Origin of the sequence: Allobosea sp. TAF32 (assembly GCF_052113585.1) — a bacterium.
GTDB lineage: Bacteria > Pseudomonadota > Alphaproteobacteria > Rhizobiales > Beijerinckiaceae > Allobosea.
In genome coordinates this window covers 1-57,671 of sequence record NZ_JBFRDM010000012.1, presented here as the reverse complement: position 1 = coordinate 57,671, position 57,671 = coordinate 1, and the positions used below count along the sequence as shown (strand labels likewise).

General features: G+C 64.6%; 48 protein-coding genes and 1 pseudogene (1 of these 49 running past the window's edge). 25 read left to right on the top strand and 24 right to left on the bottom strand.

The genetic code is table 11. The features are described from left to right. From AB4Z16_RS24395 to AB4Z16_RS24355, 9 genes are all read right to left on the bottom strand, one after another. Positions 1–302, bottom strand: partial view of an AGE family epimerase/isomerase gene (locus AB4Z16_RS24395; protein ID WP_441513917.1) — the 5' end (the start) only. 880 nt of this gene lie to the left of the window's left edge; 302 of the gene's 1,182 nt are visible here — the first part of the coding sequence; the start codon lies at positions 300–302; its stop codon lies off the left edge, out of view. A gap of 8 nt (positions 303–310) precedes the next feature. After that, entirely contained in the window at positions 311–1,045 is a 735-nt protein-coding gene (locus AB4Z16_RS24390; protein ID WP_441514014.1) for an amino acid ABC transporter ATP-binding protein, read from the bottom strand. A gap of 196 nt (positions 1,046–1,241) precedes the next feature. Further along, positions 1,242–2,078, bottom strand: a complete 837-nt coding sequence (locus AB4Z16_RS24385) for a transporter substrate-binding domain-containing protein (protein WP_441513916.1) — start codon at positions 2,076–2,078, stop codon at positions 1,242–1,244. Between the two features lie 45 nt (positions 2,079–2,123). Beyond that, complete coding sequence (locus AB4Z16_RS24380) at positions 2,124–2,774, bottom strand: amino acid ABC transporter permease (RefSeq protein ID WP_441513915.1); 651 nt, start codon at positions 2,772–2,774, stop codon at positions 2,124–2,126. A 10-nt stretch (positions 2,775–2,784) separates the two neighbouring features. After that, on the bottom strand, positions 2,785–3,453 hold the full coding sequence (locus AB4Z16_RS24375; protein WP_441513914.1) for an amino acid ABC transporter permease: 669 nt from the start codon (positions 3,451–3,453) through the stop codon (positions 2,785–2,787). Positions 3,454–3,565: 112 nt separating this feature from the next. After that, complete coding sequence (locus tag AB4Z16_RS24370; RefSeq protein WP_441513913.1) at positions 3,566–4,327, bottom strand: 3-ketoacyl-ACP reductase; 762 nt, start codon at positions 4,325–4,327, stop codon at positions 3,566–3,568. A 1-nt stretch (position 4,328) separates the two neighbouring features. Continuing rightward, positions 4,329–5,102 carry an enoyl-CoA hydratase/isomerase family protein gene (locus AB4Z16_RS24365; RefSeq protein ID WP_441513912.1) on the bottom strand — a complete coding sequence of 258 codons (774 nt, stop codon included), beginning with the start codon at positions 5,100–5,102 and terminating at the stop codon, positions 4,329–4,331. Continuing rightward, on the bottom strand, positions 5,099–6,691 hold the full coding sequence (locus tag AB4Z16_RS24360; RefSeq protein ID WP_441513911.1) for an acyl CoA:acetate/3-ketoacid CoA transferase: 1,593 nt from the start codon (positions 6,689–6,691) through the stop codon (positions 5,099–5,101). Before AB4Z16_RS24360 ends, AB4Z16_RS24365 begins: the two co-directional genes overlap by 4 nt. A 21-nt stretch (positions 6,692–6,712) precedes the next feature. Next, positions 6,713–7,765 carry a LacI family DNA-binding transcriptional regulator gene (locus AB4Z16_RS24355; RefSeq protein WP_441513910.1) on the bottom strand — a complete coding sequence of 351 codons (1,053 nt, stop codon included), beginning with the start codon at positions 7,763–7,765 and terminating at the stop codon, positions 6,713–6,715. 167 nt (positions 7,766–7,932) lie between these two features. Between AB4Z16_RS24355 and AB4Z16_RS24350 the strand changes: the two genes are divergently transcribed. From AB4Z16_RS24350 to AB4Z16_RS24340, 3 genes are all read left to right on the top strand, one after another. Beyond that, complete coding sequence (locus AB4Z16_RS24350; RefSeq protein WP_441513909.1) at positions 7,933–9,096, top strand: dihydrodipicolinate synthase family protein; 1,164 nt, start codon at positions 7,933–7,935, stop codon at positions 9,094–9,096. A 10-nt stretch (positions 9,097–9,106) separates the two neighbouring features. After that, positions 9,107–10,252: an acyl-CoA dehydrogenase family protein gene (locus AB4Z16_RS24345; protein WP_441513908.1), complete on the top strand. Its 1,146-nt coding sequence runs from the start codon at positions 9,107–9,109 to the stop codon at positions 10,250–10,252. Between the two features lie 142 nt (positions 10,253–10,394). Further along, entirely contained in the window at positions 10,395–11,453 is a 1,059-nt protein-coding gene (locus AB4Z16_RS24340) for a sugar phosphate isomerase/epimerase family protein (protein WP_441513907.1), read from the top strand. Positions 11,454–11,529: 76 nt separating this feature from the next. Here AB4Z16_RS24340 and AB4Z16_RS24335 read toward each other — a convergent pair whose 3' ends face one another. Both AB4Z16_RS24335 and AB4Z16_RS24330 read right to left on the bottom strand, forming a co-directional pair. Next, entirely contained in the window at positions 11,530–12,378 is an 849-nt protein-coding gene (locus tag AB4Z16_RS24335) for an MBL fold metallo-hydrolase (RefSeq protein ID WP_441513906.1), read from the bottom strand. Then, complete coding sequence (locus AB4Z16_RS24330) at positions 12,371–15,430, bottom strand: cyclic nucleotide-binding domain-containing protein (protein WP_441513905.1); 3,060 nt, start codon at positions 15,428–15,430, stop codon at positions 12,371–12,373. Before AB4Z16_RS24330 ends, AB4Z16_RS24335 begins: the two co-directional genes overlap by 8 nt. A gap of 531 nt (positions 15,431–15,961) precedes the next feature. Between AB4Z16_RS24330 and AB4Z16_RS24325 the strand changes: the two genes are divergently transcribed. Next, complete coding sequence (locus AB4Z16_RS24325; RefSeq protein ID WP_441513904.1) at positions 15,962–17,752, top strand: ethylbenzene dehydrogenase-related protein; 1,791 nt, start codon at positions 15,962–15,964, stop codon at positions 17,750–17,752. A 130-nt stretch (positions 17,753–17,882) separates the two neighbouring features. Beyond that, complete coding sequence (locus AB4Z16_RS24320; protein ID WP_441513903.1) at positions 17,883–18,926, top strand: 2Fe-2S iron-sulfur cluster-binding protein; 1,044 nt, start codon at positions 17,883–17,885, stop codon at positions 18,924–18,926. 21 nt (positions 18,927–18,947) lie between these two features. On the opposite strand, the gene AB4Z16_RS24315 is transcribed toward AB4Z16_RS24320, so the two are convergent. After that, on the bottom strand, positions 18,948–19,739 hold the full coding sequence (locus AB4Z16_RS24315; protein WP_441513902.1) for a PstS family phosphate ABC transporter substrate-binding protein: 792 nt from the start codon (positions 19,737–19,739) through the stop codon (positions 18,948–18,950). A 229-nt stretch (positions 19,740–19,968) separates the two neighbouring features. Here AB4Z16_RS24315 and AB4Z16_RS24310 point away from each other — a divergent pair, with 229 nt between their 5' ends. From AB4Z16_RS24310 to AB4Z16_RS24300, 3 genes are all read left to right on the top strand, one after another. Continuing rightward, positions 19,969–22,563 carry a bifunctional diguanylate cyclase/phosphodiesterase gene (locus tag AB4Z16_RS24310; RefSeq protein WP_441513901.1) on the top strand — a complete coding sequence of 865 codons (2,595 nt, stop codon included), beginning with the start codon at positions 19,969–19,971 and terminating at the stop codon, positions 22,561–22,563. A gap of 317 nt (positions 22,564–22,880) precedes the next feature. Continuing rightward, complete coding sequence (locus AB4Z16_RS24305; RefSeq protein ID WP_441514013.1) at positions 22,881–23,543, top strand: N5-glutamine methyltransferase family protein; 663 nt, start codon at positions 22,881–22,883, stop codon at positions 23,541–23,543. A gap of 2 nt (positions 23,544–23,545) precedes the next feature. Further along, positions 23,546–24,658 carry a hypothetical protein gene (locus AB4Z16_RS24300; protein ID WP_441513900.1) on the top strand — a complete coding sequence of 371 codons (1,113 nt, stop codon included), beginning with the start codon at positions 23,546–23,548 and terminating at the stop codon, positions 24,656–24,658. A gap of 106 nt (positions 24,659–24,764) precedes the next feature. Here the strand turns inward: AB4Z16_RS24300 and nadE are convergent, their stop codons facing one another. Genes nadE through asnB form a run of 4 tightly spaced genes read right to left on the bottom strand, consistent with a single transcriptional unit; the run spans position 24,765 to position 29,553 of the window. Continuing rightward, on the bottom strand, positions 24,765–25,772 hold the full coding sequence (nadE, locus tag AB4Z16_RS24295; protein ID WP_441513899.1) for an NAD(+) synthase: 1,008 nt from the start codon (positions 25,770–25,772) through the stop codon (positions 24,765–24,767). Then, the gene (locus tag AB4Z16_RS24290) at positions 25,769–27,313 is read right to left on the bottom strand and encodes a class I adenylate-forming enzyme family protein (RefSeq protein ID WP_441513898.1); all 1,545 of its coding nucleotides are present in this window, start codon (positions 27,311–27,313) and stop codon (positions 25,769–25,771) included. The genes nadE and AB4Z16_RS24290 overlap by 4 nt, the downstream gene beginning before the upstream one ends. 12 nt (positions 27,314–27,325) lie before the next feature. Further along, positions 27,326–27,592, bottom strand: a complete 267-nt coding sequence (locus tag AB4Z16_RS24285; RefSeq protein ID WP_441513897.1) for an acyl carrier protein — start codon at positions 27,590–27,592, stop codon at positions 27,326–27,328. A 23-nt stretch (positions 27,593–27,615) separates the two neighbouring features. Continuing rightward, the gene (gene asnB, locus AB4Z16_RS24280) at positions 27,616–29,553 is read right to left on the bottom strand and encodes an asparagine synthase (glutamine-hydrolyzing) (RefSeq protein WP_441513896.1); all 1,938 of its coding nucleotides are present in this window, start codon (positions 29,551–29,553) and stop codon (positions 27,616–27,618) included. 574 nt (positions 29,554–30,127) lie between these two features. Here asnB and AB4Z16_RS24275 point away from each other — a divergent pair. The 10 genes and pseudogenes from AB4Z16_RS24275 (at position 30,128) to AB4Z16_RS24230 (ending at position 40,946) form a co-directional block, all read left to right on the top strand. Continuing rightward, entirely contained in the window at positions 30,128–31,105 is a 978-nt protein-coding gene (locus tag AB4Z16_RS24275) for an AraC family transcriptional regulator (RefSeq protein ID WP_441513895.1), read from the top strand. A 236-nt stretch (positions 31,106–31,341) separates the two neighbouring features. After that, positions 31,342–31,632 carry an STAS domain-containing protein gene (locus AB4Z16_RS24270; protein ID WP_441513894.1) on the top strand — a complete coding sequence of 97 codons (291 nt, stop codon included), beginning with the start codon at positions 31,342–31,344 and terminating at the stop codon, positions 31,630–31,632. A gap of 31 nt (positions 31,633–31,663) precedes the next feature. Next, on the top strand, positions 31,664–32,026 hold the full coding sequence (locus AB4Z16_RS24265) for a response regulator (RefSeq protein ID WP_441513893.1): 363 nt from the start codon (positions 31,664–31,666) through the stop codon (positions 32,024–32,026). Next, positions 32,026–34,047, top strand: coding sequence for a chemotaxis protein CheA (locus AB4Z16_RS24260; protein ID WP_441513892.1), 2,022 nt, complete (start codon positions 32,026–32,028; stop codon positions 34,045–34,047). The genes AB4Z16_RS24265 and AB4Z16_RS24260 overlap by 1 nt, the downstream gene beginning before the upstream one ends. A 65-nt stretch (positions 34,048–34,112) precedes the next feature. Next, the gene (locus AB4Z16_RS24255; RefSeq protein WP_441513891.1) at positions 34,113–34,535 is read left to right on the top strand and encodes a chemotaxis protein CheW; all 423 of its coding nucleotides are present in this window, start codon (positions 34,113–34,115) and stop codon (positions 34,533–34,535) included. A gap of 27 nt (positions 34,536–34,562) precedes the next feature. After that, a complete protein-coding gene (locus AB4Z16_RS24250; protein WP_441513890.1) occupies positions 34,563–36,641 on the top strand; it encodes a HAMP domain-containing methyl-accepting chemotaxis protein in 2,079 nt (692 codons plus the stop codon). Between the two features lie 81 nt (positions 36,642–36,722). Next, a pseudogene (locus AB4Z16_RS24245) lies at positions 36,723–37,200 on the top strand (chemotaxis protein CheW). Positions 37,201–37,223: 23 nt separating this feature from the next. Next, a complete protein-coding gene (locus AB4Z16_RS24240; RefSeq protein ID WP_441513889.1) occupies positions 37,224–38,099 on the top strand; it encodes a CheR family methyltransferase in 876 nt (291 codons plus the stop codon). Further along, complete coding sequence (locus AB4Z16_RS24235) at positions 38,096–39,205, top strand: protein-glutamate methylesterase/protein-glutamine glutaminase (RefSeq protein ID WP_441513888.1); 1,110 nt, start codon at positions 38,096–38,098, stop codon at positions 39,203–39,205. Before AB4Z16_RS24240 ends, AB4Z16_RS24235 begins: the two co-directional genes overlap by 4 nt. Positions 39,206–39,212: 7 nt before the next feature. Next, complete coding sequence (locus AB4Z16_RS24230; RefSeq protein ID WP_441513887.1) at positions 39,213–40,946, top strand: hypothetical protein; 1,734 nt, start codon at positions 39,213–39,215, stop codon at positions 40,944–40,946. A 110-nt stretch (positions 40,947–41,056) separates the two neighbouring features. On the opposite strand, the gene AB4Z16_RS24225 is transcribed toward AB4Z16_RS24230, so the two are convergent. From AB4Z16_RS24225 to AB4Z16_RS24200, 6 genes are all read right to left on the bottom strand, one after another. Continuing rightward, on the bottom strand, positions 41,057–41,929 hold the full coding sequence (locus AB4Z16_RS24225; RefSeq protein ID WP_441513886.1) for an amino acid ABC transporter substrate-binding protein: 873 nt from the start codon (positions 41,927–41,929) through the stop codon (positions 41,057–41,059). Positions 41,930–41,989: 60 nt separating this feature from the next. Further along, positions 41,990–43,060 (bottom strand): NAD/NADP octopine/nopaline dehydrogenase family protein, encoded by a 1,071-nt coding sequence (locus AB4Z16_RS24220; RefSeq protein ID WP_441513885.1) that lies wholly within the window; start codon positions 43,058–43,060, stop codon positions 41,990–41,992. Between the two features lie 89 nt (positions 43,061–43,149). Next, on the bottom strand, positions 43,150–43,749 hold the full coding sequence (locus AB4Z16_RS24215; protein WP_441513884.1) for a helix-turn-helix domain-containing protein: 600 nt from the start codon (positions 43,747–43,749) through the stop codon (positions 43,150–43,152). A 10-nt stretch (positions 43,750–43,759) separates the two neighbouring features. Continuing rightward, entirely contained in the window at positions 43,760–44,488 is a 729-nt protein-coding gene (locus tag AB4Z16_RS24210; protein WP_441513883.1) for an amino acid ABC transporter ATP-binding protein, read from the bottom strand. Then, positions 44,485–45,141: an amino acid ABC transporter permease gene (locus AB4Z16_RS24205; RefSeq protein ID WP_441513882.1), complete on the bottom strand. Its 657-nt coding sequence runs from the start codon at positions 45,139–45,141 to the stop codon at positions 44,485–44,487. Before AB4Z16_RS24205 ends, AB4Z16_RS24210 begins: the two co-directional genes overlap by 4 nt. Continuing rightward, positions 45,138–45,857 (bottom strand): amino acid ABC transporter permease, encoded by a 720-nt coding sequence (locus AB4Z16_RS24200; protein ID WP_441513881.1) that lies wholly within the window; start codon positions 45,855–45,857, stop codon positions 45,138–45,140. Before AB4Z16_RS24200 ends, AB4Z16_RS24205 begins: the two co-directional genes overlap by 4 nt. A 1,141-nt stretch (positions 45,858–46,998) precedes the next feature. Between AB4Z16_RS24200 and AB4Z16_RS24195 the strand changes: the two genes are divergently transcribed. Then, on the top strand, positions 46,999–47,208 hold the full coding sequence (locus AB4Z16_RS24195; RefSeq protein WP_441513880.1) for a hypothetical protein: 210 nt from the start codon (positions 46,999–47,001) through the stop codon (positions 47,206–47,208). A gap of 87 nt (positions 47,209–47,295) precedes the next feature. Here AB4Z16_RS24195 and AB4Z16_RS24190 read toward each other — a convergent pair whose 3' ends face one another. Next, positions 47,296–47,520, bottom strand: coding sequence for a hypothetical protein (locus AB4Z16_RS24190; RefSeq protein WP_441513879.1), 225 nt, complete (start codon positions 47,518–47,520; stop codon positions 47,296–47,298). 656 nt (positions 47,521–48,176) lie between these two features. Here AB4Z16_RS24190 and AB4Z16_RS24185 point away from each other — a divergent pair. The 6 genes from AB4Z16_RS24185 to AB4Z16_RS24160 all read left to right on the top strand — a co-directional run bounded on the left by AB4Z16_RS24185 (position 48,177) and on the right by AB4Z16_RS24160 (position 57,183). After that, positions 48,177–49,685 carry a DUF6212 domain-containing protein gene (locus AB4Z16_RS24185; RefSeq protein ID WP_441513878.1) on the top strand — a complete coding sequence of 503 codons (1,509 nt, stop codon included), beginning with the start codon at positions 48,177–48,179 and terminating at the stop codon, positions 49,683–49,685. Continuing rightward, positions 49,678–52,368: a glycosyltransferase gene (locus AB4Z16_RS24180; protein ID WP_441513877.1), complete on the top strand. Its 2,691-nt coding sequence runs from the start codon at positions 49,678–49,680 to the stop codon at positions 52,366–52,368. Before AB4Z16_RS24185 ends, AB4Z16_RS24180 begins: the two co-directional genes overlap by 8 nt. Before the next feature lie 24 nt (positions 52,369–52,392). Next, complete coding sequence (locus AB4Z16_RS24175; protein WP_441513876.1) at positions 52,393–53,568, top strand: polysaccharide pyruvyl transferase family protein; 1,176 nt, start codon at positions 52,393–52,395, stop codon at positions 53,566–53,568. Between the two features lie 137 nt (positions 53,569–53,705). Then, positions 53,706–54,881 carry a polysaccharide pyruvyl transferase family protein gene (locus AB4Z16_RS24170; protein WP_441513875.1) on the top strand — a complete coding sequence of 392 codons (1,176 nt, stop codon included), beginning with the start codon at positions 53,706–53,708 and terminating at the stop codon, positions 54,879–54,881. Next, the gene (locus AB4Z16_RS24165; RefSeq protein WP_441513874.1) at positions 54,881–56,020 is read left to right on the top strand and encodes a glycoside hydrolase; all 1,140 of its coding nucleotides are present in this window, start codon (positions 54,881–54,883) and stop codon (positions 56,018–56,020) included. The genes AB4Z16_RS24170 and AB4Z16_RS24165 overlap by 1 nt, the downstream gene beginning before the upstream one ends. 2 nt (positions 56,021–56,022) lie before the next feature. Then, the gene (locus AB4Z16_RS24160) at positions 56,023–57,183 is read left to right on the top strand and encodes an SGNH/GDSL hydrolase family protein (RefSeq protein WP_441514012.1); all 1,161 of its coding nucleotides are present in this window, start codon (positions 56,023–56,025) and stop codon (positions 57,181–57,183) included. 272 nt (positions 57,184–57,455) lie between these two features. On the opposite strand, the gene AB4Z16_RS24155 is transcribed toward AB4Z16_RS24160, so the two are convergent. Further along, positions 57,456–57,671: hypothetical protein (locus AB4Z16_RS24155; RefSeq protein ID WP_441513873.1), on the bottom strand; the 216-nt coding region annotated here is incomplete at its 5' end.

The window sequence follows — 57,671 nt, the reverse complement described above, 5'->3', positions numbered from 1 at the left end:
TCGGGCAGGAAGCGCTTCGGCACATAGCCGTTGGCTTCCTGCGCCTTCAGCAGCAGCGAGAAGCCGTACTGCGCCGCCTCCAGCGCCGCCTGGCTTCCGCTTAGTCGGGCGGCGTGGCTAAAGGTATAGGTCAGGCGCGCCGTCGTCAGCGCGCTGCGATCAGGCGCGGTGACCGGCCGACCATCCGGCGTGAACTCTTCGACGAAGCCGCCCACCTTGCGGTCGACCGCGCGCTCGATCCACGCTGGGATCAGCGTTTCATGAGTCCAGCGCTGCAGGCCGGCAGGCGACAGGTCGAGCATGGGCCGGCTCAATGCGCCTGCGTCTGCGCGTGCAGGATCTGGCCGAGGAACTGGCGGGTACGCTCGTTCTGCGGCGAGGAGAAGAACTGATCGGGCGGCGCGACCTCGACGATCTCGCCGGCATCCATGAAGATCACCCGGTCGGCGACCTTGCGGGCGAAACCCATCTCATGGGTGACGCAGAGCATGGTCATGCCGCTCTCGGCGAGCTCGACCATGACGTCGAGCACTTCGCTGACCATCTCAGGGTCGAGCGCCGAGGTCGGCTCGTCGAACAGCATGATCTTGGGGTTCATGCAGAGCGAACGGGCGATCGCGACGCGCTGCTGCTGGCCGCCGGAGAGCTGTACCGGATATTTGTTCGCCTGTTCCGGGATATGGACGCGCTCCAGGATCCTGCGGGCATTGGCTTCGGCCTGCGGCCGCGGAATGCCGCGCACCTTCATCGGAGCGAGCGTGCAGTTCTCCAGCGCCGTCAGATGCGGAAACAGGTTGAAGCTCTGGAACACCATGCCGATCTCGCGGCGGATATCCTCGATGCCCTTGAGCCTGGCATCGACGGTCGTGCCGTCGATGACGATCTCGCCCTTCTGATGCTCCTCGAGCTGGTTGAGACAGCGGATCAGCGTCGACTTGCCCGAGCCCGACGGCCCGCAGATGACGATGCGCTCACCGCGCGACACGGTGAGGTCGATATCGCGCAGGACGTGGAAGTCGCCGTAGAACTTGTCGACCTTGCGCATCTCGATGATCGGGGCGCCGATCTCGGCTGCGGTTGAGGCGATAGCGGCCATCTGGAAAACCGTTCTGGACTGGCTGGTGGAAGAAGAGCCCGGCCTATGACCGGGCGCTTCCGCTGTTACGGGAACCGATGCGATTGCGCTGGCCCGTATGTCATCCTGGATCAAATCCGGGACGAAGTCGTGGTTGAGAAGGCAATCAGAACTTTCCGGATTCGAACACCGGCATCGGCGGCAGCTTGGACAGCGGGATGCCGAACCACTTCTGGTTGATCTTCGAGAGCTCGCCATTGCCCTCGATCTCGGCGATGAACTTGTTGGAGAACTCGGCCAGCGCGGTGTCGGACTTGCGGAAGGCCATGCCGTTGGCCTGTTCCTTCAGCGTGATCTTCGGCTCGATGCCGAGCTGCGGATAGTCCTTGTTGAGCTGGGCGAGGATGGTGTTGCTTGCGCCCATCGCCTGGACCTGGCCGGAAATCAGCGCCTGGAGGGTGGTGGCATCGTCGTCGAAGCGCTTGAGCGGCGTGCCCTGCGGGGCGACGGCGCTGATCGCGATGTCCTGCGTCGAGGCGCGCGCGACGCTGATGGTCACGTTCTTCAGGTCTTCCGGCGTCTTGATGCTGAGGCTCTTGGGAGCCAGCACATAGATCGTCAGCGTGCTGTAGGGGTTGGAGAACAGTACCTGCTTCTGGCGCTCGGGCGTGATGCCGAAGGTCGCGATCAGCACGTCGACCTTGTTGGTCAGCAGATAGGGGATGCGGTTGGGCCCGGTGACCGGCACGAGTTCGAGCTTGACGCCGAGCGCCTTGGCCATCAGCGCCGCGACATCGGCATCGTAACCGGCTGGCTGCTGGTTCGCGTCGGTGCCGCCGAAGGGCGGGTAGTCGGTCAGCACGCCGACCATCAGCTTGCCGCGCGCCTTGATCTCGTCAGGCGTCGCGGCCTGCGCCGGGGCAACATTGAGTGCAGCGGCAGCGAGGCCGGCGAAGACCAGCGCGCCGAGGCTGCGGCGGCAAATCGATTTAAACAGCGACATGGACGTTCTCCTCTGAGGGGCAGGCTTGGTGTTGCGCAGCCGCGCTCAGCGCGCGGCGACGAGGAGCTTATGCTCCATTCTTTTGCTGTAGGCCGAGAGCGGCCGGCAGATGACGTAATAGACCAGCGCGACGAGCGCGAAGATGGTGAAGGGCCGGAAGGTGGCATTATTGATGATCTGCCCCGCGCGTGTCAGCTCGACGAAGCCGATGATCGAGGCAAGCGAGGTGCCCTTGATCAGCTGCACGACGAAGCCGATCGTCGGCGGGATCGCAATACGGATCGCCTGCGGGGCGATGATCAGCGCCATCTTCGGAACATAGCGCAGGCCAAGCGAGGTCGCAGCCTCCCATTGCCCGCGCGGCACCACCTCGATCGCGCCGCGCCAGATCTCGCCGAGGAAGGCGCTGGCATGGAGCGACAGGCCGAGCGCCGCCGCCGTCCAGGGGTCGACCGACCAGCCGAACAGTCCGGGCACGAAGAAGGCGAGGAAGAGCTGCATCAGCAACGGCGTGCCCTGGAAGAGCTTGATATAGCCGGCCGAGGCGATCCTCAGCCATTTGAACTCGCTGGTCCTGGCGAGGGCGACCAGCGCCCCGCCGATCGCCCCGCCGAGGAAGGCGACGAGCGACAGCAGCAGCGTCCAGCGCACCGCCATGATGATGTAGATGATGTCGGCTGATCCGAGCGTGCGCATCGTCGTCACCTCACCGGGTTGGCTTGCGCAGGAAGGCGCGCTCGATCCCGGCGAACACCGTCCAGAAGAAGACGGACAGGCCGAGATACATGCATGTGACGACGAAATAGACCTCGAAGCTGCGGAAGGTGCGCGACTGGATGTCGCCCGCCACCGCCGTCAGCTCGCTCGCCGCAATCGCCGAGCAGACGCTGGTGTTCAGCATCAGCAGGATGAACTGGCTGGTCAGCGAGGGATAGATCGCCTGGATCGCCGGTTTCAGGATGATGTAGTGGAAGATCTGGAGCGGGCGCATGCCCAGCGACTTGCCCGCCTCGACCTGCCCCTTGTGAATGCTCTCGATACCGGCCCGGATGATCTCGATGCCGTAGGCGCCGACATTGACGACGAGCGCCAGCAGCGCTGCCGCGTTCGAAGACATCTTCAGCCCCATCGAGGGCAAGCCGAAATAGATCACGAAGATCTGGATCAGGAACGGCGTATTGCGGATCAGCTCGATATATTCGTCGATGATCCAGCGCAGCCATTTTGGCCCCGAGGTCTTGCCGAGCGCGCCGGCTATCGAGACGACCATGCCGATCGCCATCGCCAGCGCCGAAAGCACGAGCGAATTGAGGAGCCCGTGCAGCAGCTCCGGCCACGCCGCGAAGACGTCGGCAAAATCGAATTCATAGCTCATGCGAACCGCCCCTGCCGGGCCGCGAAAGCAGAACAGCCTTCATGCGCCTTCCTCATCCAGTCCTCCCGGCCGGCATTGTTCCACCAGCTCGGCCGATGTTGTCGCACCATCCCTACAATCGCGGAATCAGCAAGCCGCCATCGACGTTGATCACTGTGCCTGTTGCATAGGCGAATTGCCCACTCGTCAGAGCGGCGACGCAGGCCGCGACATCCTCGCCCTCGCCCCAGCGCCCGGCGGGGATCAGGCCCTCGGCGATGCGGGCATCATATTTGGCGGCGACCTTGGCGGTCATGTCGGAGCGGATCACGCCGGGACGGACCTCGAAAACGGGAATGCCTTCTGGCGCGAGCCTGACCGCCAGTGCTTTCGCCCACATCGAGAGACCGAGCTTGGAGACGCAGTACTGCGCCCGGTCGATCGAGACCAGCTCCGTCGAGGCCGAGGTGATGAAGACGATCGCCGGACGATCCGGCTTGTCCGCCAACATCGCCTTGGCGACTTCCTGGCTGAGGAAGGCCGCGCCGCGCAGATTGACGTCCATCACGAGGTCGAAGCTCTCCTCCGTGATCTCCAGCATGTCGCCGCGCACCGGCGCGCCGATGCCGGCATTCGAGACGAAGAGATCGAGCCGGCCGAAAGCCGCCTTCACAGTCGAAACTAGACCCGCATGGCTCGCGACCGCCGCGACGTCGTGCTTGAAGAACCGTGCCTTGGCACCGGCTCCTTCGAAAAGCTTCAACGCCTCGGCCACCGCCTCATCCTCGGCGATATCGGTGAAGGCGATGTCGTGACCAGCCTTGGCAAGCGCCACGCCGATCGCGCGGCCGATGCCGCGTCTTGCGCCGGTGATCAGGGCGACGGGACGCGTCATCTCACTCTCCGCGGTAGGTTGGCGTGCGCTTCTCTTGGAAGGCGGCGACGCCCTCCTTCACGTCCTCCGTATAGGAGACGAGCGAGCTCGCCAGCGTCTCCAGGATCGCGCCGCCATCTTCGCCCTCTGCCGCGTTGATGAGCTGCTTGACGATGAGGTTCGCGACCGGCCCGCGCTGGCTGATACGCTCGGCCATGGCTTGCGCCGCGGCGAGTGCCCCGCCCTTCTCCACGACCTGATCGACGATGCCGAGCGTCAGCGCCTGTTCGGCGGTGACGATCTCGCCGGTCAGCGCAAGGCGCCGCGCCACCTGCCCGCCGAGCCGCCTCACCAGGCGCTGCGTGCCCGACCATCCGGGGATCATGCCGAGCCCGGTCTCGGGCAGGCCGATTTTGGCCCGGGCCTCGCAGATGCGGATATCGGCGGTGACGGCGAGCTCGAGCCCGCCGCCCAGCGCATGTCCGTTCATCGCGGCGATGACCGGCGGCTTCATCCGCGCCAGCTTGTCGAAGACGCGATGGCCGGAGCGGACCCAGCCCTGCCCCATTTCCAGCGGAGAGAGCCCGCCCCAGGCGACGATGTCGCCGCCGGCGCAGAAGGCCTTGCCCTCGGCCGTCAGGATGACGGCGCGGACCGAGCGGTCGGCATCAACAGCGTCGGCGAAGCGGCCGAGCAGCCGGACCATGACGTCGTCGAGTGCGTTGAGCTTTTCCGGCCGGGCGAGCGTGATCGTCGCGATGCCCGCGGCGATGTCGAGGCGAACGGGATCGCTCATGCTGCCCTCTTGGGAACGTCGAGGCCGATCAGCGCATCATTGAACAGCGCCGCGTCCATCAGCTTCGGCGGCTGCGGCACGAGCAACGGGAACTCGCTCTGGCTGAGGATGTCGCGCTCCAGATCGACGCCCGGCGCAATCTCGGTGACGACGATACCTTCGGGCGTCAGCTTCATCACGCAGCGCTCGGTGATGTAGGTCACGTCCTGCCCTTGTGCGACGGCGCGCGGGCCGGAGAAGGAGATGTGTTCGACCGCCTCGACGAGCTTCTTCACCTTGCCCTCCTTCTCGATGACAAGCTTGCCCTCAGTGATGGCGAGCTTGGCCGCAGCGCTGAAATAGCCGGAGAAGACGATGCGCTTGGCGCGCGCGGTGATGTCGATGAATCCACCGGCGCCGGCCGTGACATGCGGCCTGACGCCGAGCTTGGAGACGTTGACGCAGCCCTGCCGGTCGATCTGCAGGAAGGAGAGCAGCGACATGTCGAAGCCCGCACCCTGAAAGTAAGTGAACTGGTAGGGCGAAGGCACGATCGCCTCGGCATTGGAGGCGCAGCCGAACTGGAATTCGAGCAGCGGCACGCCGCCGACGGCGCCCTGCTCGATCACCCAGGTCACGGCGCCGTGCTGGCCTTCCTCGATCAGGATACGCGGGACATTGGCGGAGATGCCGAAACCGATATTGACGGCATCGCCATGGCGCAGCTCCTGCGCCACCCGGCGCGCAATGACCTTGGCGACGTCGAAGGCCGGCGTCTCAAAGCTCGACAGCGGCCGGCGCACCTCGCCGGAAATCGCGGGGTCATAGACGGTCTGCGTCGTCTGCATCTGGTCGGGGGCGACCACGATGGCATCGACGAGGATGCCGGGCACGAAAACCGCTTGCGTGTTCAAGCTGCCGGCCTCGACCACGCGCTTCACCTGCGCGATGACGATGCCGCCATTGTTGCGCACCGCCAGCGCCTGGTCGAGCGGGCCGAGCAGGCCGCCCTCATGCTCATAGGAAAGATTGCCCCGCTCGTCGGCCGTGGTGGCGCGGATGATCGCGACCTTCGGCACAATGCTGCGGAAATAGAGCCAGTCCTCGCCGTCGAACTCGACTCGGGAGACGATCGGCTCGGCGGCGGCGCGCGCATTCATGGCGCAGCCCTGGTGCTTGGGATCGACGAAGGTGTCCATGCCGATCTTGGTCAGCACGCCCGGCCGCTTGGCGGCGGCTTCGCGATGCATGTCGAACAGGATGCCGCTCGGAATGTTGTAGGCCGGGATCTCGTCGCCTGTGACCATCTTCCAGATCGCGGGCGGCTCGGCCGAGGATGGGCCGGACGGGTAGGAGCCGCCCATGATCCGCGCCAGCAGGCCGGGCTTGGCGAGATGGTCGATGCCCTTGACGCCCCACATGTCGCCCGCCGCGATCGGATGCAAAGTCGTCAGGTTGCGCGGATGGCCGGAGGCATCGAAGCGCCGGCCGATCGCCGCCAGCACGGCATCGGGACATCCGAGGCCGGAGGAGGAGGAAACCGTGACAATGGCCTCGTCCGGGATCAGGGCGGCGGCTTCGTCGGCAGAGAGGATGCGGGGAAAGGCCATGATTTTGTCTCTTGGGAGGTTTCAGCCGGCGGCGGCGAGTGCGCGCTGATAGGCGCCGCAGGATTCGCGGATGACGAGATGGGCGGGGCCGATGAAGCTCTCAGGCTCTGCGGCGGGATCGGCGATCTGCTTCAGCAGCAGCGCGGCGGCGCGCTCGCCCAAGCCAACAGGATCGACCGCGACGGTGGTCAAAGCCGGCGAGACATGGCGCGCCTCGCTGGTGTCGTCGAAGCCGACGATCGCGATGTCGCGCCCGACGACGAGGCCGTGCCGCGCCGCCGCCAGCATCGCGCCGATGGCGGTGACGTCGTTGTAGCAGACCACGGCCGTTGGCCGATCGGCGAGTGAGAGCACGGCGCTCATCGCGCCGAAGCCGCCATCGCGGGTCGGCATGCTTTCGAGGTTGAGCGCCGGATCGATGCTGCGGCCGGCCGCCTCCATAGCCGAGAGAAAGCCGCCATGGCGCTCCTGCCGGACGACCATGGAATGCATGCCGCCGAGAAAAGCGATGCGCTCATGGCCGAGATTGATGAGATGGCGGGTGACGCGGCTGGCGCCGACGAGGTTCTCGGGTACCACGACGCTGGTGTCGGCACCGGGCAGGCGGCGGATCGCCACGAGCAGGGCGGTGCCGGCTGCCTTGGCCCAGTCGAGGTGCTCCGGTCGCGTATCCAGCGCCGGGCAGAGAATGATGCCGCCGGCGCCATGTTCGCGCATCATCCGCATCACCTGCTCCTGCCGCACCACGCTCTCGGCGGTGTTGGCCATGAAGGCGACATAGCCCGCCATCTGCAGGACCTTCTCCACCCCGATGGCGAATTCGGCAAAGAACGGGTTGGAGAGATCGTTGAGGACGAGGCCGACGATGCGGGATTGCGCATTGCGCAGATTCGCGGCGCCGCGATTATAGACGTAGCCGAGCCGGTCCATGGTTTCGAGGACATGCTGGCGTGTCTCGGGCTTGACCGCGCCGCGGCCGGTCAGGACGAGCGAGACCGTCGATTTCGAGACGCCCGCGGCGTCCGCGATCTCGATGATCGTCACCTTTCCCTTGCTGCCTTTCGGCTGCGGCATGGTTTCGTCCCTGATGCGCGAGGCGCTGTTCTTTTCTTGGAACGTTCCATTATCAGTGTATGGAGCGATGCGCAATATCTCCCTTTCAAACGTTTTGATCGAGAGATATAAGGCCGTAAGCACGTTTCTGAAATGGAACGTTCCAATAAATCAATTCGGAGGAAGCGATGGCCGAGATCACCCTGCCCCGCATGGATGGCAGCAGCGAACGTTACAAGCTGTCGTCGCCCTCGCCCTTTCCGCGAACAGCTCCGGCCAATGGCATCCGCACCGTCTATGCTGCCGCCCATGTCGTCGCCGACCCGCTGAAGCTGTCAGAGCCCTGGCGCGTTCCGGCGGTCGACTGGGACGCGACGCTGGCCTTCCGCCACCATCTCTGGGGCCTCGGCTTCAATATCGCCGAGGCGATGGATACCTCCCAGCGCGGCATGGGGCTGGACTGGCAGAATGCGGCCGAGCTGATCACCCGTGTCCTCGCCGAGGCCAAGGCGACGCCGGGCGCGGATCTCGCCTGCGGCGCCGGTACCGACCAGCTCGCTCCGCAGGATGCCCGCAGCCTCGACGACGTGATCCGCGCCTATGAGGAGCAGATCGGCCATGTCGAAGAGCATGGCGGCAAGATCATCCTGATGGCGAGCCGCGCGCTTTGCCGCGTCGCCAAGGGGCCGGACGACTATCTCGCCGTCTATGGCCGCCTGATCCGCCAGTGCCGTGGCAAGGTGATCCTGCACTGGTTGGGCGAGATGTTCGATCCCGCGCTGGCCGGTTATTGGGGCAGCCGCGATTTCGAGCCCGCCATGGAGACGGTTCTGACCCTGATCCGCGAGCACGCCGACAAGATCGACGGCATCAAGATCTCGCTGCTCGACGCCGGCAAGGAGATCGAGATGCGCCGCCTGCTGCCGGAAGGCGTCGTCATGTATACCGGCGACGACTTCAACTATGCCGAGCTGATCGCCGGCGACGCGCAAGGCTTCTCGCACGGGCTGCTCGGCATCTTCGACCCGATCGCGCCAGCCGCCGCCGCCGCTTTCGCCAAGCTGGAGGCGGGCGACCGCGCCGGCTTCCACGCCATCCTCGACCCGACCGTTGCGCTGTCCCGTCGGCTCTTCGAGGCGCCGACGCAACATTACAAATGCGGCGTCGTCTTCCTCGCCTGGCTGGGCGGCTTCCAGAGCCATTTCCGCATGGTCGGCGGCGCCGAATCTGCGCGCGGCATCCTGCATTACGCCGACCTCTTCCGCCTCGCCGATCAGTCCGGCCTGTTCGTTGACCCGGATCTGGCAGCGCGCCGCATGGCGCAGCTCTGCGCCATCAACGGCATCGCCTGAGGAGCAAGCCATGCACGCCCCCCTGCTCGACGCCGAGATCTACGACCAGATCCGCGAGACCGCCCGGCGTTTCGCAGAGGATGTCGTCAAACCCGCCGCCAACGATCTGGACCGCGACGAGACCTTCCCCGCCGAGATCTACCGCCAGATGGGCGAGCTCGGCCTGTTCGGCATCACCGTGCCGGAAGAGCATGGCGGCGCCGGCCTCGACACCTTCGCCTACGCGATCGTGATGGAGGAATTGTCGCGCGGCTATTCCTCGGTCGCTGACCAATGCGGCCTCGTCGAGCTGATCGGCGCGCTCCTCACGCGCTACGGCACGCCGGAGCAGCTGAAACGCCTGCCGGACATCCTCTCGGCCAAGACCCGCATCGCCTATTGCCTGACCGAGGCGGAGGCAGGTTCCGACCTCTCCAATGTCCGCACCACCGCGCGCGAAACGGCTGATGGCTACGTCATCGACGGCGGCAAGCTCTGGATCCACAATGCCCCGGTCGCCGATCTCGGTTTCGTGCTGGCTTCGACCGATCCGGCCGCCGGCCATCGCGGCATGAGCATCTTCCTGGTCGACCTCAACGCGCCCGGCGTCTCGCGCGGCCCGAAGGAACACAAGATGGGCCAGCGCGCGAGCCAGGTCGGCGCGCTCAATTTCGACGGCGTCACCGTGCCGCGCGAAGCGCTGCTCGGCCCCAAGGGCCGCGGCTTCCACATCATGATGAGTGTGCTGGAGAAAGGCCGCGTCGGCATCGCCTCGCTGGCGGTGGGGATCGCGCAGGCCGGCCTCGAAGCGGCGCTGGCCTATGCTCGCGACCGGCGCCAGTTCGGCAAGCCGATCCTCGACAATCAGGGCCTGCAATGGATGCTGGCCGACATGGCCAAGGACATCGCCGCCGCGCGCGCCCTCGTCGAGCGCGCCGCGCTGCTGATCGACCATGCCAAGCCAGCGACATCCGCTTCGTCGATGGCCAAGTGCTTCGCCAGCGACATGGCCGTGGCGCAGACGGCCAATGCCGTGCAGATCTTCGGCGGCTCCGGCTATATCCGTGGCTTCGAGGTCGAGCGGCTCTATCGCGACGCCAAGATCACCCAGATCTACGAAGGCACCAACCAGATCCAGCGCACCATCATCGCGCGGGAGCTGATCAAGGGCGCCTGACAGCGCCAAGACCCCTCCGACGCGGTGCCCTGCCGCGTCGCCTCCGGCACAATGCCCTCGACATCGCCTGCCGATCGCGCTCGGCTGCGGAAAGGCGAATCCTGCAGCCTTGGGATTCGCGTCGAATGCGGGAGCGACAGGGATGAAAACGATCAAGGGACCGGCCATCTTCCTCGCCCAGTTCGCAGGGGACGCGGCGCCGTTCAATGATCTTGCCGGCATCGCCCGCTGGGCAGCGGGGCATGGCTACAAAGGTGTCCAGATTCCGAGCTGGGATGCGCGGCTGTTCGATCTCGCACGCGCCGCCGAGAGCAAGGCCTATTGCGACGAGGTGAAGGGCATTCTCGGCGAGGCCGGCATCGAACTCACCGAGCTCTCCACACACCTTCAGGGCCAGCTCGTCGCGGTCCACCCTGCCTATGATCGCGCCTTCGACGGCTTCGCCGCGCCGCAGGTGCGCGGGAACCCGAAGGCGCGCCAGCAATGGGCGACGCAACAATTGCGGCTGGCCGCGAAGGCCTCCAGCAATCTCGGCCTCTCGGCCCATGCGACATTCTCCGGGGCGCTCGCCTGGCCATTCATCTATCCCTGGCCGCAGCGCCCGGCCGGCCTCGTCGAGACCGCTTTCGAGGAGCTGGCCAAGCGCTGGCGCCCGATCCTCGACGCCTTCGACGAAGCCGGTATCGATCTCTGCTACGAGATCCATCCCGGCGAGGATCTGCATGACGGCGTTACCTTTGAAATGTTCCTCGAACGCGTGGGCAATCACCCGCGCTGCAACATCCTCTACGACCCCAGTCATTTCCTGCTGCAGCAGCTCGACTATCTCTCCTTCGTCGATATCTATCACCAGCGCATCCGCATGTTTCATGTGAAGGACGCGGAATTCAATCCAAGCGGCCGGCAAGGGGTCTATTCCGGCTTCCAGCCCTGGATCGAGCGTGCCGGGCGGTTCCGCTCCCTCGGCGATGGGCAGGTCGATTTCGGCGCGATCTTCTCGAAGCTGACACAGTACGATTTCGACGGCTGGGCCGTGCTGGAATGGGAGTGCTGCATAAAGGATTCCGAGCAGGGCGCAGCGGAGGGAGCGCCTTTCATCGCCAGCCACCTCATCAACGTTGCCGCGCGGGCCTTCGACGACTTCGCGGCGAGCGGCATCGATCTGGCCACCAACCGTTCGCTGCTGGGACTCGATGGATGACGAGAGCGAGGGCAGGCAACCGAAGGCGGATCAGATCGGAGAGGCGATGATCCGCCTGTGATCGCGCCCATCGGCGTCAGGCCACGAGAACGACGACGTCATTCTGCCGCGCAAAGAAGCTCTGCGAATGGCGTCGCTTCAGACCGGCCTCGCGCGCTTCGAGCGAGGCATCGGACAGCTCAGGCGAATGATGGACGCATGCGAGGCACTTCGCCCCGACAGCCTGCAGCAGGCGCAGCCCCGCCTGCCAGGTCGAGTGGCCCCAGCCGCGATGCGGTTCGTAATCGAGCGCTTCGTCCCACATCGCGTCGTAGACGAGAAGATCGGCACCGCCGCAGAAGGCGGCGAGCGCGGGGTCCGGATCACCGGCGGCATGTTCATGGTCCGTCAGGATCACGATTGTCTGCCCGCCATGGCGGAACCGAAAACCGGCCGCGCACGGATCATGCTGTAGCGCGATCGTCGCGACGTCGACCCCAGAAAGCCCGGGATTGCCTCCCGGCGTGAAGCTCGAAAAACGAACCCGGCTGGGAGCTTCGGCGAAGCTGACGGGGAAGAACGGCTCGCTGAACAGGGCCGACAGCTTCGCCTCCGCACTTGCCGTGCAAGCCGGCACATGCAGCGCAATCTCGCCGCCCATGCGCCAGAGCGGCGCAAAGGCGCTCAGGCCGATGACATGGTCGAGATGCAGGTGGCTGAAGAGCAGCGTCGCGTCGCGCTCCCCGGCAGCGGCCATCGCCTGCCCGAGCCGGCGCAGTCCCGATCCCGCATCGACGATGACACGGCGCCCGGCGATCCGGACCTCGAAACACGTCGTATCCCCGCCGAAGCGGTTACAGGAGCGGCCGGAAATCGGAATCGATCCGCGCGTTCCCCAGAACCGAATGCCGAAGCCGCAATCGAGCAACCGCGCCGTCTCAGTCACGCGTCGGGCCCTCGACATCGCGCTTGGAAACAATCGCGACATTGTCCTGCAACCGCTTGACCATCAGCCGCATGACGGAGAGCATCATGTCCGGGAATTCTTCCATCAAGGCGGTGAACACCTCCTTACGGAGCTTCAACGCGGTCAACTCGCCGGTAGCACGGATGGTCGCCGACCTGACCTCCCCGGTGACGACGCCCATTTCGCCGACGATCGCGGGCGCTTCGACCGAGGAAACCCAAACGGCGCTCCCTCGAGGTCCGATCAAGACCTCCGCCCTGCCGGCGATAACGACATAGGCTGCGTCGGATTCCGCGCCCTGCTCGAACAGCATGTCGCCGGCTGCGAAGACGGCCCGCTCGCTGGTGAAGGCCAGCAGCTTGATGCGCGCAAGATCGAGATTGGCAAAGATCGGCACAGCTCTGAGCGCTCTGACATCGTCGCGCTCGCTGCCTTCATCTTCGATCGGGAAGGCGACCGAAGCGGGCTGCAGGCCAGCTGCCCGGCGCAGCCTGGCGCCGCCGAAGACGACCGACCGGTCCATGGGTATATCGCCATCGTCCTCACGCGCGACGACGATCAGGGTCCTGCCGTACATCGCAGCGCGAAGGCGCCGCAAGATCGCCTTGCCCTCGGTCGGGCTCAAGCTGCCCAGAGCATTGTCCAGGATCAGCAGCGAGGGGCGCTTGATCAGGCAGCGCGCCAGCGCAATCTGCGTTTTGACCGCCGGGAAGAGCAGACGGCCAGCATAGCCGGCCGGCTGCATGAGCCCGACCCGTGAAATCTCGTGATCGAGCCCGAGTTCGATCACGGCTTCGCGGATGGCCTCGTCGACCCGCTCGCGAATGCCGGCGCTCGCTTGGGTCACGCGCCCGAACAGAAGGTTCTCCCGGACCGATGCAGCTCCCCATTCACCGGAGTCATAGAAATCGATGGTCTTTGCAGCGTCCTGCGAAATGCGAATGCGAAAGGCCCGGCGCGCCAGCAGGATGCGCTGTTCCATCCCCTCGTCGAGAAGGCCGAGCCGGTGCAGGGGTTCGACATAGAGAAATGACAGCCCCAGGAACCGGGCCCGGTCGGCTTCGTCGATCTGCCCAGCCTCGGCCCGCGCCAGGCGCTCGCGATAGGCGGGAAACTCCTCGGCGGCAATGAAGGAAAAATTGTCGAGAAGGAGATGGTCCGGGGCCAGATCCGAGAAGATCTCGAGCATGGTCGCGGCAATGCGCTGGCCAGCCGCCGTTAGATCGTCGCTCAGGCCCAGCGAATCGAGAATGCTCCGCGTCAACGCGTGCCCGGCCAACCGGCCTCCGCCGAACAGAGCAGTGTTCGGAACGCCGAAGAGGATGTTTTCCCCGATCGTGGCGGTGCGGATGTACTGCGTCGCATCATAGGGCTCGACGGCATCCCGCGCGCCTTGCGCGGCCAGCACCGCGCGAATACGGGCCCGGATTTCCGTCAGGCGGGCAGCCAGGACGGGGACTTCGTCCACGTTGAGTTTGCTCGCGAGGCCATAGCGGAACACGACGTCGGCAAGGCCGACAATATCCAGCGTTGCGGCCAGCCGGGCTGCCGACAATTCGCCCTCGGCTCCTCGCAGGGTCTCCCCGTCATGCGTCGGATCCGCATCGCGATCGGTCCTCACGCCGTCACCGCGCAGACCATAGGCGATGTTGTCGCGCAGTGATCCATCGAAGATCGCCGGCTCGCTGCCCGCATAGGCGATGCAGCGGCCGCGAGCCGCCACGGAAATCGCGTCGAGCGCGACATCGCCGATCTTGATGGAACCGCCGCTCGGCGTCAGTCGTCCCCCGAGGATGCGCGCGACGCAGCCGGCGCCCTCCCCCATGCCCGACAGCAAGACATGCTGCTTCAGTGGCAGCGTCAGCGAGACCCGGTCGAGCATTCGGTCGCCGGTTGCGCTGACCGCGCTAAGGCCCTGCAGGGCGATCACGCCGGCCTCGGGGAATGGGTCGTTGACGGGCTCCGGTTGCGCGGAAGGAACCGAGAGCGCGAACTGTTCGGTGACCTGCTGAAACTTGGCTTCGACATCGAGACGCTGCTGGTCCCAATCGATGAGGTCCTTCACGGGCGGAGGCAGGTCGCGATAGGCCGCGATGACCGCCACAAGTTGGCCGATCCCGAGATTCCCGGTCAGGGTGGCATAGCCGCCGATCGTGTAGAACAGGAACGGCGTGATCTGCGCGATCAGATTGTTCAGAGCTTTGACGGCGAATTTCCGCCCATAGAGTCGGTAGCGTATGCCGAACAGCGTTTCGAGTCGTTGCGCGACCTCTCCGCGTTCGAGCGCGGCGGTCCCGTGATTGGAAACCTCGTCCAGCGTCTCCACAACTTCTCCGATCTTGCCGGCGAGGGCGCGCGAAGCGATCTGGCGCTCCCTGCCGAGCCGGATCTGCTCCCGCCGCAACCGTGGAATGACGAGGACCTGCGAGGAGATCATCGCGACGGCGACAAGGCCGAGCAGAGCGTTCTGTATCAGGATGAAGACGAGTGCGGTCATCGCCTGCCCGCCCAGGAAGACCGGCTGAACGAACGCATCTCCGACGAAGCCCCCGATAGGCTCGACCTCATCCTTGATGATCGAGGCGGCTTCCGAAGGCTTCAGACGCTGGCGCTGCTCGGGCGTCGACGAAAGCAGGGACGAGAACAGATCGAAGCGGAGCCGCTGCAGCAATCTTTCGCCGAGAGCCCCCTTTTTCATATTGATTGTATATTTGAAGTAACCGTTGATAACGATCAGCGTTAAAAATAAAAAGGACAAAATAAAAAGATAAGAGATACGATTTACCTTAATCCCATCGTATTTCACCTCTGATCCGAATAATTCAACGCCTGTACTGAACGACAGGAATACCGCGTATTCGCTGCCATCCCGAAAGGCATTTCCCTGCAAGGCGCCCGCGATGATGTATTTGGGCAACTCGAGAGAAAGATAATAGAACGGCAGAGACAGAACGACGATCGAAATAATCCTGAGCTGCTCTCGACAACTATTCTTCCAGATATAAGAAAAAAGTTGATTCAAACGGGGCATTATTTCTCCCCTTCGAAACGCTCACCCGTCCTAGGCGCCTCAAGCCGTGGAACACGCACAGACATCGTCAATATAAGGCGGAGCGATACGATCCGGACGCACCCGCGACAGCGTAACCGGTCCCGGCGGCAGCAGGTTAAGGAAGCAGCGTCGCCATCCATTGACAAGAGGCACAGGTCGGCCGAGCCGTTTGCGGGGCTTCTCGACCGGCTGAGCCTTCGTCCGGCTCATGATCAAGACCTGCCTAGTCCGGGACAAGCCCCGGCGTGAATCTCGCCCGGTTTGCGCATCGTAGCCGCGCATGATCTTCTGAAGCACCGTACCACTTGGCTGGCGGCACCGGATCGATCGCCACCTCGCATGCTGCATATCCCGCCCAGGTCCACCGCAAGACCCTGTGGTGTTCGGGCGGCTCGGCGCTCCGTTGTGACTAGCCCGATGTCGCGCTTGCTCCCGGGACGCGGTTACGTTTCATTAACCATGTAGTCGGGGGGCTTCATGTCGACGCGTCCTGCCAGGTCGGGGTTGGTCATGACAGGGTCGAACATGGAGCTCGCGGAATCGGCCGCAAGGCCGCGCACGCGCGAAACACAGCCCGCCTCGAACTCCGTAGGGACGGAGCGGAACAGGCAAGCCCCGTCGGAGGCGAGTTGGCCATCGACCGATGTCGGCACGCTGCTGCTGCATTGGCTGACGGTCGCGGCCGTCATGGTGAGCCTCGCCACCGGATTGCGCATCTCGGCCGATGCACTCGACGCCGTGATTTCGCGATGGATGGCGCCGATCCTGCCGCAGGGCGAGATCTGGAGCGTCCATATCATCGCCGGCCTCACGCTTTTCGGCACATCGACCGCCTATCTCGTCTATATGGCGCTGAGCGGCCTCGGCAACCGCGTCGCTCTTCGGCGCCTGAAGATGTGGCGGGTGGCCACGACGTCGAAGCTGCGGTGGATGAGCGCGAACATCCTGCTCCATTGGCTGCTCTATGTTCTGGTCGTCGTGCTCACTATCACGGGCATCCTGCTCTATCTCGGCTTCGGCGGCTGGGTCGTTTCCGTCCATGTGACGGCAGCGATGAGCATGCTCGCCTACACGCTCGTCCATATCCTGACGCATTTCGGCTATGGCGGCTGGCTTCAGCTGCTTCGCATCTTCAGGCCGGCCAGGCTCGTGCCGGCCGCGGGACAGCGTAGCCGGCGGCCGCTGCTGATGGCCGCTGTTATCGCGATCCCGGCCGCCGCTGCTGCGGCCGGGATGGATTTCGGCACCCGCGACCAACTGATCGTCGCGCAGACGCGAACCCCGCCGAAGCTGGATGGGGTGCTCGACGACGACGTCTGGCGCAGCGCCCGGCCGGTTCGGGTCAGGACGCAGCAGGGAGCCAACCTCGGCGGATCAGGCGAATCGACCGTCGAGATCCGCGCCGTGCATGACGGCGCCAAGATTTATTTCGCATTCCGCTGGCAGGATCCGACGCGCTCGCTCGCCCGGCTTCCCCTGCTCAAGCAGCAGGACGGCTGGCATGTCGTCGGCGCGCATGCCGGCGATGCCGATGTGGTCGATTTCTACGAGGACAAGTTGGCGGTCATCTTCTCGCGCTCCGATGGGTTTGGAGCTGCCGGAGCGACGCATCTGGGTCCGAAGCCGCTCGACGACAAGCCGTCGTCGCTCAATCAGCGCGGTCTCCATTACACCACCGATGGATCGATCATCGACATGTGGCAATGGAAAGCCTCCCGCGGCGGCCTGCTGGGCTACATGGACGATCAATATATCGGCCCCCCGCGCGAGCCGACGGCCGACGAGGCCGCCAAGCGGGCACGTTACCAAGGCGGCTACTGGAACGATCCCGGTCGGGCCTTCTACAGCTATAATTTCGGCTTCGAAGGACCGGGCGGCTATGCCGGCCCGGTCACACCGAAACGGTTGCCCAACGACCCGGCTGCCGCCATGGCTGCTCTCGGCCGGTTCGACCCGAAGAATCCCGAGCTGATCCATGACGAGGGCACCCGTTGGTGGCTGACCGAGACCGACAGCGCCCCCTACAGCGCGGAGGTCGACGCACGCATACCGGTTGGCACCGTCATGCCCGGCGTGGTGATCACGGGTGCCTATGAGGGAGATCGCGCTCAGATCCGGGCGGGTGCGCGCTGGAAGGACGGGTACTGGACCCTGGAAGCCTCGCGCGATCTCAAGACGGGCAGCGCCTACGATGTCGACTTCGAGCCCCAAACACCCGTCTATATGTGGGTGGCGGTATTCGACCACACGCAGACGCGCCATACGCGGCACGTTCGCCCTGTCACCCTCACCCTGCGCTGAGGCAACGAACCGCTTGTCGGCGAAATCCGATACTCGAACGAGCGCCCGGGTCGCCGCGCCCGTCCGATAGGAGCCGCGGCGATCGAACCAGGGCAAATCGCCTCAATCAGCACCGCGAACAGGGCAGGACATGGCTAAGCAGGCATCCCTTGTCGTGAATGGCAAAGCCGTCGCGGTCTCGCGCGGCGACAGTTTGCTGGAAGGCGCCATGGGCGGGGGTATCGTGATTCCGCATGATTGCTGCACGGGGCAATGCGAGACCTGCCGCGTCCGCGTCTATGCCGGCGAAGTCGATGCAAGGGGAACGCGACAAGGCGATACCGTGCTGGCCTGCCAGGCGCGGGTCATCGGCGACGCCGTCCTCCAGTTCGATGCGGTTCCCGAGATACGCAAGCTGGCGGCGACCGTCTCGGCCATCCGCCCGCTCTCGCCCGACATCATCGAAACGACGCTCTTGCTCAGGAAGGATTTCACCTATCTCCCCGGGCAATACGTCAAATGCAAGTTCAGCGGCTATCCGAGCCGCGACTACAGCCCGACCTTGCGCAGCGATGGAACGGGGGAGCGCAATGAGCTGATCCTGCAGATCCGGCGCCAGGTCGGCGGGGTCGTGTCGCCGGATCTCGGGACGCGCATCCGCCCAGGGCACAAGGTGGCCGTGCAGGGACCTTACGGCAGTGCATTCCACCGGACAGACGGCGGGCGGATCATTCTGATCGCCGCCGGCACCGGCTGGGCTCCCGTCTGGGCCATTGCCCGCGCCGCGCGTTACCGGGAACCCTCGCGTGAGATGGTCGTGATCGTCGGCGCTCGCGATCCCCGCAATCTCTACATGGCAGAGGCGCTGGCATGGTTGGCTGAAACCGGCGTTGCCAGCATCGCCCCCACCAGCAGCGGCGGCAAGGCAGCCGGCATCCTCAGCGGTCGCCCTACCGATCACATGCCGGCGCTTCGGCCGGATGACGCGGTCTACGTGGCCGGCTCCTGCGAGATGGTGGCGGCGGTGCGGATGCGTTGCGAGGCTGCCGGCACGACCTGCTACGCTGACCCGTTCGTCGCCTCGGTGGCCAAGCGGACGATCCGGGACAGGATCGCGGGCCTCCTCTTTGCGCGCACTGTAAACTGGCCCGGGACATCGCAGACCCGGTCCGCCGCCGAAAACCTCCGCCCCTGACGCGGCCGCGCCTCTCGGCGCTCAGGGCGCAATCGGAACGGCGCCGAATTCCCGGATCACACTGCTCGCATCCGGGATGCGGGTGAAGGCGATGAACTTCTCCGCCGCCGGCGTCAGCGCCCCTTCCTTGTAGACATAGGCCACCTCGCCGCTGCTCGAATAGCGCGGATCCAAGGGATGCAGACCATCGATCTTCAGCACCTGCGTGCCGATGTCGAGAACCCGGCTATACGGCCCGAAGCCGATCGTGCCCTCCGTCAGGCGGACGGTCTCGACCGCTTCCTGGGTCGACGTCGCTGTCTTCGAGCGCTCGGTGATTTCGAGTTCTCGCCAACCGGGCATCGTCGCCCGCAAGGTCGTGAGCGTGCTGTCGGCTTCTTCGCGCCGGACGACGCGAATGCGCTGGTCGGCTCCGCCGACGTCCTTCCAGTTGGAAATCCGGCCGGCATAGATGCCCGTCAATTGCTCGCCGCTGAGCTGCGCGACGCCGGCGCTGGGATGAACGAAGAAGGCGCACGCGATCTTGGCCACCGGCACGTAGATCAGGCCGCGTGCCCGCTCGGCATCGGTGAGAACCCGGGCGACGCGCGCCAGCTTCGCCGTTCCCGAACCAACCGCGGCGATGCCACCGCCTGAGCCGATGCTGGGTGGAATCTTGACCTCGATGGTCGGCTCGGCCGCCCTGAAGCGCTGGGCCACGGCCTGAAGCATCTCCACGCCATCCCCGGTGCCGACCACGATCAACTCGTCTGCCCTGGCAGGGTTACAAAGGGTCAGAAGACCAAGAATCAATGCAATAGAGCGCGGTGTCATAGATCGATAAAATCTTCCGCCACGGGATGATCAGAATTGCCATGGCTCCGTGAACAAATTCTAACTGAAAGCGCAAAAATGATAGGTATCTTCTTATACTTATGAATTTACGTAAGCTTCAATGGTTGCTGCTAGAGTGGATGGGAATTTACGTTGTGGAGTGGGCTTCGTGCCGCAGGATCGGGCCAGCGTCAGGCAGATCGATGAATCCGGCCGAATGGATGGGGGCTTGCTGCGCCGTCTCTGGAACTCGATGGGCGCCCGGAGAGCGCGCCTGCGCACGGCTTGGCGCGACTGGATTTCAACCGCGCATATCGGAACGCATCTCGCCTTCGTGGTGATGGTGACGGGAGCCGTAACCTTTGCCGTCGTCGGGCTCGTTGCCCTGTGGCGCCTCAGCGAGGATGCCGTCGAACAGGCCCATGCGCTGGCACAGCTATCCCGCCAGCAGATCGCGCGCAGGCTCGATGCCGAGGCCCTGCTCGCGCAGGCGCGCGTCTCCGTGCTGCTCGGCGAAGCGAGCCGGCAGACGCGGTATCTCGCCCAGCGGCTCGACATCGTGAAGGCGGTCGGCTCCGCCAATCACGTCGCGATCCAGGAGTTGCTGGCCCCCGCCAGCGTGACCGGCGAACTCGACGCTTTGCTCGTCGCCGATGCGACCGGAACCGTCATCGGCGGCAGCCGCGCGTCAGATCTGCTCGCGGCTTCGGAAGCCCTCTCCGTCCTCGGCGTCAAGGAGGCCATCACCTCGATTTTCAAGGATAATCGACGCCTGGTCAGATGGTCGCATCATGCAACCTACCGGGTGTCCGAAAGCTTCAACGTCGCGGTAGGGCTCCCGGAAGGCCGAACGATCGCACATCTCGCGATCGAACCGGTTTTTGACGACTTCGGCGATGTGGTGGGAGCGCTGATGGGGCTGAGAACACTCGCCCCTTCGGAGAAGACGCTCGAGCTCTTCGCCGGAATCGTCCAGGCCGGGGTCGCGGTCGTGGATGGCGACAGGATCATCTCCGCCGGCGGTGAGCCGCCCGTCGGCCTGAAGCCACTCGCTCCGCAAACGCCGGACGGTCTCATCGGCATGGCCGGCAGTGGGCGCGTGGCGCGCTGTGTCACCGACGAACTCGGTCTTCGGATCTGCGTTCACGTCGACGCCGCGCAGGTTGAGGAAACGCAAAAAGAGCTGCAGCGCATCAGCGAGCGTCAGGCGGGGACCCTGTTTCGATGGTTCCTGCTTCTCGCCGCCGGCGCGCTCGGCGTGCTGGTCGTGGTGGTCTTGATCAGCGTCAAGCGCGCCACCCGCGGCCTGCCTCAATTGGCGTCCGCCGCGACGTCAGTGGCGCGCGGCGATCTCGACATCCCCTTCAACGCATCCGGCATCGGCGAGGTACGCAGCCTCGGGCAAGCCTTCGAAGTGATGCTCTCGAACCTTCGCGAGAGCCTCGGCCGCATTCGGCAGCTTGCCTTCTTCGATCAGATGACGGAGCTCGCCAACCGGGAGAAGATCCGCATCGACGGGATGAGCACCCTGCTGAGCGGCAAGGATGTCGTGGCCTTCTTCTTCATCGACGTCGACCGCTTCAAGTCCATCAACGATACGTTCGGCCATAAGACGGGGGACGTCCTGCTTCGGCAGTTGGCCTCTCGTCTCAAGCAGTTCTTCGAGGAGCGGCTGGAGGCCGGAGACTTCCGTCATTTCTCGGCCGGACGCTTGAGCGGTGACGAGTTCCTGATCATTCTGAGCGGTCCGCTGACCATCGATGGTCTCCGCGCCTGTGCAGAAGCTCTGATCCACAGATTGAGCGAGAATTACGTTATCGATCGTACCCATATGACGATCGGAGCAAGCATCGGAATCGCCGTCTCCGGTCGGGATGGCGTCAGATATGACGAGCTTCTCGTCAACGCCGATGTCGCGATGTACGAAGCCAAACGGAAAGGGCGGAACTCTTTCGCGTTCTTCACCGCGGAAGCAGCGGAGCTCATGCATGAGCGGCGAGCGCTCGAGCAGGATCTGCGCACCGCCTTGCGGAACGGCTCGCTCGACGTCTTCTACCAGCCGATGATCTCGCTGGCCGACAACGGAGTTGTGGGAGCCGAGGCTCTGGTGCGTTGGGCGCATCCCTCGCGAGGCGCTATTGCGCCTGGAAAATTCATCAGTATCGCGGAAGAGGCAGGCCTGATCGCCGAACTCGGCCAATTCGTCCTCGCGCGGGCGATCGAGGAGCTTCGCCATGCGAGCGACATCAGGATCTCGGTCAATGTCTCGGTCCTGCAGCTGGAAGACCCGACTTTTGCCGCCTCGGTGGAGAACTGCCTCCTGAAGGCAGGGGTGCCGCCCTCGCGCCTGGAGTTGGAGGTCACCGAGTCCGTAGCCATGCGGGCCTCGGACGTCGTTCAAAGACAGTTGCGGCAATTGCGGGCGCTTGGCGTCCGCTTCTCGATCGACGATTTTGGAACCGGCTACTCCAACCTCTCGATGCTGGCCCGCCTGAAGTTCGATACGCTCAAGATCGATCGTTCGCTGGTTCAGGGCGCGCGAGCGGGCGTCGAACAACAGGTGATCGTCCGGACGATTCTGTCGTTGTCGCGCTCGCTGGGCTTCGGCACCATCGTCGAGGGCATCGAGCAGGCCGAGGATCTGGCCTTCGTGATGAGGGAGGGTGCCGATGTGGCTCAAGGCTACTATTTCAGCGAGGCAATTCCGATCGGGAGCTTTGAGGCTTTCGTGAATGCGAGACGCCTGCGCCGGATATCCAGCTCAGGTAAATCGCACCTGACCCGGCTCGAATCTTATGCGGATATCAAGCGCCTCTCGCGATAGGCCGCCAACGCTCGGGCCGACTTGCCTGACGATCGCATCGGACCCGATCTCGCATGCCTGCTTATTTGGAAGCGCGGTGAGAAGCGGCGGCGCCAGCGGCCTGCGGCGCTTGAGCAGGCCCTCTTCCAGCCTTTGGCCTGGTCGTCGGAGGGAAACCTTCGCGAGCGGTCAATCGAGCGGTCGCGGTTTTTCAGCGGCCGTTTACCGGAGCGCGATAGTTCATCATGCATGTATTCCCGTCCAGTGACGGAGGAGCCGCCGTGCCGCCCAGAGCAAATGCCCCTGCCGGCGGTTTCGCCCCACGCCTGCATCGCTTCATGAGCGTGACGCTGGAACTTGCTCCTGACGTTCTCGTGCCGCGCCAGGAGACCGAGCTCCTCGGAAGAAGCGCGATCGCGATCCTTCACGACCGCGCTCCGGGCTCCACGGTGATCGACATGTGCTGCGGCTCGGGCAACCTTGCCTTGGCCATCGCGGCGGAGGTTTCATCGGCCCGGGTCTGGGCGGCGGACATGACCGACAGCACGGTTGCTCTGGCCCGCAGCAATGCCGAACGTCTGGCCGTTCAGGACCGTGTCGCCGTCAGGCAAGGAGATCTGTTCGGTGCTTTGTCGGAGGATGGGCTTGCCGGCGCTGCCGACGTCATCGTCTGCAACCCGCCCTATATCTCGACCGCGCGCCTCGAAGGCGAGAGCGCCCATCTGCTCGAAGCCGAGCCGCGCGAGGCCTTCGACGGTGGGCCTTACGGCATCTCGATCCATCAGCGGCTGATCCGCGACGCGGTCGATTTCCTCAAGCCGGATGGCTGGCTGCTATTCGAATTCGGGCAGGGGCAGGACCGCCAGATCGCCGCGCTGATAGCCAGAACCAAGACCTATGACCCCGTGACCTTCGCTACCGACGAGGACGGCGTGCCGCGCGTCGCGCTCGCTCGCAAACTGCGGAACGCAGATTCCGCGACCTCATCCTCGGCCGGTTGAGCATGAGCCAGGTTCGTCCCCTGCAGGCCGCGGATATTCCGGCTGTCGCCGGGCTCTTTCAAAGGACCTTCCGGAACGGCAGGAGACCGCCGCCTCCGGCGCTCGAAACCTATCTGCGCCGGCTGTATCTTGAGGGGCCGGTGTGCGACCCGGATATCGCATCCCTTGTCCATGTCGCGAGCGAAGGCGACATCTCCGGCTTCGTCGGCGTGAACGTGCTGCCGATGAGCCATGGCCCCCGCAAGCTGCGTGCGGCCATCTGCGGTTCGCTGATGGCCGAGCAGCGGACGAACGACCCGATGGCCGGCGCAAGGCTGCTCAGGACATTCCTGGCCGGGCCGCAGGACATCTCCTTCAGCGAGACCGCGAACGCCCTCTCGACCCAGATGTGGACGAGACTGCGCGGTGTCGCCCTGCCCCAATACAGCCTGGACTGGCTCCGGGTGATCCGGCCCTCGGCCTTCATGCTCGACATGGCCTCGCGTCGGATCGGAGCCGCCCGCCGGTTCGATCCGCTCGCGCGCGGCCTCGACCGCTACCTTCGCGGGCGGATGCAGGAGAACGAGCTGCGTTGGACCGGTGTCCCGGCGATCTGGACGAGCAAGGGCCTCAAGGTCACCGAAATCGATCAGGCCGGCTTTGCGGCCCTCGTAGAGCCGCTGACGCGGCAGTTCGCCCTCCGCCCCGATTGGAGCGAGGAGCAGCTTGCACACATCATCGCCGAGGCGTCCCGGAAACCGGACTATGGCGAGGTGGTCTTCGCGTCCGTCTCCTCTGCCACAGGGGCCCTGATCGGCGCCTTTCTCTACCATGCCCATCCCGGCCGGGTCGCACGCGTCCTGCAGGTTCTGGCCATGCCGGGACAGGCTGGAGCCGTCATCGACTGCCTGATCGGCGATGCGGCTGAGCGCGGCGCGGCCGGTCTGCGCGGCCGGACGCAACCTGCCCTGCTCGCCGCGATGCTGGGCCGGCGGGTTGCCTTCACGCAGCCCGCCTCAACGGTCGTGCATTCGCGCGACGAGGAGCTGGTGAACGCGTTCCTGAGCTCGCAAGGCTTCTTCAACGGGCTGGCCGGCGAACACTGGAACCGCCTGGCCGGAGAGCCGTTCGAGTAAGCCGCCGTTGCAAGCGCGGCGAAGCCATCAAGCTGGCCGCGCACGATCGCTGGATCCCTCGGCTCTGCAACGATGCTGATCGGCGCCCGTTTCCGCGGTGCCGGTCTCAGCCGCCGATTTCTGTGACGGGGCGGACGAGCTGCGGGCCAAGGTGCAGATAGCGCGTCGCCCTGCGCTTGGCGGCGATATCGGCCCAGACCCGTTCGACCTCGACCGCGGTCAGCTTCGCGGCGGCGCCGACCTCTGCTGCCGAGATGCCGTTGTTGAGGCCGAAGAGGCAAAGATCCATGCGATCGTAAGGCAGGGAGAAGTAGAACTCCTCCTGCGTCTGCGCGAGGGAATAGGTGTCGGTCGTCGGCGGCCGCCGGCGGATCTCCTCGGGAATGCCGAGATGCGCGGCGAGGGCATAGACCTGGCTCTTGTAGAGATGCGCGATCGGCTTCACGTCCGCGGCGCCGTCGCCGTTCTTCACGAAGAAGCCCTGGTCGTATTCGAGCCGGTTCGGCGTACCCAGCACGGCGAAATTCAGCCGGTCGGCGTGATAGTACTCGATCTGCTTGCGCGTGCGCTGCTTCATGTTGGTGGCTGCGACGATGCCGAGATAGACCGCCGGCGGCATACGCAGCTTGGTCTGGCGGCCCTCGGGGTCCTGAACCACCAGTGAAGAGATGTTGTAGCCGTCCCCGGCGAGCGAATTGGCGATGACGATCTTCGAGGCCCAGCCAGGCCCGTAACCCGGCACCAGCTCGCGGATGAAGGCATCGCGCCGCTCATAGCAGCCCATTGCCTGCAGCGTCGGTCCGATATCCTCCACGACCGCCTCGACGCCAAAGGTCTCGGCGACCAGCCGGCCGAGGCGCAGGCTCTCGGGATCGGAGTCGCTTTCCGGCATGAACAGGCAGAAGACGTTCTTCGCCCCGGCAGCGCGCACGGCCAGCGCGACCGAGACGCTGGAATCGATGCCGCCGGAAAGACCGAGCACGAGGCCGCGCTTGCGCATGCCACGGAGCTGCCCGCGCAGTCCGGTCACGATGCGGTCGGTTTCCGCGGTGTTGTCGAGCATCAGCACGTCAGCCGAGAAGGCCGGACGACTCGGGGCAGGAGAGATGTTCATTCCGCCGCTCCCAGCGTTTCGGCCGCCAGCCTTCGGCTGACCTTTCCGGTATCCGTCTTCGGCAGCTCATGGCGGAATTCGATGAGCTTCGGCACCATGAAATCCTCGAGATGACCAGCGCAGTGGCGAATGATGTCCCGTTCGCTCAAGCTCTCGTCCGAGCGAACGACGACGGCGGCGATGGCGTGGCCAAGCACCGAGTCCGGCACACCGGTCACCACGGCTTCGGCAATGCCGGGATGGGCATGGAGAACGGCCTCGACTTCCTTCGGAGCAACCTTTTCGCCGCGCGTCTTGATGATGTCGTCCTTGCGGCCGACGAAATAAAGGAAGCCGTCGTCATCCGTCCGGAACAGGTCGCCGGTATGGAGGCGCTTTTCCCAGGGAAACGGGCCGGGGCGCAGCATCTGCGCAGTCGCGACTTCGTTGCGCCAATAGCCCTGCATGACATGCGGTCCGCGGATGACCAGCTCGCCCGCGACGCCGGGCGGCGCGCGGTTGCCCTCATCGTCGACGACGATCGCTTCCGTGTTGGGAATGGCGATGCCGACGGAGCCCGGCCGGCGGTCCAGCTCCTCCGGCGGCAGATAGGTGCAGCGCTTGCACTCGGTCAGGCCATACATCGAATAGAGCCGAACGCCAGGGAAGAGTTCGCGCAGGCGCGCGATGTGCGGGGGCGGCAGGGCCGCGGCGGTGTTCGAAATATAGCGCAGGCTCGGCAGGAAACCCGGTTCGACGTCGCGCATCTGCAGGATCAGCGCGGCCATCGTCGGCACGAGCGGGAAGCCGGTGACCTGCTCGGCGCGGATGCGCTCGAAGATCGCCTGCGGAAAGGCGAAGGACTTTTCGAGGACGAGGGTCGCACCAAGCCGCATCGCCATCAGCAGCTGATAGAGGCCGTAGTCGAAAGCAAGCGGCAACACGTTGAGGATGATGTCGTCGGGGGTGTTGCGCAGATAGCTGGTGATCGAGTCCGCGGCAGCATCGATATTGCGATGCGTCATCATCACGCCCTTGGGGCGGCCGGTGGAGCCCGAGGTGTAGATCAGCATGGCAAGGTCGACGTCGATCCCGCCATGGTTCACGGGCCCGGGCGCGACTTCGAGACAACCCTCGAAGGAGGCGGCGCCATCCGGCACAAGGCCCGATGGTCCTTGCGTCGACGCGACGAAGAAGGGCCGGTCCGACAGCGCACGCGCCTGCGCCACGATGGGCATCAGCTTCGCCTGGGTCAGGATCGCGGCAGCCTCGCAATCGCCGATGACATAAGCGAGCTTGTCGGCCTTGGTGGAGGCGTTGATCGGGCTGAAGGTCGCGCCCGCCTTGAGAACCGCGAAGATCGAGACGACGGCTTCCCAGCAATTGTCCATGAAGACGAGAACGCGGTCGCCGCGCTGCACGCCACTCGCGGCGAGAGCAGCCGCGAGCCGGTTCGACAGGTCGTCCAACTCGTCATAGCGCAACCGCTTCTGCTCGGTGACCAGCGCGGTCTTCGCGCCACGCGCCGCCGCGCTTGTGATGAGGAATTGCTCGACCCGCATGAACCAGAACCGTCAGGCCGCCGCGAGCGCTGCGGTCTTCAATGCGATGAAGGCCGTGATGCGCGCCAGTGAATCGAGATTGGCCGGCACGATATCGGCGTCCGCGACGGCGATCTCGTAACGGTCTTCGATGAAGGCCACGAGTTCCAGAACGCCGGTCGAGTCGATGATGCCGTTCTCGATGAGCGAGTCTGTATCGGCGATGGCGTGGGTGGTGTCGCCGAACAGAAAATTCTCGATGACGAAGGCCTTCACGGTGTCGCGGATCGTATCTGTCATATCGTTTTCCTCTCTTGATGGTGTCAGGCGGCCTTGGCGCTGCAACTGCCTGCGCCGGTGAAGGCCGTCAGCCAGAGTTGCGTCGACAGAATGCCGACGAAGGCCGCATTGTCGCGAAAGCCGGAGGCCGGGTGGCGACTGCATTTCTCGTGCAGCTTTGCCACCGCCTTTGGATTGAAGAGGCCGCCGGCACCGATCTCGGCTTCGCTCAGCGCCGTCCGGACATAGTCTCCCGCCCCCGCCCCCACGAAGGATTGGCTGTCCGGCGCGCGATAGGGCTGCTTGGGTCGCCTGCCGATCGCGGGCGGCAGCAGATCCTTGGTCGCCTCGCGGAGAATATGCTTCTCCACGAGCCCCTTCAGCTTCATCTCGGGAGGAAGCCCGGCGGCAAACTCGACCAGACGATGGTCGAGGAAGGGAAAGCGGCCCTCGATGCCATGGGCCATCGCCATGCGGTCACCCTGGCTCGACAGGATATAGCCGGGCAGAAGGAAGCGGGCCTCCAGATATTGCGCCTGGTGCAGGGGGTGCCAGCGGGCGAAAGCCTCGGGCAGCCGCGCTGCGAGGTCCTCGGCGGCATCATATCCCGACAATGTGGCCCGCAGGTCACCCGAGAAGAACAGTTTCGTCGCTGCCGTGCCGTCGAGCCGCGCCCGATGGGAGAACAGCGGGTCGTCAAGCCCCGTGCCGCCAGCCCCGAAGAACGAGGCCAGATATTCGGCCGATTGCTGCCTCAGCCCCGGCAGATAGGGGTAGAGCTTGCGGAACAGATGCGGCCGGATGCGGGAGCCGGGCTGCCTGGCGCAGAAGCGGCGAACCCTGGCCTCCTTGAAAATATCGTAGCCGGCAAAGACTTCATCCGCACCTTCGCCGGTCAGCACCACTTTCAAGCCGGCCTCGCGCACGAGGCGCGAAAGCTTGTAGAGCGGGGCCGGGGCAGTCCTGAGGATCGGGCGCTCGGTGAAGCGGATCACATCGGGAAACACGGCGGCGATATCGCCCTCGCCGCAAGCGACGGAGCTGTGATCGGTGCCGAGCGCGCGCGCCATCTCGAGCTGAAAGGCGCTCTCGTCATGTTCGGCGCTGGCGAAGGTGACCGAGAAGGTTTTCAGCCGGCCCGGCGCCATGCCCGCCGCCAGCGCCGATGTGATGGAGGAATCGAGGCCGCCGGAGAGATAGGAGCCGACCGGCACATCGGCGCGCATGCGGATGCGCGTCGCCTCCGTCAGCAGGGCGCGCAGTTCCTCGGCCGCGGCGCGCTCGTCCCGGTGCCGGGGCAGCGTCTCCCGGTCGGGATAGTCCAGTTTCCAATAGGGCCGCGTCGAGACGCCGCCCTCCTGCACGATCATCAGGCTGGCAGGTTCGAGTTCGTAGATGTCGCGGAAGGCCGTGCGCGGCGCGATCGGAGCCCAGAGCGTGAAGATCTGGTCGAGCGCGACCGGATCGAGCTCGGCCACGACGCCCGGGACCTGGAGCAGCGCCTTGACCTCCGAGGCGAAGTAGATCCGTTCGCCCTGCCTCGTATAGAAGAGCGGCCGAACCCCCATCCGGTCGCGCGCCAGAACCATGCGGCGGCGGCGACCGTCCCAGAGCGCAAAGGCGAAATCGCCATTGAGCATGGAGACGCAATCCTCGCCCATCTCGTCATAGAGATGCAGGATCACTTCAGTGTCGCTGCTCGTCCGGAATTGGCGACCTTTGGCGCGCAACTGCTCGCGCAGTTCCACATAATTGAAGATCTCGCCGTTGAAGGCGATCGTCAGTTCCCCGGTCGCATCGGACATGGGCTGCTGGCCGTCGCCGAGGCCGACGATGGACAGCCGCGCATGGCCGAGGCCGGCTGCTTTTGCGGTGAAGAAGCCCTGCCCGTCCGGGCCGCGATGCGCAATGGCGGCCGTCATCCTTTCAAGGAGCGCCCTCCCATCCCGGACAAGGCCGAAATAGCCGCCAAAACCGCACATGCCGAGATAATTCCGAGTCTATCAGCGCGGCTCGGACTATAGCCAGCAACACACCGGCAGGCGTTAAAGATCCGCGGCTATTCGCAGGAATGGTAAATTTGACGTCGCGTCCGGGACGCTTTTTTCCCGCGAATACGGCTCGGCCGAGAGGCGCTCGTCAGGCAAGCGGAAGGACGCGCAGAAACATGGGTCCCGCGCGGACGTGGCGACCTCGCCCTCGCAAGCCGGCGCGCAAGACAGGAAACGTCAACGCGAAATGCCCGTCTCGCGGGTTCACCGGCGGTGGGTTGACCGTTCCGCCGGTCGGTCCCGGCATCAAATTCGCATCGACGGGAACGGAGCTGGCCCGGCAGCGTCGTCCTCGGCGCATCCGGAAATCGGTCAATCGCGAGGAGGCTTACCAGTGCATATACACGCATATGCCGAGATTGTGATTCCAGCGTTACTTGATCATCCCATAATTCATACTAATTCGTGAGCGATAATACCTAATATCACCTCGACAAAATTTTCCATCGATTTAGATTAGAGCTACATTTTATTTTATAGATATTTTTATATTCGGAAGAAATACGTGGATATCATCGGTAATACATTCATCAATATCAATCTCCCTTCCGTTGAAGTCGAGCATTTGATCTCATATTATGAACGTATATTGGGTTACAATTTTAGGCACGAGGCAGAAGCGAGCGGATCAGGCAGCAACAAACTCCTCTCGATCAAGGTCGCCAACACGACAATCATGTTGTCGAGGGTGTCGCAGAGCCTCGAAGGAGCTTTCGCCGATTGCCCGGACAACATCACCGCCATCTTCGTCCTGTCGGGGGATGTGAGACTGGAGGTCGAGGATGGGCTCCTGACTTGTCGCAGAGGCGACGGAGTTGCGCTGAACACCTCCCTGGCGCGCCGCGTGACCTTTTTGGCGGGAACTGAATTCTGCATGTTCAGGGTCAGGATCGATGACATCGTTCCGCTCCTGGAAAGACTGGCCGGCCGGCGGCTCGACGAGCAGCTCCAGATCACCACCAGCTTCGATATCCGTTCGGGAACCGGGTCCGTGCTTGCCGCGATTCTCGCTGCGACCGTCGTCGGATCGGCGGGGGACGATACCCAGGCGATCTCGCCATGCGCGGCCGATTTCCTCCAATCGAGCTGGGTCGCGCTCGTCCTGGAAAACCTCCCCCATAATTACTCGCAGGGCATGTCGCGCGGCAGCACGCAACATGCTCCCCTGCACGTCAGGCGAGCCGTCGACTACATTCTCGCCCATGCTTACGAGGATATTGCGGTCCAGGACGTAGCTCGCGCGGCGGGGATCGGCCTTCGAACGCTGCAGCAGAGTTTCAGAAAGGTCCTGCAGACGTCGCCGCAGGAATACATCAAAGCCGCCAGGCTGCACGGCGCGCGCCGCGAGATCGAGGATCCGCATTCGGAGCACTCGGTCGAGGAGATCGCGCGCAAATGGGGCTTTGCCAACCGCGGTCATTTCGCCGCGCAGTACCGCAGGCTTTTCGGCGAGCTGCCGTCCGAGACCCGCCGCGCACGTTGAATGCCGGCCCAGCCGAGACGGAGCGGTCCCGGCGACGCCGACGCACAAGTTTCGCACATGGTAAACGCGGGGTTACGCGACGACCCCGCAGTGACTCCGGGAGCGCATGCCCGACTCGTCGCGCGAATAATCGTAAAGAATTGGATAATATTCGTCGCGGCACTATTAATATGTCATCAATCTAGCTCGTAAGAAATGCGCCCCCAGATGATGCTTTCATTTGGAGGCCGCCAAGGATGCCGCGGACGACACCGGAACGGATCGCCACACCGGTTCGACTCAGCTTGCCGACCGATTGTTCGATCAGGGGCATCGGCGCCGTCGCGGAAAGGATGCGCGACCTGCTTGCCGCAGGCCAACCCGCCGAGATCGACTGCGCGAATATCGAGGCCGCCGACATTGCCCTCGTGCAACTCGTCGTCAGCGCCCGCCGCAGCTTCGCCGCGCGCAGGCTGCCGCTGACGATCGAGGGGGCTTCGGCCGCCGTTCGTTCGGCCTTCGCCCGCGCCAGCGTCTCGCTGGCGTAAACACCCGCCTTCTTTCCGGAAAGTGACGATTATGGCCAGCGTTCTGACGGTGGACGATTCTCCCAGCATTCGACAGATGATCAAGCTCGTCCTTGGCGGAGCCGGCCACGAGGTGGCCGAGGCCGGCGATGGCGCCGATGGGCTGGCGAGGGCGAAGGCGCAGCGCTTCGACCTCGTAATCACCGATCTCAACATGCCGGTGATGAACGGGCTGGACATGATCCGCGGCATGCGGGCGCTGCCTGGGCTCACCGGCGTGCCGATCGTCTTCCTGACGACCGAATCCAATGACGCGGTGAAGCAGCAGGCCAAGGCCGCGGGCGCAACGGGCTGGATCACCAAGCCCTTCAAGCCGGAACAATTGCTGGCGGTTGTCGCCAAGCTGGTGCGCTGATGCTGGACCTCGATCCGGCAGAGACCTTTCGGCAGGAAGCCGCCGAGCTGCTCGAGACGCTCGAGACGGTCCTGCTCGACCTCGGTCAGCGGCCCGGAGAAGGCCATCTGGTCGATGCAGCCTTCAGGGCCCTGCATACCATCAAGGGCTCCGGCGCCATGTTCGGCTTCGACCGCGTCGCCGCCTTCACCCACGATTTCGAAACCGCCTTCGACCTGATCCGCAAGGGTCGGATCGAGGCGAACCATGACATCGTTACCGTCGCGCTCTCGGCCAAGGATTACCTCCGGATCCTCATCGAAGATCCCGACTCCACAGACGAGATTATCGGGGAGGCTATCGTGGCGGCACTCCACCGCTTGGTCTCGGGGCTCGAAGCAGCGCCGGCAGAGGCGCATGCGCCGACCACGTCTGATCAGGCGCCGGGTTGGCTGATCGACATCGCGTTCCGGCCGGACATCCTGCGCAACGGCACCAATCCGCTGAACCTCCTGGACGAACTGCGCGACCTCGGCCCGTGCACGGTAACCGCTCGTCTCGACGACGTGCCCGATCTCACTGCGCTCGACCCGGAGGGCTGCTTCATCGCCTGGCGTGTCGCGTTGAGAGCCTCGTGCCCGCGCGAGGCGATCGAAGACGTCTTCATATTCGTGCGAGACGAAATGGCACTCGCGATCACGCCGTTCGACGCCGGCGCCTCGCGAGAAACGCTGGCTCCGTCCGGGGGCCTGGTCGATGCCGATGCCGAGACAGCACCCGCATCGGCCGCGCCCAATCCGTCGGTCGCGGGCACGGACAGGCCCGTCGAAAAGACCGAATACAATCGCCGGGCGGACGACAAGAGCTCGACCGTGCGCGTCCAGGCCGAACGGCTCGACGAGCTCATGGATCGTGTCGGGGAACTGGTCATCGCCCAGGCTCGGCTCTCCCAGCTTGCCCATGCCAGCGACGACCTCGCCATCAAGGCGATCGCCGAGGAGATCGAGAGGCTCGCCTCCGGCCTGCGCGACACGACCATGGGCGTGCGCATGGTGCCGATGGGCTCGCTCTTCGGGCGTTTCCGCCGTCTCGTCCACGATCTCGCCCGCGATCTCGCCAAGCCGGTCGAATTCGTCACGGTCGGCGAGGACACCGAGATGGATAAGACGATGATCGAGCGCCTCGCCGACCCGCTGGTCCACCTCATCCGCAACGCCATCGACCACGGCATCGAGAGCCCAGAGCGCCGTGCTATTGTCGGCAAGCCGGCGATCGGCCGCATCGAGCTCTCCGCACGCTATGTCGGTGCCCAGGTCCTGGTCTCGGTGCAGGATGACGGCGGCGGCCTCGACACCGCCCGTATTCGCGCCAAGGCCGAGGAGCAGGGCCTGCTTCAGGCCGGCGCTGGCCTCTCCGACAACGAGGTCCATCAGTTCCTCTTCCACCCGGGATTTTCGACGGCGCGGGCCGTCTCGGCGCTGTCCGGCCGTGGCGTGGGGATGGACGTGGTGAAGCGCACCATCGAGGGCATGCGCGGGTCGATCGATCTGGCCACCCTTCCCGGTCGAGGCTCGTCCGTGACGCTGCGCCTGCCACTGACATTGGCGATCATCGACGGACTGCTGATCCGGGTCGGCGGCGGTCGCTACATCATCCCGCTCTCGGCGGTCGAAGAATGCATCGAGCTGACCGCGGCCGACGAGAACCGCTCCAGGGGCCGCAGCTTCCTCAGCGTGCGCGGAGAGCTCGTCCCCTTCCTGCGGCTGCGCGAGCAGTTTGGCGCGGAAGGCGAGCCCGACCCGCATCCCAAGGTCATCATCATCTCGACCGGCGAGGTCAGGGTCGGCCTCGTGGCCGACCAGATCATCGGCAGCCACCAGACGGTGATCAAGTCGCTATCGAAGCTGCATGCCGACGTCACGATGTTCTCGGGCGCCACCATTCTCGGTGACGGTTCGGCGGCGCTGATCCTCGACGTGGCCCAGCTGGTAGGGCTCGGGCAGATGCAGGCCGAAATCGACAAAATGACGGAGGCGGCGTGATGACGCGGACGCAAACGCCCCTCATGCAGGGCAGCCTCTCTCCGAACCCCGCTTCGCGAGGTGCCATGAAGGCCCTGATGATCGGTCTCGGCCCGGAGATCTTCGCGATCGAAACCGAGATGGTCCGGGAGATCATCGATCCCGTGCCGCTGACGCGCGTCGCCGGAGCCCGTCCGCACCTGCCCGGACTGATCAATGTCCGCGGAAACATCATCCCGCTCGCCGATCTGCGCGAGCGCTTCGGGATGCCGCAGGCCGAAGCCACGCCCGACACCCGCATCGTGGTGATCGAGGTCGAGATCGACGACGACCCCGTGACGCTCGGCATCATCGCCGACAAGGTCTACGAGGTCACGGAGATCTCGCGAGATGATATTCAGACGACGCCACGAATCGGTATGAATTGGCGACCCGAGTATATCCAATTCATTACCAAATGGAACGACGAATTTATCATCGTTCCGAGTATATCGACCATATTGATCTAATAAAATCGGCGAAAATCGGGGCTACACATGCGATTTACTATCAAAGCGAAGCTTGCGACGTCGTTCGGCGTCATCATCGCCCTTTCGGTCGCCGCGGGGGGAATTGCCTATAACCGCCTGGCGGAGATGGAGGCGGCCCAGCAGCGCATCTTGCGGCAGGCCAAGCAGGTGAGCCTCCTCGGCGACCTGCAGGCGGAATTCGAAGGCCAGGTCCGCTCCGAGAAGAACGTGATCCTGGCGTCCGAGGGCCGCGACATCGAGGCTTTCGCTGCCGATGTGCTCCAGCGGCGGGAGAAAGCCGGCAAGATCCTCACGGAGATCGAGCAGCGGGCGAGCGATCAGGGCAAGCTTCTGCTCGACAAGGTTATCGGAAGTCGAAAGGCGCTCGACGCCATTCAGGACGAGACCATCCGGCAGGCCAAGCTCAATTCCGGCAACAAGGCCGAGGCACTCTGGACCGCGCGCGGCCTTCCCGCTCTGAACGCCCAGAATGCCGCCTTAGACAGCCTCGGCCGCGATCTCGCTCAGCAGGGCGGCGCGGCATCCGAGGCAGCTGCGCGCCAGGTTCTGATGATGCGCTATCAGACCGCTCGCGCCCTCCGGATGACCTATGAGATCTTCACCGCGGCTGCCGAAGGCGAACTTGCCAGCCGCAGCGCGGCCGCTCTCGCCCAAATGGACATCCTGCGCCCGGCCACCGCATCGGCCCTGTCGGCGCTGAAGGACGCGGGTCTCTCGATCGGGCCTATCGAAGTCCAGTCCGAGCAGTTGCAGACGGCCATGAGGAGCGCCATCGAGGTCGCGCGCGAAGGCGGGAACATCAAGGCGACGCAGCTCAGCAAGGGTGAGGGGCGCAACGCGCTGAACGCCACGATTGCCGCCATGGATCAATACGCCGCCTTCGCCGAAAGGCGGATGAGCGAGATCAGCGCCGACGCGGCCGAGGTGGCGAGCTTCGCCAAGATGCTGCTGACGGCGATCGTCGCGATCTCGGCCTTGATCTCCGTCGCCGTCGCGGCCTGGATCGCTCTCGGCATCAGCCGTGGTCTCGCCGGTGCCGTCGGCCTCGCTAATGCCGTGGCGGCCGGCGACCTGACACGCACCATGAACGTCCGGAGCGATGACGAGGTCGGCGACCTGCTGACCGCCTTGAACGGCACCGTCGAGCGGCTGCGCGAGGTCGTGTCCGATGCTTTGCGTGCCGCCGAAAACGTCTCCGCCGGCTCGCAGGAGCTGTCGGCGAGCGCCGAGCAGCTTTCTCAGGGTTCGACGGAGCAGGCCTCCTCCACGGAGGAGGCCTCGGCCTCGATGGAGGAGATGGCGGCGAATGTGAAGCAGAATGCCGAGAATGCCAGCCAGACCGAGCAGATCGCGGCCCAGTCGGCCAAGGATGCGGAGGCCTCGGGCACCGCGGTCGGCAAGGCCGTGGACGCCATGCAGACCATCGCCTCCAAGATCACCATCATCCAGGAGATCGCGCGCCAGACCGACCTGCTGGCTCTCAACGCGGCCGTCGAGGCGGCTCGGGCAGGTGAGCACGGCAAGGGTTTCGCCGTCGTCGCCTCCGAGGTCCGCAAGCTCGCCGAGCGCAGCCAGGCGGCGGCCGCCGACATCGGCACGCTCTCGACCGATACGGTCAAGGTCGCGCAGGAGGCCGGCTCCATGCTCGCCAAGCTCGTTCCCGACATCAAGAAGACCGCCGAGCTGGTCGAGGAGATCACCGCCGCCTGCCGCGAGCAGGATGTCGGCTCCGCGCAGATCAACCAGGCCATCCAGCAGCTCGACAAGGTAACGCAGCAGAATGCCGCGGCTTCGGAGGAGGTTTCCGCGACGTCCGAAGAGCTCGCGGCCCAGGCCGAGCAGCTTCAGACCGCCATCGCCTTCTTCAAGATCGATGCGGCCGGCCCGGGCGTCGACCGTGCGGTGGAGCAGCTCAAGGCGCAGGCGGCCAGGATGAAGACCGCCTCCGCCCCGAAGGTAGCCAGGCCCGTGGCCAGCAAGCCGCCCGCGGCCAAACCACAGACCAAGGCGGCCTCGGGAGGGTTCTCCTTCGATCTCGACGACGCCCATGATGCGCGGGACGCCGAATTCCGCCGCGCCTCCTGAAACGCGCGGGCGCTTCGCTCCAGCGGAGCGCCCATCCCGCCGGCATCCGGCGCACGACGATTTCCCTTGGCGGAGACGGCTTTGACCCAAAACGCACAATATCTGACGCTCGGGATCGACGGCGAGTCCTTCGGCATCGACATCGCGCATGTGCGAGAGATCCTCGACATGCGGCCGATCTCGAAGCTCCCGCATGCCCCCCGACTTCCTGCTCGGCATGATCGACGTGCGCGGCACCGGCTTCCCGATCGTCGATCTGCGCACGAAGCTCGGCCTTCCGCGCGTCGCGCCGACGGAGGCGACGCGGATCATCATTCTGGACGTGCCGCTGGAAGGTCGGACTCTCGGCGTCGGCTTCGTCGCCGACCGTGTCTTCGAGGTGACCAGCCTCGATTCGGCGCAGACCGACGCGCCGCTCGACGTCGGAGGCCGTTGGCAGTCGAACTATATCGCCGGCCTCGGGCGCAAGGGCGAAGCCTTCGTCATCGTCCTCGACCTCGCACGGCTGATGGCAGGTGCCGGGGTTCCCTCTCACATCGACGCGAGCGAAGCCGCGTGATGGCCCCGGCGACGACAGAGCCCATGGGCGATCATCTCAAAGAGCGGCATTTCAATGCCATAGCGAGCCTCGTCGAGCGCAATGCCGGCATCAAGCTGCCGCGCACCAAGCGCACGATGGTCGAAGGCCGCTTGCGCAAGCGGGTCCGTGCGCTCGGCCTGAGCGACCTGGCGGACTATGGCAGCCTGCTCTTCGAACGCGGTGGCCTGGACAAGGAATATGTGTACCTGATCGACTGCGTCAGCACGAACAAGACCGACTTCTTCCGTGAGCCGAGTCATTTCACGTTCCTGTGCGACACGGCGGTGCCCGCGCTCCGCCGCCTGCACGGGGCCCGTCCGACCAGGCTCAAGATCTGGAGCGCTGCCTGCTCGATCGGCGCCGAGGCCTATACCATCGCGATGGTTCTGCAGGACCTCGCGAACGCCACGCGCGGAAGCTCAGGCGAGCTGAGCTTCTCCATCCTCGGCACCGACATCTCGACGCAGGTTCTCGCCGCCGCGCGCGACGCGGTCTATCCGGCATCCTTCGTCTCGCCGGTCCCGGCCGCGCTCCAACAGCGCTATCTCATGCGGTCCCGCAATCCCGCGCAGGACACGGTGCGGATCGCTCCGGAGCTGCGCCGCAGGGCACGTTTCGAGCATCTGAACCTGATGGACGAAACCTACCCTTACGACCGCGACATCGACGTCATCTTCTGCCGCAACGTACTGATCTATTTCGACCGGCAGACCCAGGCCGCGGTGCTGTCGCGGCTGATGTCCCATCTGCGCCCCGGAGGCTACATCCTGCTGGGGCATTCCGAATCCATGGCGGGAGCCGGGGTGCCCGGCCTGCATTCGGTCGCGCCGACGGTCTACCAGGCGAAGCCGACCGCCCTCGGGAGGAGCGCAGCATGACGCGCAAGCCCATACGCGTGCTCATCGTCGACGATTCCGCCTCGGTGCGGCAGGTGCTGAGCTCGATCCTGTCGCAATCGCCCGGCATCGAGGTGATGGGCACGGCTGCCGACGTCTACGCGGCGACGCGGCGCATGCAGAACGAAGTACCGGACGTGCTGATCCTCGACATCGAGATGCCGGGGATGGACGGCCTGACCTTCCTGCGCAAGATCATGGCGCAGCGGCCGATCCCCGTGATCATCTGCTCGACCCTGACCGGAACCGGCTCGCCCACCCTGTTCGAGGCGCTGGAAAGCGGGGCCGTCGAGGTGCTGGCCAAGCCGCGGATCGATACGCGCAACGCGCTGCTGGAGACCGCCGACCGGCTGCGCCATGCGGTCCATGCCGCCGCGCAGGCCAAGCCGCGGCCTCGGGCCGAGCGCCCCGCCATGCAGATCGAAGCGAAACTTACGGCCGACGTCATCATGCCGCCACCGCTTTCCGGCCGCTTCCACGCGCGCACGGATCGCATCGCCTGCATCGGCATCTCCACCGGCGGCACCGAGACGTTGCGCGAAGTGCTGGAGGCGCTCCCGGCCCATTGCCCCGGCATCGCCATCGTCCAGCACATGCCTGAGAAGTTCACCGCCGCCTTCGCGCGCCGGCTCGACGGCATCTGCGCCATGGAGATCAAGGAAGCCGAGAATGGCGACGAGATGAAGACCGGCCGCGTGCTGATCGCGCCCGGCAATCGCCATATGCTGCTGCAGCGCGTCGGCCAGCACTACCGTGTCGCGATCAAGGACGGCCCCCCCGTTTCGCGGCACCGCCCTTCCGTCGACGTTCTGTTCCGCTCGGCTGCGCAATATGCTGGCGGCAACGCGCTGGGCATCATCATGACAGGCATGGGCGACGACGGCGCACGCGGCCTCCTGGAAATGCGCAAGGCCGGCGCGCGGACGCTGGCCCAGGACGAGGAAAGCTCGGTCGTCTTCGGCATGCCGAAGGAGGCGATCGAATTCGGCGCGGCCGAACGCGTCGTGCGCCTGCAGCTCATCGCACAGGAAATCATGGCCTGGCCGCTGGCGGCGAGCGCCGCCGCTCCCGCATCGAGGCATGCGTGAGGGCGCGATGAACGCTCCAGCAAAACCTCTGACGCAGCTGATCACGTCATTGGAGGATCACGCCCGCTCGGTCGATGCGACCTTCGCGGTCGCCGGCCGCGATCTCGGCAGGGGGCTGAACCTCTTCGACACCTTGAAGGAACGGCTGACCGCCCTCTCCGGTCGGCTCTCCGGCGACAGGATCATCACGGCGCGCGCCGCTCTGGCACGGCTCGCCGACGATCTGCGCCCGCTGCGGCAGACGCTGGCCGCGGAAACCCGCTCCTTGCTGGACATCGCCGCGCATAGCGCAGCCGCCGGCCAGACCTGGGAGAAGCTCGTCGAGCATATCCGGCTGATCACGATCATCGCCCATTACGCCCGCATCGAGTCGATCTCGTTTCAGGGCGTAATGAGCGATTTCGGCGACTTCGCCAACGAGATCTTCGAGCTGACGACCCAGGCCCAGCGTACGATCGAGGCTTGCGCGCGCGATCACGCCCGCATGAGCAAGCTCCTGGCCGCGGCGCTGGCTTCGCAACGCGAATTCGAGACGCAATATGGCGCCGCGCTCTCGTCGCTCGCCGACAAGCTCTTGGTCACGCTGGCCGAGGTCGAGGCTCGGCAGCACAGCGGCATGACGCTCGCCAGCGAAGCGGCGGCGCGCTCCGGCAAGATCGCGATGGCGGCGGGGATGGCCATCGTCGCCTTGCAATCCGGCGATAGCATCCGCCAACGGCTTGAGCATGCGACCGCGGGACTACGCATGGTGGGGACATTGGAGGAGGGCGGTCTTGCTCAGGGACTGCCGGCCGAGGCCCTGCCGCACGCCCGAGACCTGCTGCTCAGGATCGAGGCGGCACAGCTCGAGGCGAGCGCCGCCACACTCGGCGAGGACGCCGCGGCGATCGAACAGAGCCTGCTGCAGCTGCGAGACGATACCGTCGACCTGGTCGACCTCGTCCGGTCGCTCTACGGGGCGGGCGGCGCGGATACCGGCTCCTTCATGGCGCAGTTCGGAGCCGATCTCGCCCATGCTTCGGTGCTTCTGGGCAAGTGCAACGGCGCCCGTGCGGGTGCCGACCAGGTTGCGCATGCGTTGACCGCGCTGCTCGACATCTCCCAACAGACGGTCGACGCGCTTGCCGCCACGGTCTCGAATATCGTTCTCATCGGCACGAACGCCAGCCTGCGGGCCGCGCGTGTCGGCAGCAACGGCCGCAGTCTGGTCATCATCGCGCAAGAGCTGAAACTGGCGGCCGACCTCGTCGCCAGCGTCTCCCGGCGCCTGCCGCCGATCTTCCAGCAGATGCAGCGGGCTGCGGGCGAGCTGAAGTGCCAGGATCGGCTCGATGCAGCGCATTTCGGCACACTCGATCGCGAGATGAGCACCGCGCTTATCGTCGTGCAGGAGACGGCCTCTGAACTGGCTTTGGAGCTCAGCCGCCTGATGCGCGAGGGTGCGACCTTCGGCAAGGCCTTCGATCAGGCCCGGCTCGGCTTCTCCGGCACCGCAGCAACGGGAGAGACCATCGGAGGGGCCGCTTATGCGCTTGCGGCAATGGCCTCCGACGACCATGCCGTTCCCCCAGACATGAACGAACGCGTCCGGAGCTGGCTGACCGACGCCATATGGCCGCATTACACGATGGCGATCGAACGGACGATCCACCTAGGCGTGATCGAGCCCGTTTGGGACCCTGCGGCGCAAGCACCGACGGCAGAGCCTGCCCCCGATGACGTCGATGCCCTGCTGTTTTGATGCCCGGCGAGCGACGGATCCGCTGAATCCCGAGCCAGGCTCTGCCTTCGAGCCGAACCCGCCATGCGGCCATGGCGGCTTCAGCCTCTATCCGGTGACTCTCGCCGCGTTCACTCGGCGTAGGATTGCGTCGCCCAGGCGGCCTTCAGCTTCGGGCCGACATGAGCACCCAGCGGCCCGAACCACTTCAGGTACAAGGCTTCGGCCTCACCCGATTTGAACATCTTGCCCATCGTGTGATTGACGATCCAGAGGATCGTCGGATTGAGTTTGGGCACCATGAACCCCTGCGGCGCGTAGCCGTATTCGTCACCGACGATCTCGAGGGTGTCGGGCTTCTTCGATTGCTTGATCAGCCCGTAGAACGCGCCATTGTCGCTGAAATACGCGTCGGCGCGCCGGGTTTCGACCGCGATCAGACCCGCCGCGTGGTCATCGACATTGATGACGCGCAGGTTGAGCTTCCGTTCGGCAACGAGCTTCTTGAGGTCGGGCTCGCTAGTTCCGCCGGTCGCCACGGCGACGATCTTGCCATTGAGATCGTCGTAGTTCTTGATGCCCGTGCTCTTGAGAGCCAGGAGCTGGCTCGCCGAGACATGGCTGACGGACGAGAAGTCGACCTGCTTGTTGCGCCCGAAGGTGTTGACCGTTCCCTCGCACTCCAGATCGACCGTTCCGTTGGCGACGAGCGCCTGCCGGTTCTGGATCGTCATCGGCACGTATTTGATCTTGATCTCCGGCAGGTTCAGCTCGGTCTTGATGTCGTCGATAATGCGCTTGCAGAACTCGACCGCATAGCCCGTCGGATTCTTATTGTCGTCGAGATAGCTGAATGGAAACAGCGCCTCGCGAACGCCCATGGTGATGGTCTGGGTGTCGCGCAATTTCTTGACGATCGCGTCGACTTCCTGGGCCCCCGCGGCCGAGCTCGCCAAATTCAGGGCCAAAAATGCGCCTGCGGCTGCAGCAAGATGGAATCTCATAAGCTCTCTCCCGTTTTTGCGATCGCTCGCCTGGTGCCCGCCCTCGATGGAGGACGGTGTCTAGAATCCGTTCTTCGCCTGCGCGGCCAGCTCTTCGCGAGTCATCGCGTCGAAGCCGAGCGCGGGCAGCAATTCGTTCTCGCTGGTGAAGTCGCGGCCATAGGCGGCCGATAGCAGGGTCAGCCCCGCCTCGTGCAACGTCGCCGGCCGCCCGGCGAGCCGGCCGAGCAGCACGGTGGGCAATAATCCGTACGGCGCATCTTCGAGAACATAGCGGCTCTCCAATGTCGCCGGCCCCAAGCCCCCCTTCCCGCGGCCATGCAGCTCGGCATTCATCTCCGCGATGCTGGCGACCGGAAGCTGGTAGGAAAAGGCATAGTGCTCGCGGATCGTCCTGACGGAAACGCCGAAGGCTTCGGCGATGGCGAGCCGCTCGGCATCCAGCGCCTCCATCACGCGCCCGACCGCGGGCGTGACGTTCTCGGCCTGCCCCCAGCTTTCGCCCCGCTCCATCCGGGTCAGATTGAACAGGGCGATGGCGAGATGGTTCTGCGGGTTGAGATTGCTCAACGCGATCGCGAGGAGACCTTCGCGGAGGACGAAACGCTCGCCGAACAGGGAGGTACACAGCGCCTGCGCCTCGGCCGAAGCGTTCTGCGGCACCGACGCGAGATCGATCTTCGAACGCAGCGAATTCACGGCGACTTCGGTCGGGGAGACCTTGCGGCCAGTCGTCAGCGTAGTGCCCCATGCGATGATCGAAGCGCGCACTTTCCGCGCTGCCAGCAACCGCGAAAGATAGAGCGCGCCGAAGGAGGCATGCGAGCTGATGATGACGGGCTGCGCTTCCCTGAGATGAGGGGCAATCGCGTCGAACGCCATCTTGTGGGCATAGCCGGGCATCGCCAGCATCACGACGTCCGCGCTGGCCACGGCTTCCTCGGCACTGCCCGCGATGCGGGGGTGGAAGCCGGCTTCGATCGCGCCCGTCGCGCGCAGCGGTGCCCCAGCCGCGAGCGCCTCGGTGCTCCGGCCCGACGGTGACCAGAGCATGGGGTCATGTCCCATCGCCAATAGCTGGGCGGCGGCGCCGCAGGCAGCCGCCCCTGCGCCCAAGATACTAACGCGCATATGAAATCGCCTCTTCTGCTAGGAGCGGCCGTTCAGCAGAAATGGAACCAGCCGCTTCGGAGAAACTGAAACTCGGTACATTTTGCGTCTTACGAGGCATTTCGACCCTTCGACGACTTGCGGTAGAGCAGAACCATCAAACCGCGCGACGGCTTCTCCGACTGATTGCTGATGGAATGCGCGACGTCGACCGGATATCGCGCCGTCTCACCTTGCCTGAGAAAATGGCGCGAAGCCCCGCTGGCGATCACGAACTCGCCCGACAGCGCCGTGAAATGCTCGACGGCTCCGGCTGCATGGGGCGAGCTGTCGAGGCATCCGTCCGGCGCGATCTCGACATCATACCATTCGATGTCGCCGGACAGGCTGGGCGGACTCAGGATGCGCAGCTGACAGGAGCTGTCAGCACTTCGGATCGTCGGCGTGTGCTCCAGCGACAGCATTTCGATGGCGTTGTCGGCACATGACGTCGCCTGCCCCTCCCCCAGCAACGCAACGAAGTCGATGCCCAATCCACGCGTCAGGCTCCAGAGCACGGCAAAGGTCGGATTGGCCTCCCCGCGCTCGATCTGCGACAGCATCGATTTTGAAACGCCCGATAGCGCAGAGAGCTGCTGCAACGTCAGGCCCCGCTCCTTGCGTCGGCGTTGGAGAAGCGGGCCGATCTGAGGGGCGTTCAGCTCGCTCATCGGCCCCTCGTCAATGCGTCAGGACTTGCTTCAGGAATTGCTTCGCCCGCTCCGAGGCGGGGGCCGTGAAGAACTGGTCCTTGGGCGTATCCTCGACGATCTCTCCGCGATCCATGAACAGAACGCGATCCGCGACGCGCTGGGCAAAACCCATCTCATGTGTGACGACGACCATGGTCATGCCTTCGAGGGCAAGTTCCTGCATGACCTCCAGAACCTCGTTGATCATTTCGGGGTCGAGCGCAGAGGTGGGCTCGTCGAACAGCATCGCCTGCGGGTTCATCGCCAAGGCGCGAGCGATCGACACCCGCTGCTGCTGCCCGCCGGAGAGTTGAGACGGGCGGTTGCTGAGTTTGTCGCCGAGGCCGACCCGCGTCAGGATCTTTGCGGAACGCTCGTCGGCCTCCTTCTGCGAACGCTTGAGCACATGGACCTGCGCCAGGCTGACGTTTTGCAGCGCCGTCATGTGCGGGTAGAGCTCGAAACTCTGAAAGACCATGCCGATCCGCGAGCGCAAGGCGGGAAGATCGGTTTTCGGCGACGAGACCGAGATGCCGTCGACGGTGATCGTACCCTGCTCGAAAGGCACCAGGCCATTGATGCATTTGATCAGCGTGCTCTTGCCGGATCCCGACGGCCCGCAGACCACCACGACCTCCCCCAGACGGATTTCGGCCGAACAGCCCCGCAAGATTTTCTGGGAACCGTAAGATTTATGCACGTCATCCAGAACGATCATGACGGGCGCCCCTTCCTGTAGAATTCGGCGGTCTTCGTGACGGAGAGGCAGATCACCAGATAGACGACGGCAACCAGCAGATACATTTCGGTCGCGCGCCCGTCGCGCGCTGCGACGACGCTCGCGGCGGTGAGGAAGTCGTGCAGCGACACGACATAGACCAGCGACGTATCCTGGAAGACGATCACGATCTGGTTGAGGATCAGCGGCCCCATGGCCCGCATCGCCTGCGGCATCACGATCAGCCGCAGCACCTGCCAGCGGCGTAGGCCCGTCGCCAGCCCCGCATCGCTCTGGCCCTTGCGAACGCTGCCGATGCCGGCGCGGATGATTTCGCAATAGAACGCCGCCTCGAACAGCACGAAGGCGATCAGGGCCGAGGTGAGCGAGCCGACCGGCCGCCCGATGGCGAGCGGGATCAGGAAATAGAACCAGAACAGCACCAGCACCAGCGGCAACGAGCGCATCACCGTGACGTAGGCGGCCGCGGGAACGGCAATCAGCCGGTGCGCGGACAGCCGCATCAGCGCCAGCCCAAAGCCGACGACGAGGCCGCCCAGCGTCGCGACCAGCACCAGCAGCGCGCTCAGCGCCATCCCCTCCGCGAGGAAACCGGACGAGCGGGCGATGACGCCCCAGTCGAAATCGCTCACGTCGTGACCTTTCGCAGCGCAGCCCCGCCCATCCGGCTGTCGATGAGGCGCATCAACCCGGTCGCGCTCAGGCCGATGACCAGATAGCCGATGGTCGCAAAGGTGAAGGCCTCGAAGCCCTGGAAGGTGTAATTCTCCACATGGCGGCTCTGCGCGGTCAGCTCGAGCACGCCGATCGTCAGGCTGAGCGACGACAATTTGATCGTGATCAGGAATTCCGAAGTCAGAGGCCCGACGATGGCGCGCAGACCGAGCGGCAGCGCGATCAGTCGAAAGGCCTGCATCGGGCGCAGGCCGGTCGCGAGAGCCGCCGGCAGCAGAGGCACGCCAACCGCCTCGATGCCTGCGCGAACCTGCTCGGCCACGCGAGAGCCGGCGAACAGGCCGATCGCGACCACGGCGGTGACGATCTCCGGATAGGGCAAATCGCGCTTCAACCAGAGGCCGACCGCATCGGGGACGATCTCCGGGAGGACGAAATACCAAAGAAACAGTTGGACGAGCGGGGGCACGCTCCGAAACACGTCGATATAGATGCCGGCCAGCAAACGAGCCACCGGCGACGGGGCGCTGCGGGCGACGCCCGCGACGGTGCCGATCGCGAGCGCAACAGCCCAACTCATCAGGCTGATCGCGAGGGTCAGGAGCACACCGCTCCACAGCCAATCGACGAAAGGCTCGCGTATCAGGACGGACCAGTCCCAGCGGTAATTCATCCGACCCCACCTATCGCCAAGGCAATCCCGAGACGCATTCCATTCCGATATACTGGAATTGGCCCATTGCCAGACGACAATGTCAATCTCGAAATTATCTTGCCGGAAATTTCAATACACGAGGGACGGCGTTTGCTATGCTGTCGTCCACATCGGAAAATAGGACACATTGGATAAGCATATTGCTTATTGTCGGCAATAAAAACAAGCGTCAAAGCGCGCAAGTTATTCCACTATAATGAAAATAACATACGCGGCTAAGAAGCCGACGCATGACCTCGAGCCCATCGAAGGCAAGTCGCTGGCCTTCACTCACATCTTGTCAGTAAGCATCGTGAAAGCGTCGGTCGCGCGAAGCAGGGCTACGCGAATCGCAGCGCGCCATGAGCGCGCGTCGGCAGGCAGCGCGAGGCGTGAGAGACCTGGATGGAAGACGCCTTGGGCCGGGGCGAAAGACCTTCGCGTACCCTGCCCGATGGCTCACTGCAGGCGATCGCGCGTCGTGTGGAAAGGAAGACGCCCTTTGAACTATAGCTCGCCATGCGACGTCAGCACCGGCACGCGAACACCCCCGTCACATGGCGTGGCACCGCGGCAACCCCGGTCACATATGGATCGCGCCCGGCGATTCGCGATGGCCTATGCTCGTTGCAATCCGCGAATCTTGCCGTAGACCTTGGCGTCAGGCCGCTGCTTTCGCCGTCACACCAAGCTCGGCCAGCACGGCCTGCGGGCAAAGGCAAGCCGGATCGGTCGGTGGGGGGCCCCAGGCGGGCTGCCAGTCGAGATCCCCCTGCTGCCAAGCTGAAACGACCGCCTTCCATTGCTTGCGCTGCACAGATGCCTTTCGGCGCCGGACAGATCCGCTGTTTCGTTTAGCCATGATGGACTCGAAAGCTCATTGTGCGCCGCATCCGAAATTGTGCGACGCAGCAAGATAGCGGCCCGTCGCCCTAGCCGGCCATCCTCGTTTGGGCATCTCGACCATGCGTCGAAAGGACTAACCGAGAGGCTCCTTGTACTCTGCCGCCCAGGCGTTCCCTCAGCGGGCTGCGACAGGCGCGCCGAGATAGCCGCGAGAAGAAGCCGTGACTTCGCTCCTGCATCGCGGCAGGATCGGCTTGGACAAGGAGCCCTCTATATGAAGAAGTTTCTCGCGGCGGCGTGCGGTCTGTTCTTGACGGGATGCGCTGCCTTCGGCGGCGCGATGGAGCCCCCGGGGCTCGATCCGATGCAAAGCACTGGAGAGACCTATGTTCCCCGATCAGCGGGAGGCTTCGAGCCGCCGCCGGCGGAGGAGCACATTACGAGCACCTGTACGATGAAAGGCCAGAACGTGAACTGCTACTGAGCGCGGGACTTTGGCGGAGCACTTTTCGGCCCGAAGAGCGCCGGACAAGGCCGGCTGCGAGGTCAGCGCCGCCTTTCGGAAACGCCTTCACAGTGAGCGGCGCGTGATGGACCCCGTTCGAAATAATCGCGCGACGATCATGCTCAGCAACTTGATAATGAATGCGCCGATCAACAGCAGGATTCCGGCAATCACCACCGCCGCAGCGGTCTTTATGATTGCGATATCTTGCGAGTCAAAGAGAGAACACCACCAGGCGATGAAGTCCAGAAACCAGCCAAGTTGGGATTCGTCCGCCGAGAATTGATACATGGCGCACCGGCTAACCTGTAGCTGAGCAGCGAGCACGCTAACACGCGCGCCAGATGCGCTCAATTCGAAGCAGTTCTCACCGGGCAGGTTAGGCCGCCATGGCAGCCGGCATCAAGCCGCTCGGTGGTGCAGAAGCAGGCGATGGCGAATGCCTCGCCCGACAGCGTGAAGGCGTCCCCGGCAGGCTGCCGTCGGTAGTCCGGCGCCCTCCTTCAGTTCGGCTCGGATTCGAAGCCGAACTCGAAGAGCGGGCCGCCCGCGCGCAAGCCCCGATCACGGCACGGCGGAGGCGAAGGCCGGTTGCCGGATTGGATCGGTCGCGCGCCGAACGCTCGGCCAAAGGCAAAAGCATAGCCGTGATCGACCGTCTTCCCGCTCCATCCGCCGCGCCCATTTCGCCACATGGCCCCTCTCCCCCGCGCGGTCGAAGAGGATGTCGCCCCGGGCATATCGTTCGCGCCTCAAACGCGACAATTATATGAAAGTAAGATAGAGAACTATTCAGATATGTTTTCAATTTCAAACTAATTTTTCTTTCAATTACCTAGCTTGATTTAGATATCACGCAAAAATGCCATAATTATAGTGTTGACATGAGATAAGTTATACTCAGGATGTTGCACCGCACGCAGAACGGATTTTATGATTTCTGACCCATGGTGGACGCTATCTTGAACGAGTCACTGTCTGCGACCATTCATCGACTTCCACGTCGCAATCGCTATGTGGTTGCCTCGATCCGCGACCAGGATGCGCTCGAAGCCTCTCCGCTCAGCGACCTTCTCGTGTTTGTTGATCCGGAGTCCGATACCGAAGGCCTGCGGGCCACGTTTCCGCTCATCGGCGTCGCGACATCCGACGCGGGGAGCAGCGCATTGAGAGCTGCGCTCAAGCGGTTCCGCAGGATGGGTACCCTGCCGGATATTCCGGTCGTCCGGCTGCAGGAAGGGGCGCTCGCGTCGGACGCGGAACTCGTGGCCCGCGTGCTTGAGGGCGGCCTGGGGCGCCTGTCGCGGCACATGGCAAGCGCCAATACCGAACTCGCGACGCTGCGACGGGAGCGGGAGACGCTTTTCGAGAACTACCGTGCGCTTGAGAACGCATTCCACGCCCACAACTGGGATTCGGTCTCGGAAGTGTTCGGCCACGGGCCTTTCGTCGACCCCAAGGACCAGGGGCTCGCGGCCTTGCTGTGCGAATCCGAGATCGTGCAGCTCTTCCCGATCTCGAGCTATGCGGTCTCCGGCTTCGCCCTGCATTTTCGCGAGGCCCCGACCGACAAGACCGGCCGGCTCATCGTCACTCTCGACTATGTGGAGAGCAGCGAGGGCGTCGCGGAATGGCAAATTCCCTATGGCAGCGTTACTCAGGGCTGGAACTTCTTCTCCCTGCCCAAGGCATGCGACGGCAGCCCCCGCACGCTGCGGCTGAGGATTTCGGCCAGCGGCGGGCTGCCGCCCGAACTCTCTCTCGGCCACGTCATCACCAATGAGCGCTATGCCGCCCAGGCGCGGATGCCCCATGCCGACCTCGACATGCGCCCGCTCGCCCTCCGGATCTTCACCGGGCTCCCGGGCGCCCGTCCGACCGCCCTGCCGAATGTCTTTGCACCGTCCACGCTGATCTCCGGGCGGAAGATCGAGGACTATCGGCTGCCGGTCGAGCTCCTGCGTGCGGTCGCCAACGTCTCCTTGAGCCCGATCGAGCCGAGCTTTCAGACCGTGCGCTTTCTTGAGCTCGAGGATGCGATCGTCTGTCATCCGCTGAGCGAGGGCATCACCGCAGGCGCCGTCCGCCGGGTGGTTGCCCCTGGCACTGCGCGCATCTCGGCCCGCGCCGTCATCGATCACCCGGACGGCAAGCCAGGGACGGTCGGGCTGATGCTCGTCCCCTTGTCCGCCAATATCCGCAAGGAAATCGCTGCTCTGGCCGATGGCCGCGCATTGCCGCCCACGGCGTTCTTCAGCGGATGGATGGAGATCACGGCCGCGCAGCCGGTGGATATCAACTTCATGCTGGAAGCGCCGGCAACGCGCACCATGGATCTCGTCATCCTGAGCAAGGCTGCAACTCATTCGGTCGATTTCGCCTGGCTGAAGGTCTTCAATTTCCGGCTGGTGAAGTATCTGGAGAACAGCCCTGTCCGGGAGGCCGCGAATGCGTGACGAGCCTCAGGATCTGGTGGCCATCGCCATGCCGCTCTACGGCCATGCCGCACTCGTGATCGAGGCACTGGAATCGGCCTTGGCTTCGGCAACGCAGTGCCGGCTCGCCATCGTCGTCTCGGTCGATGGCGACCCGCAGCACGAGGTGTTCGATCAGCTCGCGCTGCATGCCGCTGCGCATCCGGAGGTCCACGTGATCTTCGGAGAAAATGCCGGCCCGGGCGGCGCCCGCAACCGCGCGATCGACTATATCCTCGACGAACTGCCGGAGGCCAAGGCGGTCTATTTTCTCGACGCCGACAATCGCGTCCTGCCGAACACCGTCGAAACGCTCTATCGCCGGCTGAAGGCTGGCAAGGCGGGATGGGTCTACACCAATATCGACACCTTCTCGGTCAATTGGCGGGCCCATTACGGCAACAGTTATTCGCGCCTGATCCACTGCATCAGCGACAATATCTGCGACACCGGGTCGATGATCTCGATCGACGTCTTCCGGAGCGGCGTCCGCTTCGCGGAAGATCGGCAGAACGGCTTCGAGGATTGGGAGTTCTGGCTCTCGGCCGTCGAAAACGGGTTTGTCGGCGAGCCCTGTCATGACACCGCCTTCGAATACCGCCTGCGCGCCGAAAGTCGCTTCAAAGAGGCGAACCGCGACCGCTCGGCCTCAATGAGCTTCCTCCGCCGGCGCCACAAGGCACTGTTCCGCCGGCCGACCCTCGTCGGCTTCGAGCATGAGGAAGCGCCGCGCTATGCGCTGATCCGCACCGGCGAGGGCATGCTCGACGTCTTCACCGATCCGATGCTGCCGCCCGGGCAGATCGGCTTCGACGAAGCGGTGCGAGCCTTCTGGGGCAATGTCGGCGAGCCCGACAATGTCCATTTCCCGCCCTTCGTCGCCGCATGCAGCAGCGAGACGCTCAAGCTCCTCGCCCGCTCGCGGCTCCTGCCGAACATTCTCTGCCATCTCGAGACCTTTGCGGAACGGTGCAACGTCGTCTTCGTCGAGCTCAACAACGTCGTTTCGCAGCGGAGCATCGAGTGGGAAATCCTGCCCTCCGGCGCCCAGCGCAGTGCGGCGGATCTGACCTTCGTCTCGACCGATCTGATCAGGAACGTCATCAAGGACGACGCGCTCGATTGGTTCTCGTCGATTGGCCGCGACCAGGCCTGGCCGACATCGGCGCGCCTGAAAGTCAGCTTCCCCTTTCCGAAGGCGCGGCAACGCCGGTCGCTGATCCGGCCGGAGCAGGCGCTGCTCAATCTCGTCAGCGCGCTCACGACGAGCCCGCTGCGGGCGACGGCCTCGACGCGCTGGACATGGCGCCCCCGCCGGCTGCCCGCTTTGTCCGAGCTCTACAAGTTGCTCAGAACCGAGCTCGGCGGCTCACCCGTGCTGCCGCTGGCGCATCCGGCCGTGCCGCGCCGGACGGCAGCGGTGCTGGTGCCCAACGCCTCGTTCGGCGGCGCCGAAAAGGTCGCCTACGCGGCCGGGCGGGAATTGAGGCAGAACGGCTTCGAAACCCATCTTTTCGTGCTCGGCTCCGGACGAATGGAGGTGCTCGACGAATTCGACCAGGCATTCGACCATCTCCATTTCTGGAAGGACGGCGTGCCGGCCTGGGGCGCCAGCGGCCAATTCCTCGGCCAGGATTTCATCACCGACGAGCACGGCCTCGACTGGGCCGGGCTGAAGGGGCTGCTTTCCGGCTTCGACCTGATCGTCAACAACCATGTCATGGCGGCCCATCCGCTGATGGCGCAGTTCCGCTCCGCCGGAACCCGCACGGCCTGCTATCTCCACGTCGTCGACGAGACCGCGCTCCGGCGCCCGGCCGGGCAGCCCTATGCCGCCATCGCCTTCGAGCATGCCTATGACGCCTTCCTGACCTGCTCGGAGCAACTGAAGAGCTACCTGCACAGTTTCGGCGTCCCCTTCGGCAAGATCTTCGCCGTGCCGAATGCGGCGAGCTTCTCCATCGACGCGAAGCTGCGGACCCAGGTGACGGAGGCGCGCAAGGCCGGGCGCGGGAGTGAGCCGCTGCGCCTGCTCTATATGGGCCGGCTCGACCGGCAGAAGGGCATCGACCGGCTGCATGGCGCACTTGTCCAGCTCAAGCAGCGGGATGTCGCCTTCGAGGCCCGGGCCGTCGGCGGCGAAATCCTCTCCGACGACCCCAGCTCGTCCTGGATGACGCGCCTGCGGGATATCGACGTCGAGGTCGTCCCGCCGGTCTTCGCCGCCAAGGACCTCGCGGCGCATCTCGCCTGGGCAGATGTCCTGGTCATGCCGTCGCGTTGGGAGGGCGCGCCCCTGATGATCGCGGAGGCGCAGCAGCTCGGCTGCGTCCCGATGGCGACCGCAGTCGGCGCCGTCGACGAATTGGTCGTCGACGGCCAGGACGGCGTCCTGATTGCGAATGCGGCCGACGCGCAAATCGTGGTCGAAATGGCCCGGACGATCGCCATCCTCGCGCGGGACCGCGCCACGCTTGGCCGCCTGGCCGAAGGCGCGCTCGCGACGGCAGCGCAACGTTCCTGGAGCGCTTCCTTCGCCGATTTCATCGCATGGAGCGACGCTATCGCACCCGCTGCTCCCATCCAACGCAACGCCGCTGCGGGCAAGCTCGCAGACGACGAGGCCACGGCCGAGACCACGCTCTCCGTCCGTGCCGTCGCGTGACGATCAACGGAAGATCCTGAAGCCATGGCCCCCAGAATTCTTGTCACCGGCATACCGAGCCATCTCACCCGCCTCATCCAGAAGGCAGAGGGCGCTCAAGTCTTCTATTCGGAGAAGGCGCAGCAGCCCGAGAGCAAGGAGGCCTTCCTCCGCGAGCTCAAGAACATCAGCAATACCGGCAACTATCTGATCGGCGAAGGCGCGCTGCGGGCGCTGTCGCCGAACGCGACGCATATCCCGTTCTGGCACCTGTGGAACGCCGTCAACAACGGCACCGGGCTCGACACGATCAACGATCGCTTCGACATTTGCGTCTTCACCTGCGCCAATCTGTTGCGCAAGGGCCTGTCGGCCGATGCCGAAGCGCTGGTGCTCTCGAAGCTCGACATGCCCGTCGTGATGCTCGGCATCGGGATCCAGAACCGGCCCGATCTCGAACAATCCTTGCCCGAGGGCACGCAGCGCCTGCTGAAGGTCCTGAAGGAAAGGGAGCATTATTTCCTGACACGTGGCGAGGAGACCGCCGCCTATCTCAGGGATCAGGGCTTCTCCTTCGTCCGGCCGGTCGGCTGCCCCTCTCTCTATTTCCAGCCGGCCAATGTCCGGCGCGCCTTGCGCCGGCTGCCGGACGTGAAGGTCGGCGAATGCCGCACGGTCTTCACCGGCTATATGGGCGCCGAGCTCAACACGATCGGCGATATGAATGCGCTGTCCTCGAATGACGGGCGCTCATCCTATGTGGTGCAGGACGAACTGCTGCATTTCGACATGCAGGTCGAGCCGGACGCCGATGGCCGCGTCTACAATTCCGCCTCGGGCGCGGTCATCGGGGACCTGACATTCAAGGGCTCGAACGAGCTGAAGAAGAAGATCAACGTCCATGCCTTCTTCGACACCAATCAGTGGCGGGCCTGGACCTCGTCGATGGACTTCGCCTTCGGGCGGCGCTTCCATGGCAACGTCATCGCGCTGCAGGCTGGTGTTCCCAGCCTGATCGTGGCCGTCGACGACCGTATGCGCGAGATGCTGAATTTTTCCGGGCTGCCCAAGGTCGAAGCCGCCGATTTCAACAGCGCCAAGGATCGCGCCGCCTTCGTCGCCGATCACCTCGCCGCGATGAACATTCCGCAGGTCGTCGAGACCTATTCCGAGCGTGAGCGCAATTTCCGCTCGGTCTTGAACGAGATCGGCATCGCCTGATGCCGGTCGGAGCATTTTCGAGCGAAGCGGACACCGGTTCGCGTGAAGAAAATGCGGCGAAACGAAGAGATAGGCACTTCCGTGTCGGAACGGCGCGGAAGTGCTCTGGGCAAAACGGGGCTTAAGGGCAGACTGACATGCGGATCATGGTCACAGGCATACCATCCTACCTGATGCGGACCGTCGAGAGTGCATCAGGAGCGACCGTCAGGCACCGCCCGTATTTCGAGCCGGTGCGAACCAAGAATGACCTGATCTCCCAGGTCAAGAAGATCGCCAATACCGGCAATTACCTGATCGGCGAAGGGGCCGCCAACAGCGTGCGCGGCCATGACGTGACCTATGTGCCGTTCTGGCATCTGGCAAACAACGTCAATTCGCCGGAAACCTACGAGGCGCTGAACCAGAGCTTCGATCTGTGCCTGTTCGCCTCGGCCAATCTGCTGCGGCCGGGCTATGCGGCGACGACCGAGTCCTTCGTGTTCGAGCGGCTCAACATGCCGATCGTGGTCATGGGCATCGGCATCCAGAAGAAGGAGAACCTTCAGGACGCGCTGCCGGAAGGCACGCGCCGTTTCCTCAACGTACTCAAGAAGAAGGAAAGCTTCTTTCTGACGCGGGGCCATTTCACGGCCGATTTCCTCAAGGCCGAAGGCTTGAAATACGTCCGTCCGACCGGCTGCCCGTCACTGTACTATGAGCCGGCGGCAATGAAGCGCTCGCTCAGCCACCTCGCCGATCCCGATCTCGCGGACTCGCAGAGGATCGCCTTCGGCGGCTATCTCGGCAGCGTGCCGGACACGATCGTCGATGCCCATGCGCTGCTGCGGCAGGACAGCGTCGCGAGCTATGTCATCCAGGACGAGATCACCGTCTACAACCTCAACATCCTCGCCGAGGAGACAGGCGACGCCTACGATCAGGCCGCCGGCCGCATCGTCGCCAAGACCGAGTACAAGCACGCCGAGAAATGGCAGCGGGACTGCGAATTCCGCGTCTTCTTCGACACGCATAAATGGCGCAGCTGGGTATCGGGGCAGGATTTCTGCTTCGGCCGCCGCTTCCACGGCTCGATCATCGGTATGCAGGCCGGCGTACCGGCATTGATGATCGCGGTCGACGACCGCATGCGCGAGATGCTCGATTTCGTGGGCTTCCCCTATATCGAGGCGTCGGTCTGGAACCGCGAAGCGAAGAAGAAGGCCTTCCTGCAGGATTTCCTCTCGAAGATCGACGTACCGGCGGCGATCCATCGCTATTCGGCTTGCGAGGAGAACTTCAACGCGGCGCTCAAGGATATCGGTATCCGCTGATGGCAGGAGGTGCGCGCAGAGCCATAGGATGGAGCTGGCGTACCGGAGAGCCGGCGCTGCTGCGCCGGCTGATCCCCCTCGTCGCTGCGTCGGGCTTGGCGGTTGCTGCCCTCGCGGCGCCGCCCGCGCCCACGCAGTTCGGCGTCAACCGCGTCAATCTGGCCTGGGTCGACGCCGCCGGCCGCGAGAAGGTGCTGGATCAGATCGCGCAGAGCGGCATCCGCTCGGTGCGGCTCTCCCTGACCAATCCGATGGATGGCAGCATCGACGCCGTCCGGCTGGCCCATCAGAAGGGCCTCGCCATCCTCCTTGAGATCTCGCTCAACAACGCCGCCCTCTACCCCGAGGGCACCAAGCCGCGCTCGGGCCGCGGCCGGATCTGGGACATGTATCGCCTCTCCGACATCTCTCTGGAGCACTATCGCGCGGTCCTGCGCGACGCCCTGCAACGGATCGACCGGCTCGGCGTCCCCCTCATCGCCGTCGAACCCGGCAACGAGATCAACTGGGGCGCCTATAACGGCGATCTCGATATCAGGCCCGAAGCCAACAGCCGGACGGCCCGCTCGCTTCGGGACGTATCGGACCCGGATGCGGTCGCGCGCGGTGCGGCGAACTACGTCGAACTGCTGAAGGTCACTCGCGCCGAACTGGCAAAGACGAAGCTCAGCGCCGGCGCCAAAATCGTCACGGCCGGGCTCTCGGACATCCCGCCGGAGCATGCCGACCGACGCGGCATCGACAGCATCGACCCGGCGAGCTTCACCGCCCTCATGCGCGAGCATGGGCTCGATCAGGCCGCCGATGGCTATGGCATCCATATCTACCCCGGCGGCGACACCTCGCCGGCCGCGCGCGCACAGCATGTCGAGCAGGCTCTTTCGATCTGCAGCATCCGCCCGGCGGAGGGCAAACCCTGCTGGATCACCGAATGGGGCTTCGCCAACACCGCGAAGACCTGCCCCGCGGATGACAGCCGCCGCGAGCGGCTGGTCAAGGCGACCCGGGAGCGCTTCGCGGACCTCATGCGCGACGGCCGGATTGCTGCGGCCTATTACTTTGACTGGGACGCGACGACCTATGGCATCTGGCGCTGCGGCGAACTCTCTCCCGCTGGCCGGGCCGCGGTGACGCCTTGACGATGAAGACCCTGATCATCGGCGGTTCCAACACCGTCATGCAGCCCGGCTACCTCTCCGCGCTGCTCTCGGCCATGGCGCGGCGCGGCGCGGCGCTCGACATCGTCGCGGACCTCGCGGTCGGCGGCACGACGAGTGCCTTCGGGCTCTACCAGCTCAAGCTGCATGAGCAGGAACTCGCCGATTGCGATCTGCTGCTGATCGAATATGCGCTCAACGACGCCTTCGTCTATGGCGACGAGCGGCGCCCGTTCCGGCATTGGGCGCGCTTCTATGAGGGCATCATCCGCTTCGCCCGCGAGCGAAACCCGAAGCTCAGAATCGCCACCCTCGTCTTCGGCGCCCGCAACGGCTCGTTCCTGACATCCGTGCCAGCGATCGACGCCGGGATCGCCTATATCTCGCAATGGTATGGGACGATCTGCATCGATGTCTCGCGGCTGCTCATGCAGCGCCTCGGGCGCGAGGTCGTCGGCCATCCCAGCTTCTACTCCGATCAGGGTCATTATGCCCGGCCGGTGGCGACGACCGTCGTCGCCAACCTGATCGCCGATGAGCTGGAGCCGGCCCTCGCTGCCCCTCCTCGCTCCGCCGCGTTGCCGCCCGCGATCGATCCCGAGCATTTTGCCAATGCCCGGGCGCTCGACGGCGCCTGGCTGGCCAAGCGGCTCGGGCGGCCAGTCGTCGATTATGCTAACCGCCGCTTCTCGGTGGCGGCCGTAGATCTCGGGCAGGACCGGCTTCGTTTCGACATCGACAAGGGCATGCTGCTCGCCTTGAGCTATGTCTGCGAGCCCCGCACGCCCCCGCTGGATCTGCGGGCCGGCGACGAGATACACCGTGCAGCGCTGCTCAAGGGCGGCGTGCGCGACGGCACCTACAAGTTCCTGGTCTCGATGCTCAGCTTCGAGTTCCTCTATGGCCCGGCGCTTCTCGACATGCAGCAGACGCGCACACTGACGCTCTCCGGGGGAACCGCAGCCGCCGGGCACAAATTGCATGTGCCCAAAGACAGCGTTCGGCACGAAACCTTTCCGGCCGAGCCGGCTCTCCCGATCACCGGCATCCTCTTCACCGGAAACCTCAAGACCTGCGCCATCGAGAGCGCCAGCACACAGCCACCATCGACCTTGGATCGACCAGCCGAGGCCGCGACCGCATAGCAGTGTCGGCCCGCGCTGGCACGCCAAGGGCAACACATACCCGGACTGGCCGCCGCCGGCGGGAGGCCTCGGGTTGAGGCTTTGGCGATGCCACCCCATCGCATCCGGCAGCAGCTTCGTTTCGAGTTCCCGAGGATTCGATCGCGTCGCGTCCTCTGCGTTGTTTTCGTTGTGTTTGCGTGCTTGCGCGGTCGGTTTCGGCGCGGCTCGCCACGACGAAGCCGCCCTTTTGGGGCGGCTTTTGGTTCTTTTCTCTTGTTTTTTTTTGAATTTTAGACGCAAAAACCCGCCGCTGTTTGCGACGGGTTTTTGTGTTTGGTTGCGGGGGCCAGATTTGAAAAGACGACCACGTTGATAGGCCGGGTGTGTAAGCGCAGCAATGCGTTCAGCTTACCGGTACTAATTGCTCGATCGGCTTGATCGTTCTCATGATCAATGTCCGCGACACCAAATACGCGACAAAACATCAAAGACCATTCTTTGCTTGC

Bases quoted from the DNA above. Each gene is read 5' to 3' on its own strand.
- AB4Z16_RS24390 (WP_441514014.1), bottom strand. From the start codon at position 1,045: ATGCGCAAGGTCGACAAGTTCTACGGCGACTTCCACGTCCTGCGCGAT.
- AB4Z16_RS24385 (WP_441513916.1), bottom strand. From the start codon at position 2,078: ATGTCGCTGTTTAAATCGATTTGCCGCCGCAGCCTCGGCGCGCTGGTC.
- AB4Z16_RS24380 (WP_441513915.1), bottom strand. From the start codon at position 2,774: ATGCGCACGCTCGGATCAGCCGACATCATCTACATCATCATGGCGGTG.
- AB4Z16_RS24375 (WP_441513914.1), bottom strand. From the start codon at position 3,453: ATGAGCTATGAATTCGATTTTGCCGACGTCTTCGCGGCGTGGCCGGAG.
- AB4Z16_RS24370 (WP_441513913.1), bottom strand. From the start codon at position 4,327: ATGACGCGTCCCGTCGCCCTGATCACCGGCGCAAGACGCGGCATCGGC.
- AB4Z16_RS24365 (WP_441513912.1), bottom strand. From the start codon at position 5,102: ATGAGCGATCCCGTTCGCCTCGACATCGCCGCGGGCATCGCGACGATC.
- AB4Z16_RS24360 (WP_441513911.1), bottom strand. From the start codon at position 6,691: ATGGCCTTTCCCCGCATCCTCTCTGCCGACGAAGCCGCCGCCCTGATC.
- AB4Z16_RS24355 (WP_441513910.1), bottom strand. From the start codon at position 7,765: ATGCCGCAGCCGAAAGGCAGCAAGGGAAAGGTGACGATCATCGAGATC.
- AB4Z16_RS24350 (WP_441513909.1), top strand. From the start codon at position 7,933: ATGGCCGAGATCACCCTGCCCCGCATGGATGGCAGCAGCGAACGTTAC.
- AB4Z16_RS24345 (WP_441513908.1), top strand. From the start codon at position 9,107: ATGCACGCCCCCCTGCTCGACGCCGAGATCTACGACCAGATCCGCGAG.
- AB4Z16_RS24340 (WP_441513907.1), top strand. From the start codon at position 10,395: ATGAAAACGATCAAGGGACCGGCCATCTTCCTCGCCCAGTTCGCAGGG.
- AB4Z16_RS24330 (WP_441513905.1), bottom strand. From the start codon at position 15,430: ATGCCCCGTTTGAATCAACTTTTTTCTTATATCTGGAAGAATAGTTGT.
- AB4Z16_RS24325 (WP_441513904.1), top strand. From the start codon at position 15,962: ATGACAGGGTCGAACATGGAGCTCGCGGAATCGGCCGCAAGGCCGCGC.
- AB4Z16_RS24320 (WP_441513903.1), top strand. From the start codon at position 17,883: ATGGCTAAGCAGGCATCCCTTGTCGTGAATGGCAAAGCCGTCGCGGTC.
- AB4Z16_RS24315 (WP_441513902.1), bottom strand. From the start codon at position 19,739: ATGACACCGCGCTCTATTGCATTGATTCTTGGTCTTCTGACCCTTTGT.
- AB4Z16_RS24305 (WP_441514013.1), top strand. From the start codon at position 22,881: ATGAGCGTGACGCTGGAACTTGCTCCTGACGTTCTCGTGCCGCGCCAG.
- AB4Z16_RS24300 (WP_441513900.1), top strand. From the start codon at position 23,546: ATGAGCCAGGTTCGTCCCCTGCAGGCCGCGGATATTCCGGCTGTCGCC.
- nadE (WP_441513899.1), bottom strand. From the start codon at position 25,772: ATGAACATCTCTCCTGCCCCGAGTCGTCCGGCCTTCTCGGCTGACGTG.
- AB4Z16_RS24290 (WP_441513898.1), bottom strand. From the start codon at position 27,313: ATGCGGGTCGAGCAATTCCTCATCACAAGCGCGGCGGCGCGTGGCGCG.
- AB4Z16_RS24285 (WP_441513897.1), bottom strand. From the start codon at position 27,592: ATGACAGATACGATCCGCGACACCGTGAAGGCCTTCGTCATCGAGAAT.
- asnB (WP_441513896.1), bottom strand. From the start codon at position 29,553: ATGTGCGGTTTTGGCGGCTATTTCGGCCTTGTCCGGGATGGGAGGGCG.
- AB4Z16_RS24270 (WP_441513894.1), top strand. From the start codon at position 31,342: ATGCCGCGGACGACACCGGAACGGATCGCCACACCGGTTCGACTCAGC.
- AB4Z16_RS24265 (WP_441513893.1), top strand. From the start codon at position 31,664: ATGGCCAGCGTTCTGACGGTGGACGATTCTCCCAGCATTCGACAGATG.
- AB4Z16_RS24260 (WP_441513892.1), top strand. From the start codon at position 32,026: ATGCTGGACCTCGATCCGGCAGAGACCTTTCGGCAGGAAGCCGCCGAG.
- AB4Z16_RS24255 (WP_441513891.1), top strand. From the start codon at position 34,113: ATGAAGGCCCTGATGATCGGTCTCGGCCCGGAGATCTTCGCGATCGAA.
- AB4Z16_RS24250 (WP_441513890.1), top strand. From the start codon at position 34,563: ATGCGATTTACTATCAAAGCGAAGCTTGCGACGTCGTTCGGCGTCATC.
- AB4Z16_RS24240 (WP_441513889.1), top strand. From the start codon at position 37,224: ATGGGCGATCATCTCAAAGAGCGGCATTTCAATGCCATAGCGAGCCTC.
- AB4Z16_RS24235 (WP_441513888.1), top strand. From the start codon at position 38,096: ATGACGCGCAAGCCCATACGCGTGCTCATCGTCGACGATTCCGCCTCG.
- AB4Z16_RS24230 (WP_441513887.1), top strand. From the start codon at position 39,213: ATGAACGCTCCAGCAAAACCTCTGACGCAGCTGATCACGTCATTGGAG.
- AB4Z16_RS24225 (WP_441513886.1), bottom strand. From the start codon at position 41,929: ATGAGATTCCATCTTGCTGCAGCCGCAGGCGCATTTTTGGCCCTGAAT.
- AB4Z16_RS24220 (WP_441513885.1), bottom strand. From the start codon at position 43,060: ATGCGCGTTAGTATCTTGGGCGCAGGGGCGGCTGCCTGCGGCGCCGCC.
- AB4Z16_RS24215 (WP_441513884.1), bottom strand. From the start codon at position 43,749: ATGAGCGAGCTGAACGCCCCTCAGATCGGCCCGCTTCTCCAACGCCGA.
- AB4Z16_RS24210 (WP_441513883.1), bottom strand. From the start codon at position 44,488: ATGATCGTTCTGGATGACGTGCATAAATCTTACGGTTCCCAGAAAATC.
- AB4Z16_RS24200 (WP_441513881.1), bottom strand. From the start codon at position 45,857: ATGAATTACCGCTGGGACTGGTCCGTCCTGATACGCGAGCCTTTCGTC.
- AB4Z16_RS24195 (WP_441513880.1), top strand. From the start codon at position 46,999: ATGAAGAAGTTTCTCGCGGCGGCGTGCGGTCTGTTCTTGACGGGATGC.
- AB4Z16_RS24190 (WP_441513879.1), bottom strand. From the start codon at position 47,520: ATGTATCAATTCTCGGCGGACGAATCCCAACTTGGCTGGTTTCTGGAC.
- AB4Z16_RS24185 (WP_441513878.1), top strand. From the start codon at position 48,177: ATGGTGGACGCTATCTTGAACGAGTCACTGTCTGCGACCATTCATCGA.
- AB4Z16_RS24180 (WP_441513877.1), top strand. From the start codon at position 49,678: ATGCGTGACGAGCCTCAGGATCTGGTGGCCATCGCCATGCCGCTCTAC.
- AB4Z16_RS24175 (WP_441513876.1), top strand. From the start codon at position 52,393: ATGGCCCCCAGAATTCTTGTCACCGGCATACCGAGCCATCTCACCCGC.
- AB4Z16_RS24170 (WP_441513875.1), top strand. From the start codon at position 53,706: ATGCGGATCATGGTCACAGGCATACCATCCTACCTGATGCGGACCGTC.
- AB4Z16_RS24165 (WP_441513874.1), top strand. From the start codon at position 54,881: ATGGCAGGAGGTGCGCGCAGAGCCATAGGATGGAGCTGGCGTACCGGA.
- AB4Z16_RS24160 (WP_441514012.1), top strand. From the start codon at position 56,023: ATGAAGACCCTGATCATCGGCGGTTCCAACACCGTCATGCAGCCCGGC.